Origin of the sequence: Streptomyces sp. NPDC004610, assembly GCF_040609715.1 — a bacterium.
Lineage (GTDB): Bacteria > Actinomycetota > Actinomycetes > Streptomycetales > Streptomycetaceae > Streptomyces.
The window spans coordinates 1-55880 of sequence record NZ_JBEXLA010000040.1 but is presented as its reverse complement, the minus strand read 5'-3'; the positions used below and the strand labels follow the sequence as shown (position 1 = coordinate 55880).

The window sequence follows — 55880 nt, the reverse complement described above, 5'->3', positions numbered from 1 at the left end:
AGGTGTCCACCCCGCCGCTGGTCAGACCGGCGCACACCATGTCACTGGCGACGAACCGGGTGCCGTAGGAGGTACGGCAGCTGGTGTCGGAGACCGTGGGGACGGTCGCGGTGCGCAGTTGGTTGGAGGAGGCGCCGCCCTCGCGGGTGGTGCCCCAGCCGAGCACCCGCGCCGAGGCCCCGGCCGCGTACACCCCGGTGTCGGAGGGGGCGACGTACGGGAGGGTCGTGTATGGCATCGACGTCGACAGCGTCAGCACGGCGATGTCGTCGCCGCTGGTCACACTGCGGTAGTCGGGGTGGATCCAGATGCGGCTGACCCGGGCGACGGTGCCGTTGGTGCCGTTGAGGTAGGTGCGCCCGCCGACCACCCGCACACTGCTGGTGGTCTCGCCGACCATGCAGTGCGCGGCGGTGACCACCTTGGTGGGCGTGACCAGGGTGCCGCCGCAGAACTGGTTCTGCGAGGCGTCCGTGATCTGCATGACGTACGGATACGCCGTGGTGGTCGTGGTGGTTCCGCCCACAATGGGGGCGGGGGCGGCGACGGCGGGCGCGCCCACGAGCGCGGTCGCGGCGGCAGCGGTACACGCCGCGAGGGTGAGGGCGGTCTTTCTGGCGCGGTTGAGCCCGAACATGAGTCTCCTCAGGTTGCCGGTGGGGGGTCGCGCGGGGGTGGGGGGTGAGCACGAGGGTCTCGGACCGGCCCTCGCGTGCCCGGCGAGCGGCACGGTGCCTACCGTAGGGGGCTGCTTCACTCGCCCCCAATGAGGGAGTCCCCTAGGGGAGTTGGGCAGGGTTAACCCTCGGTCAGATGTGCGAGGGGGGTTTGGCGGGGGTTCGGGTGCGGGCGGGGGGTGGCTGGTCGCGCAGTTCCCCGCGCCCCTAAGGGCGTTGAGGTCGCGTGAGTGACAAACAGGGCCAGCTGCCACCCCCCAGGGGCGCGGGGAACTGCGCGAGCAACCCCCACCCACCCGCACCCGACTCCGCGCCCCCCGGGGCCCCTAAAGCCGGCCCGCGCCTATCGTGCTCGGCGGCCCCAACGCCCCCAGGGGCGCGAGGAACTGCGCGACCAGCCCCCACCCACCCGCACCCGACTCCGCGCCCCCGGGGGGCCGCTGAAGCTGGCCCGCGCGCGAACGTCCCCAGGGGCGCGAGGAACTGCGCGACCAGCCAGCCCCCACCCACCCGCACCCGAATCCCGATCTACCGCCGGGGGCTCCCCGCTGCGAGGCGCACGATGTCCACCCGCGAGCGGATGCCCAGCTTGCGGTACACGCGGGTCAGGGTCGCCTCGACCGTCTTCACGCTGATGAAGAGACGGCCCGCGATCTCCCGGTTGGTCGCGCCCTCCATCACCAGCGCCGCCACCTGACGCTCCATCGCCGCCAGGCCCGCCAGCGCGTCCAGCACCGGCGGGGCGGGCGGCTCCACCGGGTCCGACGCCGCCGCCTCCTCGACCTGGCGCAGCCACGGCATGGCCCGGCAGCGCCGGAACAGCCGGGCCGCCTCGTCGTACGACGTGGGACCGGGGCGCCCGGTGCGCAGCCGGGCCAGGGCGAACGCGGCCCGCGCCTCCTCCAGCCCGTAGCCGAGCTTGGCCAGCCGGTCCTGTACGGACGTCAGCTGGGCCAGCGCCGCGTCCCGTTCGCCGCGTGCCGCCCGCACCAGGGCCTCCGCCCGGTCCAGCACCGCGAGCACGCTCTCCCGGCCCAGCCGCAGCGCCTGCACCCGGGTGACGTCGATGACGTCCTGCGCCTCGGTGATCTCCCCGATCCGCACCAGCGCCTCCGCCAGGTCGCCCTGCCAGCGGCCCCGCGCCGGGTCGGTGATGCCGATACCGATCTCCAGTTCCCGCACCCGCCGCAGCGCCCGTACCGCCTCCGCCGCGTCCCCGGCGACCAGATGGGCGTGGCCCAGGGCGCCGAGGGCGCGGGAGAGGTACATGACGTCGCCGTCCTCCTCGGCCCGGTCCGCCGCCTCCCGGGCCAGGGCCAGCGCCCGGCCCGTCTCCCCGCCCGCCGCCTCCGCCAGCGAGGTCAGCATCGCGCTGGCGCCCTCGCCGATCCCGGCGTCACGGGCCAGCCGGAGGCTCTCACGGGCCAGGTCCAGGGCCCGGCCGCAGTGCCCGGAGCGCAGTTCGGTCTCGGCGAGGAAGCGGACGTAGTGCACCTCGCTCTCGGCGATGCCGCGCCGGCGGACCTCGCGCAGCAGGGTCATCACCGTCGTCCGCGCCTCGGCGAGCTGATCGCTCATGATCAGCCAGCGGAAGCGGACCGCGCCGATGCCGTTGTGGTCGACGGCGACCCTCGGGTCCTGTGGCTCGCGCATCGCCCGCTTGATGGTGGACGGGGCGTCCGGGTGGCCCATCAGGGTCTCCATGTGCGCCTGGAACGCCAGCGCGAGCAACTCGGTGCGCCGGTCCGCGGCCTTCGCCGCCAGCCGGGCCGCGTGCGCCGCCTCCTCCCGGCCCCGGTCCATCTCGCCCTCCACCAGCAGCGCCCGCCAGGCCAGCTGATAGCGGACCAGGGCGAGCAGCCGGGGATCGTCGTCGGCGTCGGCCAGTGCCTGCGGGAACACCGCGTCGACCTTGCCCATCGCCTGCCCGGCCGCGTTGATCACCACGATCCAGGCCCGCACCCGGTCGGCCGCCGCCGTCGCCCGGGTCAGCACGTCCCGCGCGATGTCCCGGGCGAGATCGGTCTCGCCGCCGGTGATCGCGTCCTCCGCCGCCGTCAGCCGCCGCTCCTCCGGGCCGGGCTCGCCGTCCGCCGGGGTGTGCCGGGCCGCCAGCAGCCCCAGCGACGCGGCGACCGAGGGCGCGCCCCGGTCCCGGGCCAGCGCCGCCGCCTCCGCGAGGCGGGCCGCCGCCTCCGGGTCGGTGCCGGTGGTGGCCAGCGCCAGATGCCGGGCCCGCTCGATGGGGTCGGACGCGGCCGTGGACAGCGCCGCGTGCGCGTCCCGCCGCTCCTGCGCCGACGCCTCCGCGTACAGCGCCGCCGAGATCAGCGGATGCGCGAACCGTACGGCGGGGCCCTCCGGCTCCGTCGCCAGCAGGCCCAGCGCCGCCGCCTGCGCGGTCTCCGCCTCGGCGTTGACCCGTCCGGCCGCGTGCAGCAGCGCGGTGGTGGGGCGGGCGCCCGCGCTGGCCACCAGCAGGGTGTGCCGGGCGTCGGCGGACAGCATGTCCAGCCGGTGCAGCACCAGCGCGCGCAGCGAGGTCGGCACCGGCAGCGGCTCACCGGGGCGCGGCGGGGTCGGACTCTCGGCGAGGGCCCGGCCCAGCTCCAGCGCGAACAGCGGATTCCCGCCACTGGTGCGATGGATGTCCCGGACCGTGGAGCGCAGCAGCGCCGGGTAGCCGCGCTCGTCCAGCAGCGCGGACACCTGCGTCCGGGTCAGCGGGCCGAGCCGCAGGGCGAGGGTGTCCGGCGGGGACGCGCGTAGATGGTCGTCGTACTCCTGTCCCTCGGTGCGGGCCGCGCAGAGGACCTGTACGGGGAAGTCGCCCAGGCGGCGGGCGGCGAAGCCGAGGAGTTCGGCACTGGCCGGATCCAGCCACTGGAGATCGTCGGCGACCACCAGCACCGGGCCCTCTGCGGCCAGCGCGCGCAGCGCGGACAGCACCGCGAGGCGCAGCGCCAGCCCGTCCCGCTGGAGGGTGGACTCGCCGCGGCCGGTGAGCGCCGACTCCAGCGCCGTGCGCTGCGCGTCCGGCATCTTTCCGGCCACCTCGTCCAGGACCAGCCCGAGCAGATCGGCGAGCGCGAGGAACGGCAGATGCGACTCCGACTCGGTCGCCGAGCAGCGCAGCACCGTCCGGGCGGACTCCCCGTACTCGGCGGCCAGCGCCCGCAGCACCGTCGACTTCCCGATCCCGGCGGGACCGTGGAGCAGCACACTGCCGCCCCGCCCGAGCTGCTCACGCGCGGCCGAGAACAGCTCCTCCCGCCCGATGACCAGGTCGGGGCGGCACCTCGCAGGCTCCTGGAAGTCCCGTCGCACGGTCACCGCTCCCTCCGAGGGTCGTGTTCCGCCAAATTCTAGGCAACGCGTCGTTGAAATCCGGAGGCGTGCGGTGGTGAGGGAAATTACAGCGGTCATGACGATTGAACCTGTGAGACGAGGCTCACAACCGCATCTTCCCAGGGACGGCCCAGCGCCGTCCTGGCAATCGCACAGCGGGACCGCTCCGCGGGGGTGACGGGGACGGGTCCGCGCCCCTACGTCGGCGCGGGGGCGCGCCCCTGCGGTGGCGGGGGCACGCCCCTACGGTGGCGGGGGTCCGCGCCCCTACGGTGGCGGGGCTGGCGGCCGTATGGCGGTGGGGGTCGGCGGCTGTACGGGGTCGGTGGTCGTGCGGTGGCGGGGCTGGCGGCCGTATGGCGGTGGGGGTCGGCGGCTGTACGGGGTCGGTGGTCGTGCGGTGGCGGGGTCGGGGGCCGTATGGCGGTGGGGGTCGGCGGCCGTGCGGGGTCGGTGGTCGTGCGGTGGCGGGGTCGGGGGCCGTGTGGCGGTGGGGGTCGGCGGCCGTGCGGGGTCGGTGGTCGCATGGTGTCGGGGTCGGTGGTTGCGCGGGGTCGGCGGTCGTGCGGTGGCGGGGGTCGGTGGTCGCACGGCTGAGGGGGCTGGCGCCCGGACCCCTGTGCCGGTCCGTGCCCCGCACACGTGCGGGGGCTGCGCCCGCAGGAGTGCGGGGGTCCGCGTCGCTTGCCCCTGCGGGGGGTCCATCCCTCCCACTTTTGCGGGATCCAGCGCTCGCACCTCTGCGGGGGTCTGTGCCCGGCACTTCTGCGGGGGTCCGCACCTCCCGCCTCTGCGGGGGTCCGCACCTCCCACCTCTGCGCGGGTCCGCACCCCCCTCTCTGGGCGCCAGCCCCCGCACCTCTACGCGGGTCTGTGCCCGGCACTCCTGCGCGGGCCCGCGCCCCCCACCTCTGCTGGGCCCAGCGCCCCCACCTCTGCGCCGATCCATGCCCGGCACCCCTGCGGGAGTCCGTGGCCCCTCACCCCTGCCCGGGTCCGCCCCTCACCCGCGCGCGGGTGAGCCGGAAACGTGACCGTCGTCTGGATCAACGGTGCGCCGCCCCTCACCCGCGCGCGGGTGCGCCCCTCACCTCTGCGCGCGGGTCCGCCCCCGCACCCCCCCCGCGCGGATCCGCGCCCCCCCACCCCGCACCCACCCGCCCCCCTATCCCAACCCCAACCCCAACCCCCCTCCCTCCCGTGCCCGCGCCACCGCCTCCCCCCGGGTCCTCGCGTCCAGCTTGCGCATGGCTGAGCGCAGGTAGCTCTTCACCGTTTCCGGGGCTATGCCCAGCCGCGCGGCGGTGGCCGCGTTCGTGGCGCCCGTGGCGACGCAGGTCAGGACGTCGACCTCGCGCGGGGTCAGGGGCGTGGCCGCGGTGGTCGCCGGGGCCGGGGTGAGGAGCGCGCACGCCCGCAGGAGTTCCGCGCGCAGCGCCGGGTCCGCGATCCGGGGGGCCAGGGCGCGCAGCGCCGTTTCGGCCTCGCGCACGCCGGGGACGTCCCGGGCCTCCGTCAGGACACCGCCGGTGCCCCGGGCCTCCGCCAGGACATCGCGGGCGCCCCGGGCCTCCGCAAGCACGCCGGAGGCGTCGTCGGCCAGCAGCAGGGACTGCTCCACGTCCCGCGCCGCCTCCACCACCGCGTTCAGCGTGCGGTCGCCCAGCGGCTGGACCGAGCGCAGCCCACCGTAGAGCACGCCCCGGACCTGGCGGCGGACGACCACCGGGACCGCGACGATCGAGCGCAGGCCCTCCGCCGCCACCGGTACGTCGTACTCATGGCTGATCCGGCGGGAGGCGGGGTAGTCGTCCACGGCGCAGGGGCGGGCGTGGGCCACCGCCCGGCCGCCGAGGCCGTTGCCGGAGCCGACCGCCAGCGCGCTGAGCGCGAGCGTCCGCGTGCCGCTCAGCTCCGTGATCCGCATCCGCCGCCCGCCCGCCTCCACCAGCCCGCCGAAGGCGACCGGCAGCCCGGTCGTACGGCGCAGCCGCAGCAGCGCGCCGCGCAGCACCCCCGCCCCGCCGTCCACCACCGTCACCGTGCCTCCCTCGCCCAGGTGTGCGTACCGCACCCACCCCCGTTCGGGGGTAGTGGGACCCGCATCACGGATTACACGATGTCCGGGAGCCGCCCGGCAATGGTCCGGGACCGAGGAGGACGACGACGATGACGACGGCGACGAGTGCGACCACCGCGACCGGGGAGTTCCGGGCCGCCCGGGACTTCCTGCTCCAGCACCGCGAGGACTACCCCACGGCCTACGAGGGCTTCCGCTGGCCCCGGCCCGCACACTTCAACTGGGCCCTGGACTGGTTCGACGTGATCGCCGCCGGCAATGCCCGGACCGCGCTGCACATCGTCGAGGAGGACGGCCGCGAGACCCGGCTGTCCTTCGCCGAGATGTCCGTACGCTCCGACGGCTTCGCCGGCTGGCTGCGCGCGCGGGGCGTCGCCGCCGGGGACCGGATCCTCGTCATGCTCGGCAACCAGGCCGAACTGTGGCTGACCGCGCTCGCCGCGATGAAGCTGCGGGCCGTCGTGATCCCCGCCACCCCGCTGCTCGGCCCCGCCGATCTGCGCGACCGCGTCGAGCGCGGCCGGGTCCGCCATGTGATCGCCCGCGCCGAGGACGCCCCCAAGTTCACCGACGTACCCGGCGACTACACCCGGATCGCCACCGGCCCCGCCCCCGACGGCTGGCTGTCCTACGACGAGGCGTACCAGGCCCCGCCCGCCGCCTTCAGCCCCGACGGCCCGACCCGCGCCGACGACCCCCTGATGCTCTACTTCACCTCGGGCACCACCGCCCGCCCCAAGCTGGTCGAGCACAGCCATGTCTCCTACCCGGTCGGCCATCTGTCGACCATGTACTGGATCGGCCTGCGCCCCGGCGACGTCCATCTCAACATCTCCTCGCCCGGCTGGGCCAAGCACGCCTGGTCCAACCTCTTCGCCCCCTGGAACGCCGAGGCGACCGTCTATCTCCTCAACTACACCCGCTTCGACGCCGCCCGGCTGATGACCGAGATGGACCGGGCCCGGGTGACCACCTTCTGCGCCCCGCCGACCGTGTGGCGGATGCTCATCCAGGCCGATCTCACCCAGCTCGACACCCCGCCCCGGGAGGCCGTGGCCGCCGGGGAGCCGCTCAACCCCGAGGTGATCGAGCAGGTCCGCCGCGCCTGGGGCGTCACCGTCCGGGACGGCTTCGGCCAGACCGAGACCGCCGTCCAGGTCGCCAACAGTCCCGGCCAGCCCCTGAAGACCGGTTCCATGGGCCGCCCCGGCCCCGGCTACCGGGTCGCCCTGCTCGACCCGGTCACCGGCGTCCCCGGCGACGAGGGCGAGATCGCCCTCGACCTGACCGGCCCCGGTGGCCGCCCCGTCGGCCTCATGACCGGCTACCACGGCGACCCCGACCGCACCGCCGAGGCGATGGCCGACGGCTACTACCGCACCGGCGACATCGGCGCCCGGGACGAGGAGGGATACATCACTTACGTCGGGCGCGCGGACGATGTCTTCAAAGCCTCCGACTACAAGATCTCCCCGTTCGAGCTGGAGAGCGCCCTGCTGGAGCACCCGGCCGTCGCCGAGGCGGCCGTCGTGCCCGCACCGGACGCCCTGCGGCTCGCGGTGCCGAAGGCGTACATCGTGCTCGCGGAGGGCTGGGACCCCGGCCCCGGCACCGCCAAGACCCTGTTCGACCACTCCCGCGAGACGCTGGCCCCCTACAAGCGGATCCGCCGACTGGAGTTCGGGACGCTGCCCAAGACCGTCTCCGGCAAGATCCGCCGCGTCGAACTGCGCGAGGCGACGGCGGGGGGTTCGACGGACGAGTACCGGGAGGAGGACTTCCGGTAAGGGTGATGACGGGCCGGGACCGCTCCGCTGCGGCTACCCCGGCCCCGACGCCGCTCCTGGCCCCGCCCCTGGCCCCGACCCCGCCCCCGTCGCCGTAAGTCGTTCCGCCACCGCGTTGACCGGCTGCGGCGTGCCCGTCAGGTCCAGGACGTAGAGCGGTATGCCCAGATCCTCCGCTCTCGTTCTGGCCCGTTCCTCATAGCCCGCGAGGGAGAAGTAGACGCAGGACGCCGACGCGGTCAGCGCGGTCAGCCACAGGCACTCGACATCCCGCAGCGACGCCGGGCGGACCGTCGGGTCGACCTGGGCGAGGACCCCGGGGGCGGTCAGGCCGATCCCGGTCGGCGGGGGGCGGTCGGCGCGGCGGACACCGTCGTGGCCGAGCCAGTTCAGATACAGGACGGCGGTGGTGACCGCGTCCTCCGCCGTGCGGATGGTGACCGGGTGGAAGGCCGGACGGCCCCCGGTGCCCGCGCCCGCCGATGGCTCCTCGGCGACCGGCAGCCACAGGGTCGTACCGCAGGGGCAGCCCAGGTCCGGGCGGGGCCAGATGCCGACCCGTCCGCAGTCGCCGCAGCGCGCGGGCACCCACTCCCCGTCCCAGACCCGGTGCGGTACGGGCCGGACCGTGCCGCGCGGATCCAGCGCGGGCGCCACCGCCGTACCGCAGACGCAGGGGTACGAGGGTGGGGTGTAGTGGTGGGCGCGGCCACAGGCCGGGCAGTGCACCTCGATGCTCCGGGACATGGGTCCGCCTCCAGGAGTGCGTGCCGGGACTGCGTGGGCCGGGTGACAGGCGATGGGCGACCAGCGACGGGCGACCGGCGACGGACACCGGACGCCTGGCGGCCTGGCGGCCGGGGAGGGTCCCCATCGTGCTCCGGTCGGGGGCCGCTTGTCCGTCGGTTGTCTTGACTGCCCCGGCCACCACTCCTACATTACTTCCAGATCGTAGAAAGTAATTTCCGCAATGTGGAAGATCAAGCGAAGCTCGTTGCGGAGACCGAAAGCAGTGCGAGATTCGGGGCGTGCTCACCGCGGGGCGCGACGGGAGTGCATCCGACAGCCGAAGCAGGAGTACTCAATGGCTCGTATGACCGCTGCCCGCGCGGCAGTCGAGATTCTCAAGCGCGAAGGCGTCACCCAGGCGTTCGGTGTGCCGGGCGCGGCCATCAACCCCTTCTACGCGGCGCTCAAGGCGTCCGGTGGCGTCGCCCACACCCTCGCCCGCCATGTCGAGGGCGCCTCGCACATGGCCGAGGGCTACACCCGCACCAAGCCCGGCAACATCGGTGTCTGCATCGGTACGTCCGGCCCGGCCGGTACCGACATGATCACCGGGCTCTACTCGGCCCTCGGTGACTCCATCCCGATCCTCTGCGTCACCGGCCAGGCCCCGACCGCGGTGATCCACAAGGAGGACTTCCAGGCCGTCGACATCGCGTCCATCGCCGCCCCGGTGACCAAGATGGCCGTCACCGTGCTGGAGGCGGCCCAGGTGCCGGGCGTCTTCCAGCAGGCGTTCCATCTGATGCGCTCCGGGCGGCCCGGCCCCGTGCTGATCGATCTGCCGCTCGATGTCCAGCTCACCGAGATCGAGTTCGACCCCGACACCTACGCCCCGCTGCCCGTCTACCGGCCCATCGCGACCCGCCCCCAGATCGAGAAGGCCCTCGCCCTCCTCGACGCCTCCGAGCGCCCCCTGATCGTCGCGGGCGGCGGGGTCATCAACGCCGACGCGTCCGAACTGCTGGTGGAGTTCGCCGAGCTGACCGGCATCCCGGTCGTCCCGACGCTGATGGGCTGGGGCGTGCTGCCCGACGACCACGAGCTGAACGCCGGGATGGTCGGCCTCCAGACCTCGCACCGCTACGGCAACGCCACCTTCCTGGAGTCCGACTTCGTGCTCGGCATCGGCAACCGCTGGGCCAACCGCCACACCGGCCGCCTCGATGTCTACACCGCCGGGCGGACCTTCGTGCACATCGACATCGAACCCACCCAGATCGGCAGGATCTTCGCCCCGGACTACGGCATCGCCTCCGACGCCGGGGCCGCCCTCGCCCTCCTCCTGGAGGTCGCCCGCGAACGGAAGGCGGCCGGCAGGCTGCCCGACCGCTCCGCCTGGGCCGCCGCCGCGCAGGAGAAGCGGGCCACCCTCCAGCGCCGCACCCACTTCGACGACATCCCCATCAAGCCGCAGCGGGTCTACGAGGAGATGAACAAGGCGTTCGGGCCCGACACCCGGTATGTCTCCACCATCGGCCTCTCCCAGATCGCCGGTGCCCAGATGCTCCATGTCTTCAAGCCGCGGCACTGGATCAACTGCGGTCAGGCGGGCCCCCTCGGCTGGACCGTCCCGGCCGCGCTCGGGGTCGCCACGGCCGACCCCGAGACCCTGGTCGTCGCCCTCTCCGGGGACTACGACTTCCAGTTCCTGATCGAGGAACTCGCCGTCGGCGCCCAGCACCGCATCCCCTATGTCCATGTGCTGGTGAACAACGCCTACCTCGGTCTGATCCGGCAGGCCCAGCGCGCCTTCGAGATCGACTTCCAGGTCAATCTGGAGTTCGAGAACCTCAACTCGCCCGAACTCGGCGTCTACGGCGTCGACCATGTCAAGGTCGCCGAGGGCCTGGGCTGCAAGGCGATCCGGGTCACCGACCCCAATGAGCTGGGCGCCGCGCTGGAGCAGGCCAAGAAGCTGGCCGCCGAGTTCCGGGTGCCGGTGGTCGTCGAGGCGATCCTCGAACGGGTCACCAACATCTCCATGTCCACGACGAACGACATCGGGAACGTGGTGGAGTTCGAGGAGATCGCCACCGAGCCGGGGCACGCACCGACGTCGATCCGGACACTGAAGGTCTGATCCGGGGCCGGAGACCGGGACCGGAGGCCAGGTCTAGTCCGGGTCCGGGTCCGGGTCCGGAGGCCGAATCCGGGTCTGACCCGAGGTCCGTCCCAGCTACCCGTCCCCAGATTCCGGCCCACGCACCACCCGGCCCCCCGCCTCCGTTCACCGAGGCGGGGGGCCGCATGGCGTGTCACGGCGACCCGTGGTGCTGTTCCTCCGACAGCCCCGGCCACTCCTCCGGTCCGCCGCCCTGCCACTCGACCAGATCACTGGTCCCGACGTCCGTCACATAGTGGTCGGCCAGCCGGAGGATCTCGCCGACATCGTCCAGGTGCGAGGCGACCCCGAGGGTCTCGTCGTCCTCCGTGACCCGCCGGGTGCCGTCGAGGGCCGGGGCGTGGACGACGATCCGTGGACGCGGCGATGGAAGTGCCATGCCTTCAGGGTGCTGCGCGGGCGGGCGCTCCGCACCCGCACGCGCGAGAGACGGTTTCCAGCCATGTCAGTTAAGCGGAGGAAGGCTCTCTTGTTAAATCCTCTAGAGGAATATAGCTTTCGACTCATCCCACCCCTGACATGAGGGGATGTGTCATGTACCGCGTGCTCATGCTGTCCGGCTCGCTGCGCGAGGACTCGCTCAATTCCCGCCTCCTGCGCTGCCTTCCCCCACTCGCCCCCACCACCTTCGACTGGCAGTCCTACGACGGCCTCGCCGAGCTGCCGCTCTACGACCAGGACGCCGACACCGGCACCCCGCCCCCACCCGTCACCCGGCTGCGCCGGGCCCTCACCGAGGCGGACGGACTGGTCATCGCCACCCCCGAGTTCAACCACTCCCTGCCGGGCGTACTGAAGAACGCCATCGACTGGGCGTCCCGGCCCAAGGACGAACCCGCCCTCACCGGCAAGGCGATCGTGGTGCTCACCGCCACCCCGGCCCGCGCCCGGGGCTATCGCGGGCTCGCCGACACCGCCGCGATGCTCAACGAACTCGGCAATATCGTCGTACCCCAGCCGCAGGTGGTCGTCCATCAGGCCCATCGGGCGCTGGTCGCCGACGAGTTCGGCGCCCCGCTGCTGCTGGACGAGGAGGCGGCCCGGTTGATCCGCGTCCAGCTCCATGTGCTCGGCGATCTGCTGGCCCACGATCACGCGGGCGCACTGCTGCGCTCGATCCGCCGGCACTCCGCACGGGCCACCACCACCCGGCCGACCGTGCCCGCCCCGGTCGCCTGATCACCCCCTGCCTCACCCCCTACCTCACCCCCGCACCCCCTCACTCCCCTCCCTCACTCACCCCCTCACCCACCCCCACCCACGCCTGCCCGTGAGAGGTGACATGGATTCCCCCGCGGCCCTGGCCCCGCAATTGGCGCAGTACGAGAAATTCGCCATGAGCGGGGTGCACTGGCAGCCCTATGTCATGTACTTCAACCAGCCGGACCACCACTCACCGGTCCTCACCACCGATTCCCGGGGATTCCGTCTCTCCCACGGCGAGCGGGGCGAGCCCCAGTCACTCGGCGACCATCTCCCCGAGGGCCCGGTGAGTCTGCTGATGGGCGGTTCCTCGGCCTTCGGATTCGGCGCCGGATCGGATCGCACCACCCTCGCCTCCCTCCTCAGCCGGGAATCCGGCACTCCCTGGCTCAATCTCGCGGCCCCCGCCTTCAATTCCACCCAGGAAGTCCTGCTCTTCCTCCTGCACCGGCATCAACTGCCCCAGATCCAGGATGTGCTGATCTTCTCCGGGCTCAACAATCTCGTCGTCTCCGCGCTACCCGGCGCCGACCGGGGATATGGCCAGTTCTTCTTCTCCGGAGAATTCTACGGAGAGTTGAGCGGGGTCGCCGTCCGGCGCACCTCCGTCGCCACCGTCTCCCGTCCGCGCTCCGGGCTGCGCCGGCTGCTGTCCCGGTCCGGGCCGCCCGTACCGCCCGAACCGCCCCTCGACCAGCGGATCTCCACCGCCGCCGGTGCCCTGCGCAGGGATCTGGACCGGCTGCTGGAACTGCTGGCCCCGACCGGCGCGCGGGTGCGGTTCGCGCTCCAGCCCACCCTGCCCTGGACCGGGAAGATACCCTCCGTCGAGGAGAGCGTCCTGCTCGCCGAGGACGGTTCCCTCTGGTCCACGATGTGGGCCGGATTCCGCACCTCGCTCACCGCGGAGGCCCATGAGCGGTACGCGGACGAGACCGCGCGGATCTGCCGGGAACGCGGCGTCGATTTCCTCGATCTCAGTTCGGCCCTCGGGTCCCACCCGGACCGGGACAGCTGGCTGTTCGTGGACCCCGTGCACCTCAATGACCGGGGGAACGGTCTGGTCACCACATCGCTGTGCGCCGCTTTCGGAATCGGAGAGAAGGAGAGAACCCCGTGATCCGCAAACTCCTCGATTTCTTCCGTCGGCGCCGCAGGCGCAAGAACGACGGGTCCATCTACCCCATGTTCTGATCACCCATGTTCTGATCACCCGTGATGTGATCACCCATGATGTGGCCACCCCACGTTCTGGCCCACGTCTTGGCCCATGTTCTGGCCACCCCGCGTTCTGATCCTGCCCCGAGCCGGAAAGGACCACCGTGACGCCGACCCCCGACACCGCGACGGCGGACCGACTCCTCTACCTCCGCGCCCTCGACCCGGAGGGCGCCCTGCCCCTCACCCCCCTGGACACCCCCGTCCCCGACGAGGACCCCGGCACGGCCGGTGCCGGGGAACTCGCCGACGAGGCCCGCCGCTGGGGCGCCGAGCAGACCGCACGGTTCCGTACGGAACTCGGGGCGAAGGCCGCCACGGAGCCGGTGGTGCGCTGCCTGCTCCTCAACTCCGCCCCGCTCGCGCTGTCCGCCGGTTCCTGGCTCCAGTGGATGTCCAGCGCCGCCAACGGCGACACCGGCCTCGCCCTGGAGATCCTCGCCCTGTACGCCGGTGACCTCGGCGTCGGCTACCCGGGCGCCGACCGGGGCAGCGCCTACCGTGCCGCCCTGGCCCACCACCGGCTCCCGCTGGACACCGACGGGGTGGGACTCACCTCCAACGACCTGATTCAGAACGTCAGTTTCCGGCTCCCGGCCCTGCTGCTCGCCATGAGCAGGCAGCCCGACCGGTACTTCGCGGAGATCCTCGGCGCGGATCTGTTCCTGCGCGCGGTGGGCACCCCGCCCCCGCTCGCCGTGCTCCCCGAGACCGCCCTCGGCCCGATGACCGCCCGGGACATCGACCTGGGCTCGACCCGCACGGGACAGGGCCCGAGCGCACTGGAACGGTCCCTGACCGCGGCCGGCCTGTGCCTGGCACCGGAGGAACCCGAACCCGGACCGCCACTCGGACCCGGAGCGCCCCCGCCCCCCGACCGCCCCACCGCCCCCGACCGCCTCCGGCACGGCTTCCGCCGCGCTGCCCGCGAGTACCGCCGCTGGTGCGAGGCGCTGTTACGGGAGGCGGTCCTCGCCCATCACCCCGACTACGACATCTGGCGGCTGCTGTTCGGCCGGGCGCGGCAGGCCGCCGTCTATCACGGGCGGTACCGGCTCGACGGGCGCCCGCTCGCCGAGTGGTTCGCCGATATCGAGGCGGGCCCCGCCCCCTTCCTGGACGCCCTGGCCGCCAGCCCCCTGGTCCGGCCCGGGAACCCCGACCGCAGTCCGCTGATCCGGGGGCTGATCTCCGAGACGGGCCCGATGTTCCGGGTCTTCACCGAGGACGAGGTCGCCGCGATCCGCCGCTGGATCGCCCAGCTCCCGGCCGACGGCACCCCCACCGCCGACCGGCGCGCACTGCACGACGTACAGCGCACCTGGTTCCGGCGGACCGCCGGGCCGGAGCCCGGGGAGACCGCCCCGCAGCGGCCTCCGGAGTCGGCCGGGCCCGGGTCCACCCGGGACGCCTACCGGCGGCTGCTGACCCGGGAGGACTCGCCCGCGATCCGCCGCTACGCCCATGACTACGCCCGGCGCTGGCTGATCCGCAGCGGGTTCCGGCTCGACGCGGCGCCCCATCAGCTCCCCGCCCGCTGGGATCCCGAGCGGGGTCTGTCGCCCTGGCTGCTGGCCGAACACGACCGGCACGGCGCGGAGTTCGGGGTGGAGTTCGGCGCGGAGATCGGCGACGGTGCGGCCGACGGCGGCGACACCCCCGTACCCACCAGAGAGCAGCTGATCTCGTCCACGCTGCAACTGGCGCCGCTCATCATGATCGACGGGGCCTGGCTCCAGGGGTTCACCGACTACCGGCTGGCCTCGTCCCCGGTCGGTCATCTGCTCTTCCGGACCTACTGGGACGAACTGGGCAATGGGGAACGGGAGTTGAACCACCCCCGGATCTATCGTCGGCTGCTGGGCGAGATGGGGCACGAACTGCCGCCGACCGCCTCCGCCGCCTTCGCCGAGTGGCCCGGCTTCCATGACGAGTCGTTCGCCCTGCCGGTCTTCTGGCTGAGCGTCTCCCGCTTCCCGCGCACCTTCCAGCCGGAGATCCTCGGACTCAATCTGGCGATGGAGCTGTCCGGCGTGGGCGGCAGCTATCGCACGGCCCGCGTCGGCCTGGAGAAGTACGGCTTCAGCACCCAGTTCGTGGATCTGCACAACACCATCGACAACGTGGCCACCGGGCACTCCGCCTGGGCCGCCGAGGCCGTGGACGCCTTCATGGCGCAGGTCCCCGGGGTCCTCGGGCCCGGCGGCGACCCGGCGATCTGGCGCCGGATCCGGATCGGCTACCGCTCGCTGAACTCCCCCCGCACGCTCGGCTCCGCCCTCTACGCCCGCCTCCGAGGGCGCGGCGCCGCCGAGCGTTCCCTCCCCGCCGGAAGGGGCTGACCCCCGATGACCCCCACGACCCCCACCACCTCCACGACTTCCACGACCTCCGCAGTGGCTCCCACCGTTCTCGGCATCTCCGCCTACTACCACGACAGCGCCGCCGCCCTGGTGCGCGGTGGTGACATCATCGCCGCGGCGCAGGAGGAACGATTCAGCCGACGCCGTCACGACCCCGCGTTCCCCCAGCACGCCGTGACCTACTGTCTCGGCGAGGCCGGAGCCACCCTCCGGGACCTCGACACGGTCGCCTACTACGAACGCCCCGCGCTGAAGTTCCGCCGGGTGCTCGGCACCTACGCCGCCACCGCCCCCCGAGGCTGGCGGTCCTTCCGGGACGTCCTGCCGCAGTGGCTGGCCTGGAAGGCCCGCACCGAGAGCACGGTCGCCCGGCGCCTCGCGGACCTCGGGCAGGGCACGCCCCCGCCGGTCGTCAGCTACGGCCACCACGAGACCCATGCCGCCTCCGCGTTCCTGCCGAGTCCGTACGAGTCGGCCGCGGTGCTCACCGTCGACGGGGTCGGCGAGTGGACGACCACCTCCATCTGGCACGGCACCGGTGACCAGGTGCGGCCGGTCGCCGAACTCCGCTTCCCGCACTCCCTCGGGCTGCTCTACTCCGCCTTCACCTACTTCTGCGGCTTCAAGGTCGACTCCGGCGAGTACAAGCTGATGGGCCTCGCCCCCTACGGGCGCCCCCGGTACGCGGCCCTGATCAAGGAGAAGCTGGTCGACATCCGTGCCGACGGCTCCTTCCGGCTGCACACCGACCGCTTCGCGTTCCTCCACGGCCAGGTCATGACCGGCCGCGCCTTCGAGGAACTGTTCGGCGGCCCCCGGCGGCTGCCCGAGGGCCCGCTGACCGAGCGGGAGTTCGATCTCGCGGCCTCGGTGCAGGCGGTCACCGAGGAGATCATGCTGAAACTGGCCGCCACCGCCCGCGCCTGGACCGGTGAGTCCCGGCTCTGCCTGGCCGGGGGCGTCGCCCTCAACTGCGTGGCCAACGGCCGGATCGTGGAGCGCGGACTGTTCGACGAGGTGTGGGTGCAGCCCGCCGCCGGGGACGCCGGGGGAGCGCTCGGCGCGGCCCTGCTCGCCGCCCGCCACGAAGGCTCCCGCGCCCATGTGCCGCACGGCGGCGACGCCATGAAGGGCGCCCGCCTGGGACCCGGCTACGACGACGCCGCGATCCGCCGCTTCCTGGACGAGCACCGCTACCCGTACCGCACCCTGCGCGGCCCGGAGCTGACCCGGGCGGTCGCCCAGGAACTGGCCGACGGGAAGGTGGTGGGCTGGTTCTCCGGGCGGATGGAGTTCGGGCCGCGCGCCCTGGGCTCCCGGTCGATCCTCGGCGACGCCCGCAGCCCGGACATGCAGTCCACCATGAACCTCAAGATCAAGTTCCGGGAGTCGTTCCGCCCGTTCGCCCCGATCGTGCCGGCCGAGGACGCCGAGCAGTACTTCGATCTGCGCCAGCCCAGCCCGTACATGCTGATCGTCGGCCGGATCGCCGAGCGGCAGCGGACCGGGGGCGGCGGGGCGGAGGGCGGGGCGGGGGCCGGTGACGGTCCTGCGTCCGGCGGTCCCGTGGCCGGTGGGGGCGGGGCGGGGGCGATGACGGTGGGGGAGCGGCTGCGCTCGGTCTCCAGCGCCATCCCGGCCGTCACCCATGTCGACCACTCCGCGCGGATCCAGACCGTCGACAAGGAACGCGATCCCGTACTGCACCGGCTGCTGGGCGACTTCCGGGACCTCACCGGCTGCTCGGTGCTGGTCAACACCTCGTTCAATGTGCGCGGCGAACCCATCGTGGCGAGCCCCGCCGACGCCTACCGCTGCTTCATGCGCACCCATATCGATCTGCTGGCCCTCGGCGACCACCTCCTCGACCGCGCCGAGCAGCCCCGCTGGAGCGAGGACGGCGACTGGCGGGCGGAGATCCCCCTCGACTGACCGGCGATCCCCGTGACGCCCCTGGCGCCCGTGGCACGCCCGTGACCCCCATGACCTCCGTGAAAGGGGCCTCACCCTCCCATGACCCTGCTCCGCGATGCCGCCGTGACCGCCGCCCTGTTCGTGCTCTACGCGCTGGTCTTCGTCCCGCTCGGAGTCGTCGCCCGGCTGGTCCGCGACCCCCTGCACCGCCGCCCGGACGCCGGCCGGTCCTCCTACTGGCACCGGTTCGACGACCCCCTCCCGGCCCACCCGTCCGCCCCCGCCCACCCGAGGAGTGCCGTATGACCGTCGACGTCCCCACCACCCGGCGCCGGCCCCGGCCGACCGTGGCCGACACCCAGCACATGGCGGAGCTGCTCGCCGGATTCCAGCAGTCCCAGGCCCTGCACGCCTTCGGTGAACTCGGGCTGGCCAACGCCCTGCTGGACGGCCCGCTCCCGGTCGCCGACCTCGCCGCCGCCACCGGCACCGACCCCGACGCCCTCACCCGTCTGCTGCGCTTCCTCTCGGCGCTGGACGTGGTGGCGTACGACGACGCCCAGGTGTTCGCGCTGACCCCGTTGGGCGCGACCCTGGCCGACGGGCCCGGGTCGGTCCGTGCGCTGGCCAGGTTCTGGATGGACACCCACTACCACCCGTTCAGCGATCTGGTGACCACCGTCCGGACCGGCGAACCCGCCTTCCAGGCCCACTTCGGGCAGACCATCGGCGCCTGGCTGGACGCCCACCCCGAGCACCTGACGAGCCTGATCGGCGCGATGAGCGATGTCGCCCTGTCCATCAAGGTGGATGTGCTGGCGGGCTACGCGCTGCCGCCGGGTGAGATCGTCGCGGACATCGGCGGCGCCGACGGCACGGTCCTCGCCGGTCTCCTCGACCGCCCCGACCAGGGACGCCGGGGCGCTCCGCGGCGCCGGGGCATCGTGCTGGACGTCCCCGCGGCGGTGGCCCCGGCGACCGCGCGGCTGGCGGCGCTCGGACTGGCCGACCGGGTCGAGGCGGTGGGCGGGAACTTCTTCGAGGAGGTCCCGGCCGCGGATGTCTACATCCTGTCGACGGTGCTCCACGACTGGGACGACGACCAGTGCGCGACCCTGCTGGGCACCATCGCCAAGGCCGCGCGTCCCCGGGCGCATCTGGTCGTGGTGGAGGCGGTGCTGCCGGACACCGACGCGTCCCACCCGGCCAAGTTCAACGACCTGGCGATGCTGGGGGTGGGCACGGGCCGCGAACGCAGCCGGGCCGAGTACGGGCGGCTGCTGGGGGCCGCCGGGTTCACCGAGACGCGGCTGATCCCGGGGCCGTCGTACAACCCCTTCTCGATCCTGGAGGCGCGGTTGGAGGGCTGAGGGGTGGGGCGGCGCCGGTGAGGCGGGGTGAGGCCGGGAGGTCGCTGAACCGGTGACGCCGGTGAGGCGGGGGACCGCGGCGGCGGCGACGGCTCCGCAGCTCTTCCCTCAGGTCGAGAAGGGCACTGCGGGGCCTTCACCACCGCACTGGCTCGCACGCCGCCGCGGTCCTCGCCGGGTCCGCCGGGCCGGTGACCACCCCTCATCCGGGTCGTCGGCCCTGGCGGACGTATGGATGGTCTGATGCCGATTCCCGCGCTGACATCGGCGCCGGGAGTGGAGTGGATCCCGGGCGGTGCCGGTGCTTGGGCGCGACAGGACAGTTGTCAGCACCGGCACCGCCCGGAGTCATGGGGCCCGGCGGATCGGACCGGAGGTCATGCTCGGGATCAGACCTGATCGCCGGACAGCCGCTCGACCGACCGCAGCAGCGCCGAGTGGTCGAGCCCGCCGTCGCCCTGGGCGCGCAGTGAGCCCACCAGCTGGGCCACCACCGCACCGACGGGGAGGGCGGCACCGACCGTGCGGGCGGCGTCGGTGACGATGCCCAGGTCCTTGTGGTGCAGATCGATCCGGAAGCCGGGCTTGAAGTCGCGGTGGAGGAAGTTCTCCTTCTTGCGGGCCAGCACGGTCGACCCGGCGAGCCCGCCGCCCAGCACGTTCAGCGCGGCCCCGAGGTCGACGCCGGACTTCTCCAGGAAGACCACGGCCTCGGCGCACGCCTGGATGTTCACGGCGACGATCAGCTGGTTGGCGGCCTTCACGGTCTGACCGGAGCCGTGCGGCCCGCACAGCACGATGGTCCGGCCGAGCGCGTCGAAGATCGGCTTGGCGGTGTCGAAGTCGGCCCGGTCGCCGCCGACCATGATGGACAGCACGGCCTCGACGGCCCCCGCCTCGCCGCCGGACACCGGCGCGTCCAGCACCCGTATGCCCTTCGTCTTCGCGGCGGCGGCGAGATCCATGGAGGTCTGCGGGGTGATGGAGGACATGTCGATCAGCAGGGTGCCGGGGCGGGCGTTCTCCAGGATGCCGTCCGGGCCGTAGGCGATGGCCTCGACATGGGGGGAGGCGGGCACCATGGTGATGACGACATCCGCGTCCCGTACGGCCTCGGCGAGCGAGGTGGCGGCGGTTCCCCCGGCCGCCGCGAGCCGCTCCAGCTTCTGCCGCTCCAGGGTGTACCCGGTGACCTCGTACCCGGCCTTGATCAGGTTCTCGGACATCGGCGATCCCATGATGCCGAGCCCGATCCAGGCGACCTTGGGAAGACTGCTCATGGTGGGGAAACCTCTCTGATCTGAACGGTGTGGATGCGGCTCAGCGCGCCGCGCGTGCGGCGACGGGCAGCCAGTCGAACGCGGTGGCCCCGCCCCCGGCGGACTTGTACTCCAGCCCGACCCAGCCGTCGTACCCCGCCTTGGCGAGCTGATCGAGCAGCTCCTCCAGCGGCAGCGTCCCCGTGCCGGGCGCCCCTCTCCCGGGGTTGTCGGCGATCTGCACATGCCCGGTCCGGTCGGCGTAGGCGGCGATCACCCGGGGGAGGTCCTCCCCGTTCATCGACAGGTGGTACAGATCCATCAGGAACCGCGCGTTGTCCAGCCCGGTGGCCTCGTTGACCCGGTCGACGACGGCGACGGCGGCCGGTGCGGAGACCAGTGGGTACCTCGGGGACTCGGGCTGGTTCAGCGCCTCGATCAGCAGCGTCGCGCCGATCCGGTCGGCGGCCCGTGCGGCCAGGGCGAGGTTCTCCAGCGCCAGGGCGTCCTGCGCGGCGGGGTCGACGCCGTCCACCCGGTTCCCGTACAGGGCGTTGAGCGCCGTACAGCCGAGGGAGCCGGCGAACTCGGCGGCCACCTCCACATTCGCCCGGAACCTTGCCGACTCCTCGCCCGGGACGGACAGCGCGCCCCGGTCGGGTCCGGGGAGCTGCCCGGCGTAGAAGTTCAGCCCGGTGAGCCGCACCCCGGCGTCCTCGATCGCGCCCTTGAGCGCGTCGAGTTCCGGGCGGGCGGGGGTGGGGGAGCCGACCCAGGGCCACCACAGCTCGACCGCGGAGAAACCGGCCGCGGCGGCTGCGGCGGGGCGCTCCAGGAGCGGGAGTTCGGTGAAGAGGATCGACAGGTTGACGTTGAAGCGCTGGTCTGCGAATCCCATCGGGGCCGCGCTCCCTTCCGTGCGTATGGTGTCGGTGAGTTCCGTGATTTCCGTATGGTGGAAGTTGCTTTCTGCTTAATGGAAGAGTGCCGGGGGGTGGGGAGGGTTGTCAAGGGGTCGTCATGGCATCCCCGGCGGCGGTGGACATGGCGGCACCGGGCGGGTAGACAGACGTGCGGCCACATCGAGGAGTCGGTTTGTTGCGCTGTGAGGCGGTCGGCAAGCGGTACGGGTATGGGTACGGGGGAGGGCGGTGGGTCCTCAGGGACGTGGATCTGCGCGTCCCGGCCGGTGAGGTGCTCGCGGTGGTGGGCGGCAACGGCTCGGGCAAGTCGACCCTGCTGAGAATCCTCGCCGGACTGACCCGGCCCACCATCGGAAGGGTGTCGGGCCGGCCGCCGGTCATCGGCTACGTACCGGACCGCTTCACCGCGCAGGACCGCATATCGGCGCTGTCCTACCTGGTCCACCTGGGCCGTATCCGAGGTCTCTCCACCTCCGCCGCCGCTGCCCGGGGACGCCACCTCCTGGACCGGTTCTCCCTGGTGGGCGGCCAGAACGCGGAGCTGCGCACGCTCTCCAAAGGCAATGCGCAGAAAGTGGCGCTGGCCCAGGCCCTCCTGGTCATGCCCGATCTGCTGGTCCTCGACGAACCCTGGTCGGGCCTCGACACCTCGGCGCACGGCGTCCTCGCCGAGCTGATCGGGGAAGTGGCGGCGCAGGGCGGCTCGGTGGTCTTCACCGACCACCGCGAGGCGACGGTGGACACGCGCGCCGACGGCGTCTACGCCCTCGCCGGGGGCCGGGTCACCCGACGACCCGGCGACGACCGTTCCCCCGGAAGCCGCGCCCCGATGGCCGAGGTGCTGCTGACCGTCCCGCGCACGGGCGCCACCCCGGCGGAGGTGGACTGGCCGGGGCTGCCGGGCGTGGTGGACGCCGCGCGGCGCGACGGGGGTGTGGTGCTCCGGGTGACGGGGGACCGGTCGGACGCCGTCCTGCTGAGGGCGCTGCGGCAGGGGTGGTCGGTGGCGGGATTGACCTGGCCCGAGCCCGAGCCCGAACCCGAACCCGGGTCCGAGCCCGGGGACGAGGAACTGCCGAACCCTCAGGCCGACGCAAGGCGGACCTCCCGGTGATCGCCCTCGTCCGCTACCTCTGCACGACCCTGCTCCTCTCCCAGCGCTACCTCGCCCCGCTGCTCCTGTTCCTGGGGCTGGTGACCGTGCTGACCAGCAGCGACACCGGTCCGCTCACCGCGACCTACGCGGCGGTGGCCGGGGTCATGCTGCCGTGCTCGGTCTGGCTGACCATGGCGCTGATCGGACTTGAGGACCGGCCGCACCGCTCGATCGTCACCGTCAGCGCCGGAGGTCACCCACGCGTACTGCTCGCGACGGTCGTGACGGCCGGGGTGTGGTGTCTGCTGTTCACGCCCGCCGGTCTGGTGCTGCCGCTCCTGCTGGGCACCCACGCACCCGGCCCGGCGGACCTGCTGCTGGGGACCCTGGCGCAACTCGTGTGCGCTGTCACCGGCATGGCGATCGGGCTGGTCTGCTCACGGCTGGTGTTCCGGCGTCAGGGCTACGCGCTGGCCGTGGCGCTGACCCTCCTGCTGGCCGTGCTGCTGGGCAAGGGCGTCTCCCCGGTCAACCTCCTCCTGGGCCGCCTCCAGAACGCACCGGACCCGGCGTCCGTCGTGGCGCCGGCAGGCGGGCTGCTCGCCCTTGCCTCAGGGCTGCTGGTGACCGCGCTGGCGATCACGCAGGCTGTCGCTCAGAGGAGGGCGTGAGCCCGGCCGGCTCGCTGGATGGCGGGGGTACCCCGCGCGACCTTGGCCCAGCAAAGGCGCGGCGATGACATCCGCCCGCATCAGGTGATCCGCCAGGACACCCCGTCCCCGCCCGCCCCGAGCCCCACTCCGGCATCCGCCCCTCATCCTGGGCGGAGTGTGGAGCAGCCGCCCGGAGCGTCGCCCTTTCGGGCAGCAAGCCAGAAGCGATCGGGCAACCCGCCCCGCATGGGGTGGTCTTGGTCGTTCCTTTACCGAGAATGCGTCACAGCATGCCCGACGGCATGCCGTCCACCCCCCGTCCCCGACCGCTTTCGGAGGCGCCGTGACCGAGACAACCGCTGCCGGACCCACCGGGGAGATATCCCCGCCCGACGAGTGGGGGCTCGACCGCCCCCTGTACCGCATCGACCCGCTGGGACAGGACTTCGAGGCCGAGGGCCGCACCCTCCAGGCACTCGGACCGCTGGTGCCCGTGGAACTCACCGACGGGGTGCGGGCCTGGGCGGTGACCCGGCGGGAGGTCTACGACCTGCTGACCACCCACCCCGACCTGCGCAAGAGCCCCGCCCACTGGCGTGCCTACCAGAACGGGGAGGTGCCGGACAGCTGGCCGATGCTCCAGCTCCTGGTCACCCCGACCATGCTCATCATGGACGGCCTCGATCACGCCCGGCTCCGCAAGCCGGTCCAGGCCGCCTTCACCACCCGCCGGGTCGAGGCCCTGCGGGGGCGCATCGAGGAGATCGTCGCCGAGCGGCTCGACGCGCTGGCCGCGTCGGGGCCCGAGACGGTGGTGGATCTGCGGACCACCTTCGCCTTCGAGATCCCGGTGATCGTGATCTGCGAGCTGTACGGGGTGGAGGACACCGACGCCCGGCGCCAACTCGCGGTCGACACCGCGCTGTTGATGAGCGGCCGAACGCCCCCGGCGGAGCGGCTGGCCGCCGAGGCGAGCATCTTCGGCGCCATGGCGCAGCTGATCGCCGAGAAGCGGGAGCGGCCCGGCCCCGATCTCACGACGGCCCTGATCACCGAGTTCGACAAGGGCAACATGTCCCAGGAGGAGCTGGCGGGCACCCTGTTCCTCGTCCTGCTCGCGGGGCATGAGACCACCCAGGACCTGATCTGCAATGTCATCCGGCGGCTGGCCGAGCACCCGGAGCGGCTGGCGGAGGTCCTGGCGGACGGCGGCGGCCCGGAAGTCTGGCGGGGGGTCGTGGAGGAGTCGCTGCGGCTCGATCCGCCCGCGCCCATGAGCATGTTCCTGTACCCGGAGCGGGAGATGACCGTGGCGGGCGTCACCCTGCGCGCCGGGGATCCCATCCTGTGCCATCTCGCGGCGATCAGCCGAGACGACGAGGTCTTCAGCGACCCGCACACCTTCGCACCCGAGCGGTCCAACGCCCATCAGCACCGGGCGTTCGGCCACGGCCCGCACCACTGTCTGGGCGCTCCGCTGGCCCGGCTGGAGGGGGCGGTCGCGCTGCCCGCGCTCTACGAGCGGTTCACCATCACCCTCGCGGAGCCGCCGGAGGACATCGAGCCGGTGGCGTCGGCGTTCGTCAACGCACCGGCCCGGCTGCCGGTGCGGCTCGCCGTCCGGCGCCGTGGCCAGGACGGGTGAGCGCTTCCCGGCTTCACGGGGGCGCCCTTCGGCCGGAGGCCGACGCCCCGCCCGTCGTCGTCCCGTTCAGTCGGCGCGGGGCCCGTGGAAGAGGACCGAGGTGACCAGGGCGTAGTCGAAGTGGAGGGGATCGCCGTCCCCGTCCACCGGGTGGTCGAAGCTGCTCTCGTTGGAGAGGATCACCTTCAGGTCCGGCAGGGTGTCCACGCCGTGGTCGTTCTGCTCCACCCGGTGGCCCCGCTCCCGCAGCCTCTCCAGCAGTTCGTCGCTCGGCGTGCGGAAGATGTCGAGGCCGTCGAGGACGACATGGACGTCCGCGTCTTCGCTCCGGAAGCGGGAGACGTGGATGTCGGTCAGGGCGCCCTTGGTGAAACTGAGGGTGAGGTCCGCCCCGGACGCGGGGTGTGCGCAGAAGACCTGGCCCGGTGCCGCGTCGCGGTCCGGGCCGGTCGGGTCGAAGCCGAGCGCCCGCGCCGCCTCGACCGCCGCGTCCACCCGCATCCCGAGCCGGACGGTGGCGACGCCCACCTCCGGCAGCAGCACCAGATCCATCGGTGTGCCCTTCGCGTCGGTGTGTCGTCTGCCGTCGTCCACTCTGCCCTACGCCACCGACACCGCGCCCGGAGCCGTCCCGTTCCGCCTGATGCGCGGAAGATCCCCGGGATCACTCCTCGTCGAGAATGCCGATGGCCTCGGGGAGTTCGAGAATCGCGCTCCGACGTTCCGGATCGCTCTCCAGGTCGGCGCACCCGAGGATCAGTTCGGCAACTTCCCGGCGCTGATCATCCGAGAGGCCACGGAACAGCGCGGCCGGTGATCCCTTACGGGGGGCGCCAGCCGCCCCCCGGTTCTCCGCCGATCGTGGCAGGGGAGTCCGTTAAGGTCGTGCAGAAGCGGCCGGGGTACGCCAACGCCCCGCCGCCGCACACCACCGCTGGGACGGAAGAACGGCTTCATGGGGGCACAGTGCGATTGCGAGTCGAGTTCACGACCGAGCCCTTCGATCTCGACCAGGCCCCCGCGCACGCGCTGGTGGCCCGGGACGTGATCGAGGCGGCCGAGTTGGACGCCGTGGACGTGGGGCCCTTCGGCAATACGGCGGAGGGCGGCGCCGACGCCGTGCTCGCCGCGCTGGACGCGCTGCTGCGGCGGACGCTGGAGGCGGGGGCCACCCGGGTCTCGCTCCAGGTCAATGTGGTGGGGGAGGGCGATAGGTGACCGGTCACGATGCCTTTATCGCCGCGGTCAAGCCGCTGGTCGACGCGATGGGCGGGGCCATGGTGCCGCCCGAGGAGGCCGGTCCGGACGATGTGGTGCTCGCCTGGGCGGGCGCCGACGCCGTCGCCGTACGGCTGCCGCAGCTCGCCGACTCGCTCGATCACATCCTCGCCGCCATGGAGCGCGGCCACGGCAAACCCCTCGCCGACCTGGACAGGAAGACCAAGCAGGAGATCGTCCGGGCGCTGGAGGCGCGCGGCGCCTTCTCCGTGCGGCACGGGGTGGAGACCGTCGCCGTCGCCCTCGGGGTCAGCCGCTTCACCGTCTACAACTACCTCAACCGGGAGCGCGAGAGCTGACCGGCGAGGGGTCTGCATATCCCTCCTGACCTGGAGTTTCGCCCGGTTCCATGCCGCCGCTGCGCGAGTCCGCGGAGCGGCGGTTCCCGTTGTCCCCCGTTGTTACCCGGAATTTTCAACAAACTGTTGACGCCGTGTTGCTGAGGGCGTTAGCTATGCGCAGCCCGTTCAGCACCAGGCCACGGAGGCCCTCCCGTGACGACCACCTCCACGCCGGGCCTGTCCCGGTTCAACGCCCTTGAGGAACCCGCCGCGCGCACCGCGCTGCACGAGGTCTGCGCCGCCACGGCATGGGTCGAGCGGCTCCTCGCCGCCCGGCCCGCCACCACCCCCGGGGACCTGTACGCCGCCAGCGACACCGCCATGGCCGCGCTCACCGCCGACGATCTCGGCGAGGCGATGGCCGGGCATCCCCCGATCGGCCGCCCCCGGCCCGGTGACCCCACCTCGGCCCGGGAGCAGTCCGGGATGGCCGGGGCCGCCGAGACGCTCAGGGCGGAACTGCTCGACCTCAATCTGGCCTACCAGGAGCGGTTCGGCCATGTCTTTCTGATCTGCGCCACCGGCCGCACCGGCGAGGAGATGCGGGACGCGCTCCGCGAGCGGATCGGCAACGCGCCGGAGCGGGAGCGGGAGATCGTCCGCACCGAACTGGGGAAGATCAACCGCATCCGACTCGCCCGTCTTCTGGAAGCGGAAGAGGAAGAGGACTGATCCCCATGAGCACCCGTACCACCGCCTCGGTGTCCACCCACATCCTGGACACCAGCGTCGGCCGCCCCGCCCGCGGTGTCGCCGTCCGCCTCGAAGCCCGCACCGGCCGGGACGCGGACTGGCAGGCACTCGGCGGCTCCATGACCGACGCGGACGGCCGGTGCAAGGACCTGCCGGCACTGCCGGAGGGCACCACCCATGTACGGCTCGACTTCGCGGTGGAGCCGTACTTCACGACCCAGCGAGCCGATGCGCAGCAGGACGCCCCCGCGAATCGGGACAGCGGTACCGTGCTCCATCCGGAGGGGCACTCCCAGGAGACGCACCCTCAGGAGACACACCCTCAGGAGTCCCTCGCCCCGGAGGCGCACTCCCCGGAGATGGTCTTCCCGGAGAAGGACTCCCCGGACGTGTTCTTCCCGGAGGTGGCGATCACCTTCGCCGTCCGCCCCGGCGAGCACTATCACGTACCGCTGCTGCTCAACCCGTTCGGCTACTCCGTTTACCGAGGGAGCTAGCAGACACCATGCCCACGTTTCTTGGACAGAACCAGTACGGCAAGGCCGAGAACCGAGTCGTCCGGATCACGCGGGACGGCGCCACCCATCACATCAAGGATCTCAATGTCTCCATCGCGCTGAGCGGCGACATGGCCGAGGTCCACTACTCCGGCTCCAACGCCAACGTCCTGCCGACGGACACCACCAAGAACACCGTCTATGCCTTCGCCAAGGAGTACGGCATCGACTCCGCCGAGCAGTTCGGCATCCATCTCGCCCGGCACTTCGTCACCTCCCAGGACCCCATCCACCGCGCCCGCGTCCGGATCGAGGAGTACGGGTGGGAGCGGATCGGGACCACCTCCCCCGACCAGGCCGGGCACTCCTTCGCCCGCACCGGCCAGGAGATCCGGCTGACCCAGATCACCTACGACGGCGACAGCTGGGAGGTGATCTCGGGACTCAAGGACCTCACCGTCCTCAACTCGACCAACTCCGAGTTCTGGGGCTACGTCAAGGACAAGTACACGACCCTCCCGGAGGCGTACGACCGGATCCTCGCCACCGATGTCTCCGCCCGCTGGCGGTTCGCCTGGACCGGCGACGAGGACCGGTCGATGCCCGACTGGGAGGAGTCCTACCAGGAGACCCGGCGCCATCTCCTCCAGGCGTTCGCCGAGACCTACAGCCTCTCCCTCCAGCAGACGCTGTACCAGATGGGGGCGCGGATCATCGAGCACCGCGAGGAGATCGACGAGATCCGCTTCTCCCTCCCGAACAAGCATCACTTCCTGGTGGACCTGGCCCCGTTCGAGCTGAAGAACGATACCGCCGACGGAGGGGTGTACTTCGCCGCCGACCGCCCCTACGGCCTGATCGAGGCCACCGTCCTGCGCGACGGCCACGAGGCGCGGATCCCGGCCGACCTCACCAACCTCTGAACAGGACGTACCCCATGGCAGCAGCCCAGCGCATCGTGATCGAGAACGCCGCGATCGCGACCGTCGACGCCCACGACACCGAGTACGCCACCGGCCACCTCGTGCTCGCCGGGAACCGTATCGAGTCGCTCGGGGCGGGCCGGGCGCCGGACGGCCTGGAGAACGTCGTACGCCGTATCGACGCCTCCGGGCATCTCGTCACCCCGGGTCTCATCAACACCCACCACCACTTCTACCAGTGGATCACCCGGGGCCTGGCGACCGATCACCACCTCTTCGACTGGCTGGTGGCGCTCTATCCGACCTGGGCGCGGATCGACGAGCCGATGGTGGGCGCGGCGGCCCGCGGCTCGCTGGCGATGATGGCCCGGGGCGGGGTCACCACCGCCATGGACCACCACTATGTCTTCCCGCACGGCTCCGGCGACCTCTCCGGCACCATCGTCCGCGCCGCCCGCGAGATGGGCGTCCGCTTCACCCTCGCCCGGGGCTCCATGGACCGCAGCGAGAAGGACGGCGGGCTGCCCCCGGACTTCGCCGTCGAGACGCTGGACGGCGCGCTCACCGCCACCGAGGCCACGGTCGCCGAGCACCACGACCCCGCCTTCGACGCCATGACCCGGATCGCCGTCGCCCCCTGCTCACCCTTCTCCGTCTCCACCGATCTGCTCCGCGAGGGCGCCGCGCTCGCCCGTCGGCTCGGGGTCAGGCTGCACACCCATGGCTCGGAGACCGTCGAGGAGGAGAAGTTCTGCCATGAACTCTTCGGCATGGGGCCGACCGACTACTTCGAGTCCACCGGCTGGCTCGGCGAGGACGTGTGGATGGCCCACTGCGTCCATATGAACGACACCGACATCGCCGCCTTCGCCCGCACCCGCACCGGCGTCGCCCACTGCCCCTCCTCCAACGCCCGCCTCGCCGCCGGGATCGCCCGCGTCCCCGACCTGCTCGCCGCCGGTGTCCCGGTCGGCCTCGGGGTCGACGGCACCGCCTCCAACGAGTCCGGCGAACTCCACACCGAACTGCGCAACGCCCTCCTCATCAACCGCCTCGGCGCCCACCGCCAACGCGCCCTGACGGCCCGTCAGGCGCTGCGACTCGGCACCTACGGCGGCGCCCAGGTCCTCGGCCGGGCCGCCGAGACGGGCTCGCTGGAGCCCGGCAAGCTCGCCGACCTGGTCCTCTGGAACCTGGACACCCTCGCCCACGCCTCCATCGCCGACCCGGTGACCGCGCTGGTCCTCGGCGCGGCGGCGCCGGTCACCGCCTCGTTCGTCGACGGCCGCCAGATCGTCGAGAACGGCCGGCTGCTCACCGCCGACGAGGACGCCCTCGCCCGCGAGACCCGCGCACAGGCCCGCCGCCTCGCCGAGATCACCGGGAGCGCCGGCAAGGCCGCCCATCCCGCGATCCCCGAGATCGCCGTACGCGGCTGATCATCCCGCGCACCCACACCCGCGCGGCTGATCACCCCCATTACTCCGGCCGGGAGGGACGGCTCCCGGCCGGTGGCCATGGACCCGAGCGGAGCCATGGCGGCCGTCTCCGGGGCGTGCCCGCACATCGCGGCGCACGCCCCGGGGCACGGACCTCACCCCCCATCCCCTAATCACCCCTCACCGTTCATCGCCACCCCGGTCCCGCACGACCACGTCACACGCACCACCTCCCTGACACCCACGGCAACGGTGCCGTGCAACCGACCGGAGGAGCCGCAGTGCCTGCCGACCGAGTCCCTGCCCAGCAAGCCCGCCGCCCTGCCGTCCATCCCGTGGACGAGAAACTCCCCGCCCTGAAGATGGCGACGACCGGCCTCCAGCATGTGGCCGCCATGTACGCCGGAGTCGTCGCCCCGCCGCTGATCGTCGGCGCCGCGATCGGGCTCTCCGCCGCCGAACTGACCTTCCTCACCGGCGCCTGTCTCTTCACCGCCGGTCTCGCGACCTTCCTCCAGACCATCGGCGTCTGGAACATCGGCGCCCGGCTGCCCTTCGTCAACGGGGTCACCTTCGCCGGGGTCGCCCCCATGACGGCGATCGTCGCGACCACCGACGACACATCCGACGCGCTGCCCATCATCTTCGGCGCGGTGATGGTCGCCGGACTGCTGGGCTTCCTCGCCGCCCCCTTCTTCAGCAAGCTGGTCCGCTTCTTCCCCCCGGTCGTCACCGGTACGGTCATCACCCTGATCGGCATCTCCCTGCTCCCGGTCGCCTTCGGCTGGGCCCAGGGCGCGAACCCCACCGCCACCGACTACGGCTCCGCCACCAACCTCACCCTCGCCGCGATCACCCTGGTGATCGTCCTCGTCCTGCGCCGCTTCACCCGGGGCTTCGTCAAGCAGATCGCGGTCCTGCTGGGCCTGGTGCTGGGCACCCTCATCGCGATCCCCTTCGGCGTCACCGACTTCGGCCCGGTCGCGGACGCGGACGTCATCGGTTTCCCGACCCCGTTCCACTTCGGTGCCCCGCAGTTCCAGCTCGCCGCGATCATCTCGCTGTGCGTGGTGATGGTGGTCTCCATGACCGAGTCCACCGCCGACATGCTCGCCCTCGGCGAGATCGTGGACCGCCCCGCCGATGAGAAGACCATCGCGGCCGGGCTGCGCGCCGACACCCTCGGCTCCGCGATCAGCCCCCTCTTCAACGGCTTCATGTGCAGCGCCTTCGCCCAGAACATCGGGCTGGTCGCCATGACGAAGATCCGCAGCCGGTATGTCGTCGCCACCGGGGGCGGCTTCCTGGTGCTGATGGGCCTGTGCCCGATGGCGGCGTCACTGATCGCGGTCGTCCCGCGCCCGGTGCTGGGCGGCGCGGGGGTCGTCCTCTTCGGTTCGGTCGCCGCGAGCGGCATCCAGACCCTGGTCCGCGCGGGCCTCGACAAGGACAACAACGTCCTGATCGTCGCCGTCTCCCTGGCCGTCGGCATCATCCCGATCTCGGCGCCGGAGTTCTACCACGCCTTCCCGGAGACCGCGCGGATCATCCTGGACTCCGGGATCTCGACGGGCTGCGTCGCCGCGGTCCTCCTCAACCTCGTCTTCAACCACCTCGGCAAGGGCGGCCGGGACGCCCAGGACGTCACCCACCCCATGGAGGCGGGGGAGGAGATCAGCGGGGCGGCGGGGCATCAGCCGGCGGCGGGATAGAACAATTGGGCGAGGTTTTTTGGACGCCTGAAAGGTGGTTGAAAGAGCCACTTGCCGACGCAAAGAGCTGTGGCTCGCCAAGCGAACGAAGAGAATTCGGCCACGTCGCTGTTCGAGGTGTTGGGCCGTCCCGTTGATCTGCTGAAGACGCTGGGTAGGAACATGGTCGACACGTTCACTCTCGCCAGGGAGAAACATGAAGACAATGGCCCGCACCGTGTTATCTGTGGCGGTGATACTGGCAAGTCTCGGCTTATCGACGGCCTCGGCCGGCGCGGGCGGGATGTTCGGGCCGCTCGCTGGTTCATTCGATTGGACCGCCGATTTCCAGATCGGCTTCGAATCGCGCACGTACACAGCTCGAAGCACGGGCACCCACAAGATCAGTATCAAGGCGATCCAGAACACCAGCGGCCAGTCGTCAGCGAACTGCACCTCGTCCCAATCCGTGGAGGTGACCCTCTACAGCGAGGCTGCTCCGACCGATGACAACCATGGGACCAAGACAGTGCCGTGCTCCGGTGGCACGGTGAGCTGGACGAACAGAGCGGCCGACACCTACTACTTCTACGCGCGCGTCACGGGCAACTGGGACAGCGGAGATCTGACCAGCCGCCGAACCTCCGGCACGACGACCTACCCGTAGTCCCACCTGCGTCCAGGAAGGGGTCCGTGGCCCGTTGAACCGGGTCGCGGGCCGTCCGCGTCATGTCACGACACTGCCATGGTGGTCGAGCCGGACCTCCAGGCGAACGTGAATCCTGGACCACCAAGGACGAGACACCAGAGCGCCGATCAGGGCTCCGGCGACATTGACGAGGACATCGTCCACGGAGGTCACGCGGCCAACCGCCCATACGTACTGTGTGCCTTCGACACCGAGGGACAGCAGCGCCGCGACAGCCGCGACGCGCCAGAGGCCGCGACACCTTCGGCTCCGCACGGGGAGCAAGGCGCCGAAGAGAAACAGCAGCGCCATGTTGCCGCCGACGTTGACCAGCGTCACTTCGGAGAAGGCCACCTGTGCGGTGCCGAACGACGTGGAGAGTTCACCGAACGGAATGACGCTCAGCGTTCGCCCGCTGCCGTAACCCCGGGACAGCGTCGCGTAGAGAAACGGGAGAACCGAAGCAGCCAGAAGACCGTCGAGTACCGCCAGACGGCGAATTCTCGGCCCCGGAGTTCGCCTCATGACGAACCGATGCACCAGCCACGCCACCGTGATGGACAACGGAACTCCAAGGATTAACGCCACGGCCAGTTCGTCCGCGTAGAAGCTCAGTACTCGACCCATGACGCCCTTTCCGAGGATCGTGGAGCATCGCGAAGCCTACCCACGGAATCAACGGAATCGCCGCTGCTGAATGGTGGTCAGGGCGGGCGGCAGTTGACGGGCCGATCCGCTACAGCCCCATCAGAGCGGGCTCCGCCGCGAGCTGCTTGAACCGGCCGCCCGGGTCCGCCACCAGCCGCCGCGCGGTGAGGTCGAGCAGTCCGCTCACGCCCTCCACCTCGGCGGCGAGCGTCCCGTCCGCCTTCACGATCCGCTGCACCACCCGGAACGTCTTGCCCTCGCCCCAGAGGAACGCGCAGGTCACGCTCACCTCATCACCCGCGAGCAGCTCACTGCGGTACCGGATGACGGTCTCCAGCACCACCGGCCCGAGACCGTTGTCCGTGAGATCCCGCTGCCGGATCCCGGCCGCCTCCAGCAGCGCCCAGCGCGCATGCTCCGCATAGCTCAGATACACCGCCTGATTCAGATGCCCCTGCACATCCGTCTCGTACCCGCGCACGCTCACCGGCACCGAGAACTCTTCACTCACCGCGACTCCTTGTCATCGCCCACGCCATCGCCCCCGATCCTGGCACGCCACCCAACCCTCACACCCGACGAGGGGAGGCCAGCAGATAGCGGCTCCGGCTGCGCGGGTCGGTGTATTCGCCCGGCTGCCACCCCGCCCCCTCCAGCGTCTCCGCGTACCCCACCAGCGCCGCCGCGTCACTGTCATGGACGGCCACCGCCTCCGGCTGCGGAGTCGCCCGCACCCGGTACCCACCCGACGCCCCCTCCGCCGGTCGGTGCCCCGCCGCCTCCAGCGCCAGCGCCGCCGCCTGCACCAGATGGCTCCGCTCCCAGCCGCACGGCCGGTCCACCGCCCCGTCCGGATTCGTCATCCGCCTCAGCTCCAGCAGCCCCTGCCACGCACTGCGCACCTCCCGCGTCCGCGCGGGCCCCGACTCCGGCGGCTCCTCCTCACCCCCGACGCGGGCCGCGAACACCCCGGAATCAGCCTTGGCCGGAACCTCCGGCACAGGAAGGCCGACCGGAGCCTCCCGCAGCCGGTGCCCCGCCGGAGTCAGAAAGTGCTCATGCGGCGGCCTCGGATGCCGGAACGCCAGCCCCCGCTTCACCAGCGCCGCGAGCTGCGCCTCCGTACCCCGCACCCGCCCCGTCACCGGATCGGCCCCCTCGATCACCCGCCGCTGCCCCGCCGTCGCCGGTCGCGCCATACCCACCCACCTCCCCGAAGCCGCCCCTTCTCCGAAGGCTACGACCCGGGTCTGACATTCCACCCCGCGATCACCGGCCACCCATGCTCATGGCTCAGCCGCCCCAGCGCCCCCGTCGCCAGCTGGAACAACGCCCCGTCCTCCGGCGCCAGCCCCAGCCGCCGCGCGGTCAGCACCCGCAGAAAATGCCCGTGCGCCACGAGCACGACACACCCCTCGTTGTTCGCCAGCGCGGCATCCACCTTCGCCAGCATCCGGTCCGCCCGCCGCGACACCTGCTCCACGGTCTCGCCCGGATGCTCCACCGGCCCCGGCTCCACCCCGTCCGTGAACAGGAACCACCCCGGCCGGTCCCGCTGGATCTCGACGGTCGTGATCCCCTCGTACGCCCCGTAGTCCCACTCCATGAGATCGACGTCCGTCCGCGCGTCCGGCAACCCGATCAGCTCCGCGGTCTCCCGCGCCCGCTGCAACGGGCTGACGAACGCCGCGCCGATCCGATGCGACCGGATGAGCGGCACCAGCGCCCGCGCCTCCGCGCGTCCGCGCTCGGTCAGCGGCACGTCCGTGCGCCCGGTGTGCCGGCCGCTCCGCGACCACTCGGTCTCACCGTGCCGTACGAGAAAGAGATCACCCATGACCTCAGGTTACGACTACGCACCTTCAGGCGAAGCTCACTGCTCATCCGGGAAGCATTGGAGCCACGTGCTCCATTGGTGTGGGTTCCGCCGTTAGGTTCCGGCCATGACTTCTCTCCTCCGCAAGGCCGGAAGCAAGGTCGCCCTGTTCGCCGGTGCCGCCGCCCTCGCCGCCACCGCCGGTCTCGCGACCGCCACCCCGGCCGCCGCCGGGACGCCCGACCGCTGCAACGGGCTTGAGCTGTGCCTGTTCCAGCACTCCAACTACGACGGCACGAACTGGACGTGGTTCCGTGTGCCGCGCACCGTGCAACTGTCGGTGGGCAATGACGCCGTCTCGTCCCTCGTCAACAACACCTCGAACAGCCTGTGCTTCTACGAGCACGGCAACCTCACGGGCCTGGAGTTCAGAATCGGCCCCTGGGAGCGCTGGGGCAGCGTTCCGTCGTGGATCAACGACAGGATCAGCTCCTACCGGATCTGCTGACGGTACGACGACCCGGCCCCGCGCCCGGTGAGGTGCCGGTGCGGGGCCGGGTGTACGTCAGCGTTCGGTGGCGTACGAGATGAACGCGGTCCAGTGGTCCTGCGTGAAGGTGAGCCGGTCGCCGTCTATGTGCTGCTTGGAGTCGCGGACGTGGATGGTCTGGGGGGCGAGGGCGACTTCCACGCAGGATGGGGCATCGGCGCCGCTGTAGCTGCTCTTGAACCACCGCAGTGCTGTCATGCCTCTCCCAGCATCTTGAGGAAGGGGTCCCAGCTATTGGCCACGAACGCGAGCTGGTCGCTGTCTGCTCGCTTGGAGTCACGAACGTGGATCGTCTGGGACGCGAGGGCCACCTCTACGCATTCCGAGATCTCGTTCACGCTGTAGCTGCTCTTGAACCAGTCCAGTGTGGTGTCAGTCATCAGGTCTCTCCCAGTAGTTTCTCGATGAACATCAGTGAGTCACGAGGTGTGAGGGCTTGGGCGCGGATGACGCCATAGCGGATGACCAGAGGCTGGACCTTCTTCTGGTGGATGTAGATGTGGCTGGACGGCATGTCCTGGAAGGCAACGGTGGATCCGCCGCTGAGCCGCATCAACAGAATGGGTGCCGCGATTCCGGCGTGCTCCTCGACATCCGTTGGCATGACCTGGATGTCCACATTGGACCGCTCGCCCAACTCCAGCAGACGCTCCAACTGCTTCCGCATCACCGCCCTGCCGCCGAGCGGGCGGCGCAGGGTGACCTCGTCCTGGACGAAGCTGAAGAACGGCTCGGGTTGCCGATCGAAGAGTTTCTGGCGAGTCAGGCGCGCTGCTACGAGCCGCCTCTTTTCTTCTTGGGTGTAGGGAGGACGCCGCATCTCGTACAGAGCCTCCGTGTACTCCGGCGTCTGGAGCAGGCCGTTGATGACGGTCGATTGGAATGCGCAGGATTCGACCGTATCCTCCTCGAACCTCATGAGACGTCGGAGCGTCAGCGGATAGCCAACCTGTTCCACGTCCTCTTGTAGCCTCGCGATCACTCCATCTGCCTCCAACACCCGGTCGGCATTGATCAGGAACTTCTCACTGGGGGCGCGTTTGCCTCTCTCGACGGACGAAACCTGCTCCTCGCTGTACCCGAGCGCTTTCCCCAACTCGGCCTGTGTGAGTCCGCTCCGCTCCCGGTAGATTTTGATGATCCGCCCGACCGTCCGCAGGACCGCCACCGACTCCTCGTCATTGACGGCGCTTGTCTCCGGCTTCTCGCCCATGTTCCGACACCTCCGAGCGTCAACTTCCGCGTGCCGCACTGTGTAACGTCCTCCCGCGCGGTGCGGCCCGGGTTGCGAACCGGTCAGTGACGCTGTGTACGGCCGCCATTACTGGCCACTCTAGGGACGTCCCACCACTCTCAGTGACATGAACTACGGAATCCGTCTCCCCGCCACCCCCGCCGGGGCCCGGTTCGCCCGGCACTGTGCGATCGGGAAGCTGCACGACTGGGGCTGGCCCCCCGACACCGACGCGAGCCGCACCGCCGCCCTGCTCGTCGCCGAGCTGGCCACCAACGCCGCCACGCACGGACGCCTGCGGGGCCGTGAGTTCCGGCTGAACCTCACGCTCCACCCGGAGGGTCACCCCACTCTGCGTATCGAGGTGACCGATGCGCGCCCCGAGCGGCGGCCCCCCGAGCCCGGATGCGTTCCGCCGGTGGCACTCGGCGCCGAGTCGGGGCGGGGACTCGTCCTCGTGGAGGCGCTGGCCACGCACTGGGGAACCGCCGGAGGCGACCCGTACACCAAGACGGTGTGGTGTGAGGTGGCGTTGAAGTGAGCGGGGGCCCGGCGTCAACCCGACCGCGTTCAATTCACCCTGGGTGACCGGCGTTTCCGGCCAGGGTGGATGGGGCGCCCGGGGCGGAAGCGGCGGTGGGGACGCCCGGCGACCGGGACATGGCAGTAAACCCGCCGTGGAGGGTTGGCCGGAGCCGACAGGGCGCCACTGTACGGAGTCGTCATCCCGCGATTCGCTACCGAACGTAGTGGCCGACTCCGTCAACTGGCAGGAGAAGAAGCATGTCCACCCCGACCCCGCCCCTCCGCGTCGCCCTCGTCAACGGCAGCTTCGAGCAGCCCGCCGTGACGGACTTCGAGATCCTGCCCGACTCCTCCCAGACGCAGGCGCCGAAGAGAGTCCCCGGCTGGCTCACCACCGCCTCCGACCACATGGTGGAGCTGTGGCGCTCGGGCTTCCTGGGGGTGCCGTCCGCCGAGGGGGCCCAGTTCGCCGAGCTGAACGCCAACGAGGTGTCCACCCTCTACCAGGATCTGCCGACCACCCCGGGCACCACCCTGTACTGGCGCCTCTACCACCGGGGCCGTCTGGGGGAGGACACCATGGCGCTGGACATCGGCGCACCCGGGGCGGTGGTGGAGCAGCGGCGCTTCTCCGACGGCAAGAACGCCTGGGGCTACTACACGGGGACGTATGTCGTCCCGGCCGGGCAGACGCTGACACGGTTCGCGTTCCGCTCCATCGCCGCGGCCGGCGGCAACCGGGGGATCGGCAACTTCCTGGACGGCATCTTCTTCGGCACCGCCCCGTACATCGTCCTCGACAAGACCGCGATCCCCGCCGGGCCACTGGAGGTCGGAGACGTCCTCACGTATCGGGTCACCGCCCGGAACGAGGGCGGCGGGGCGGCCGACGCGCTGGTTCTCACGGATGCCGTACCGCCCGGGACGACGTATGTGCCGGGTTCGCTGCGGATCGTCGACGGGCCGAACACCGGGGCGCTGACGGATGGGGCGGGCGACGACCAGGGGCACTACGACCCCGCGACCGACCAGGTCGTCTTCTATCTCGGCGCGGGCGCCTCCGGCGCGGTCGGCGGCTCCCTGCCCAACACGGATGCCCTGCCGGGCGGCACCACCGTCGAGTACCGGGTCGTCATCGACCTGGCCAGCGCCGGATCGTTCGTCAGGAACACCGCCACGGCGACATACGAGAACCGGCTCGGCGAGACGCCCCAGCCGCTGACGGCCACCTCCGACGAGGCGGTCACCGAGGTCAAGCCCGCGGCCGACCTGAACCTGACCAAGGCCGCCGACCTCACCACCGTCACCGTCGGCCAGACCGTCACCTACCGCGTCACGGTGGCCAACACCGGCCCCAACCGGGCCACCGGCGTCCGGGTCACCGACCGGCTCCCCGAGGGCCTCGCCTTCCTCTCCGCCGAGGGTCCGGGAGCGTACGACCCGGCCACGGGCGAGTGGACCGTGGGCGACCTGGCCGTGGGCGCCACCGCCGCCCTCGTCCTGCGCGCCAAGGCCACGACCACCGGCCTCGTCCACAACACCGCCACCGCCACCGCGAACGAGAAGGATCCCGACCCGACCGACAACACCGACTCCGTCGCCGTCTGCGTCGAACCGGCACCGGTCTGCTGCCCGCCTTGCGGGTAGCCGCGACCGGGTTTCCTATGATGAACGGCCGCGAAGAGAGGACGGCCGACCGATGCACCCCCGTGGCCCCGGAATGTTCTGCTGGCTCGATCTCAAGACCCATGACGTCGGGGCCACGGTGACTCTCCTGGCCGAGTCCCTGGGCTGGCGGCCCGAGGAGCCCCAGGCGCTGCGGGCCGCTGCCGTTCTCGCCCACGACGGTCATGCGGTGGCCGGGCTGAGTGATCTCTCCCACCCCGTCTACCCGCCCGGCATCCCCGAGCACATCGCCTGGTATCTGGCCGTGGACGACGTCGAAGCCCGTACGCGAGCCGCGCTCGACGCCGGGGCGCAGCTCGTCGTCGAGCCCTTCGAACTTCCCGGGGTGGGTGCCATGAGCACCCTCATGGATCCTCTGGGCGCCGCCGTCTCGCTCTGGGAGCAGCGCGGATTCGCCGGGTGGACGCACGCACCCGGGACTCCCGCCACCCCGAGCGCGCCACAGCACCAGGGCGCCGATCCCGACGCGGCGGGGGACTTCTATCGCCGGGTGCTCGGGCTCGATGATCCCGAGGTCCGTTTCGTGCGCGGCGGTGGCGGCGACGGCAGTGCCTGGGTGCCGCGGATCAATGGGCTCACCGAGGCGCTGCTCACGCCCGGGGGCATCAGGCTCTCGCCGTCCGGCGCAGCCTGAGCATTCTGACCGCCAGGAAGATCGCCGCCGCCGCATTGGGGATGAGGAAACTGGGTCGGAGGAGCTGTCCGTCGGCGGGCCGGAGGTCCGCGTCCAGGCGCAGGCGCAGCTGGCCCGGTTTCCCGGGGGCCCTCGCCCCGTCCCACACCCTCTTCTCGTACTCCCAGCCCCACTCGAAGGTCCGGCCCATCTCGCGGGCGATCCGGTTCTCCTCCCTGAACCAGTTCCGGTCGTCGATGATCAGGGCCAGACAGATCTCCGGACGCATGGTGAGGAGGTTGCAGGACACCCCGGTGTAACCGAGGTGGCCCCGCCCGCTGTCCAGCAGGGCTTTGAGGCGGGTGATCTCGGGTTCGTCCTCGGGGTCGGGGATCACCACCGAGTACTGGGGGTGTTCATGCTCCTCCGCCGCGTACAACTCCTCGCTCCACTCGCGGAAGAAGTTGCGCCGGACGGAATACTCCATGAGCGGCGACGGTGAGGTCTCGTCGTACGGGGCGAAGATCCCGGACGGGGCGACATGGTTGAAGTGGGCGTGCGTGGCGACATCGCGGGACCGTTCCGGGAGCAGGATGTCGTAGCCTCCGTCGCCGGTGGCGGTCACGACGACGGTGGCGTGCGAGATGGCCGCGGCGCGGTGACGGCCGTCGATGACGGGATCCTCGACCTGCCGGTGCAGCCAGGAGCGCCGGGGGAGTTCACGCAGCGGCACGGGCCGCGCCGGGTCGGCCGTGAGTGACTCCATCATCTCGGCGTCGAGGTCCTCCGAGGTGGCGAGCGAGGTGAAGTAGCGGCCCATCGCGCAGTCGATGGTGACCGCGCCCCCGGGGTTCAGGTTCAGCTGCCGGAGGCTGTACGCGGCACCCGGGAAGAAGCGGCGGCGGTCCTCCGCGCTCGCTCGGTGATAGCGGTCCACGTAGGTCAGGAAGGCGTCCCGGCCGCCGTCCGGGTCGTAGTCCCCGGCGTACTCGTCCTCCGCCGGGACCCGGCGGTCCAGCAGTGCTCCGACCGCCGCCTCCGTGTCGTGCCACTGCTCGGGCGGCGCCGGGAACACACAGATGGGGTGCTTCACGCCCCAGAGGTCGACGGGCGGGTAGGAGGGGTAGAGGGCCTGCAAGGTGCTGAGGACGCCCGCGTCGCTCAGTACCCTCGCCCGTTCCTCCGCCTTGCGGAACTTCGCCCGAATCGCCGCGGATTCCAGCGGGGACGGAATGATCCGCCCATCGGTCGCCGCCTTCCAGAACTCCAGCCAGTCCGCCTCGGTCCCGGCGTCCGTGACGCCGTTCCTCCCGGCCAGCTCGATGCACCGGTGCAGCAGCGGGCGGAACAACGGCCAGTCCGCGAGGCTCTTCCGCGTACCGCTGAGGGCGTTGTGCAGCGTACTGCGCGGCACATGGGGCACCAGCCGCTCGAACTCGTCATAGGACGGATTGCCCGCGCGTTTTCGCAGCCGCTCGAACTCGCCGGTGAAACGGAGAGCCGCGGCGATCTCTTCGGCGGTCGGCATCGTCCCCCCTGACATGACTTCGCCCGCGCTTCCCGCCACCTTGGCACCCTTCCCCGCTCCCGGCCAGGGTGCGGTGCGGCGGCCACGGGCGCCGCCCGTTCGGATCCGTCCAGAGATCGCGGAACGGGGCGGAGGCGCACGGTACACAGAGGGGGTGCCTCCCGGTCATCAGGGGGCGCGTCGGTCGCCCGTCCCGCGCGACGCGACCGAGGACAGGACAGCAGTCCGCGCCGAGGAGAGAGGAACAACAGCCATGGAGTCCCACCCGGGAGTACGCCGGGACGCCCGGAGCGTCCCCGTCCCGACCGTCTCGTCCGTCCCGTCTGTCTCGCCTGCTCTGCCTGCCCCGATCGTCCCGTCCGTCTCGCCTGCTCCGACCGTCCCGACCGTCCCGCCGCCCGTCCCCGCCGCCCCCGTCCAGGAGGGCGGCGCGGAGGGGCATCCCCGTCGGCTGACGCTGCTCCGTGTCGTGCTGGGCGGTGCCGTCGCCGGGCTGTCCCGTGCCCTCTTCGACCGGCTGCTGAACCAGCTGACCTTCTGAGGAGTCGGCCTCGCCGGTCGGGAACGTCCGGCCCGCTACTGCCGGTACCCGCTCAGGAACCGTCCGATCCTTCCGATCGCCGCCTCCAGGTCGTCCGCGTGCGGCAGGGTCAGGATGCGGAAGTGGTCGGGGGTGGGCCAGTTGAAGCCCGTGCCCTGGACGACCTGGATCTTCTCGCGCAGCAGCAGGTCCAGGACGAACCGTTCGTCGTCGTGGATCTTGTGGACCTTCGGGTCCAGACGGGGGAACGCGTACAGCGCGCCCTTGGGCTTCACGCAGGACACGCCCGGGATCTCGTTCAGCTTCTCCCAGGCCACGTTCCGCTGGTCGTGGAGCCGGCCGCCGGGGGTGGTGAGATCGGTGATGGACTGGCGTCCGCCCAGCGCCGCCTGGATCGCGTACTGCGCGGGCGCGTTCGCGCACAGGCGCATGGAGGCCAGCATGGTGAGGCCCTCCAGGTAGTTCCGGGCGTGCTGGCGCGGGCCGGTGACGACCAGCCAGCCCGAGCGGAAGCCCGCCACCCGGTACGTCTTGGAGAGGCCGCAGAAGGTGAGGACCACCAGATCGGGGGCGAGCGCGGCGGCCGAGTGGTGCACGGCGTCGTCGTAGAGGATCTGGTCGTAGATCTCGTCGGCGAAGACCATCAGGCCGTGGCGGCGGGCCAGGTCGAGGATGCCCTCGACGACGGCCCGGGGGTACACCGCGCCCGTGGGGTTGTTCGGGTTGATGATGACGACGGCTCTGGTGCGGTCGGTGATCTTCGCCGCCATGTCGTCCAGGTCGGGGTACCAGTCGGCCTGTTCGTCGCAGAGGTAGTGGACCGCTGTGCCGCCCGCGAGGGTGGTGACGGCCGTCCAGAGGGGGAAGTCCGGCGCCGGGATCAGGACCTCGTCGCCGTCCTCCAGCAGTGCCTGGACGGCCATCGAGACCAGTTCCGAGACGCCGTTGCCGAGGAAGACATCGTCCACGTCCACCTCCAGGCCCAGGGTCTGGTAGCGCTGGGCCACCGCTCGGCGGGCCGAGAGGATGCCGCGCGAGTCGGTGTAGCCGTGCGCCTGCGGCAGCATCCGGATCATGTCCTGGACGATTTCCTCCGGCGCCTCGAAACCGAACAGCGCCGGATTGCCGGTGTTCAGGCGCAGCACGCTGTGGCCCGCCTCCTCCAGCGCGTTGGCGTGCTCTATCACCGGTCCGCGGATCTCGTAACAGACCTCGCTCAGCTTGCTCGACTGCCGGAACTCCATGCGACGCTCCTCCGGTGACGTGTGATGCTTGGTTTTACCAAGTGACAGCTTGGAAAGTCCAACAACATGTCTAGACTGCGTCGCATGTCACCACGCCGAAGCTACGACCAGTACTGTTCCGCGGCCCGCGCCCTCGATGCCGTCGGCGACCGCTGGACCCTGCTGATCGTCCGGGAACTGCTGGCCGGGCCGCGCCGCTACACCGATCTGCACGCGGACCTTCCCGGCGTGAGCACGGATGTCCTCGCGTCGAGGCTGCGGGACATGGAGCGGGACGGGCTGAGCGGGCGCCGCAAGCTGCCGCCCCCCGGAGCGGCCTTCGTCTACGAACTCACCCCTCGCGGGCGGCGGTTGCTGCCCGTCCTCCAGGCGCTGGGGGAGTGGGGCGAGGAGGAACTCGGGGACCGGCGGCCCACCGACGCCGTCCGCGCCCACTGGCTCGCCCTGCCCCTGCTGCGGGCGTTGGGGGAGGGGTTGGGGGAGGGGGTCGTGGATGTGCGGTCGGAGGACGGGGACTTTCATCTGCGGGTGGGGCACAGCGACGGTCCGGTGTACGGGGACGGGGGCGCGCCCGGTGACGCCGATGTGCTGCTGGAGCTGGACTCCCGTACCGGTGCCGATCTCGCCCGGGGGCGGGTCGGCCTCGCCGATGCGGTGCGGGAGGGGCGGGTGGTGGTGAGCGGGGACAGTGCGCTCGCGAAGGCTCTGCGGGAGGGGTGAGAAGGCCCGCCGTGGGGCGGGCCTTCTGCGGTCTGCGGTCTGCGGTGCGGTTTGCGGGTTCGGTTCCGCGGTGCGGTCTGCGGTTCGGTCTGCCGATTGGCCTGCGGTTCGGTCTACCGATTGGCCTGTGGCTCGGTCTACCGATTGGTCCGCCGGTCCGTCAGGGGCGGGGTGGGCGGCCCGATCCCCGGGTCAGGGTGTAACCGCCGACCCCCGCCAGCGCGGCCAGCGCGCCGCCGATCGCGGTCCATACCCAGCGGTCCGACCAGCGGCCCGACGCCCAGCCGTCCTCCGGCTCGATCGCCGACAGCACGGCCGCCGCCGTCGAGTCGTCGCCGCCCTCGGCGTCCTGCTCCGAGGTGGCCGCCACGCCCGGTACCAGCGGCTGGGCCAGCGTGCCGTCCACCGCCGCCGCGCCGCCGATCTCCCTGGCGTCCACCCGCACCTCCGTGCGGACCGGCAGGCCCAGGTCACCGGTCGGCAGGCCCGGCGCGGTGAGCCGGAGGTAGTACGTGCCCGGCAGCGGGTCGTTCGCCCAGGGCTCGGACCAGGCCCGGACCGTCCGCAGGGTGCAGGCCAGCTCGACGGAGGCCGCACCGGCCGCCGCCGTGCGGGTCTGCGCCCCGTACTGGCACGCCTGGCGGCGCCGCAGACCGTCGTAGATGTCGATCTGCCAGGTCTGCGCGGCGTGCGCCTCGGGCAGTTCCACGGTCGCCGTGACGGTCGGGCGCTGGCCGGAGTCGGCCGGGAAGGACCAGTAGAGGTAGTCCCCGGCGGAGGCGTCGGCCGTGCCCGTCTGCGCCTGGTCCAGCTCGGTGGCGGTACGGAAGGACGTACCGGCCTCGGTGGGGGCGTCGGAGGTGTCCTCGGCGGGCGGGGTGGTGTCCGCCGCCGCGGGGGCCGTCGCCAGGCCCAGGGCGAGGAAGGCGCCCGTCAACGCTCGTGCGATACGCATCAGCTCGTCCTCCAGACCGCGACCCGCCAGCGGGACACCCAGCCCCACAGCAGACCCGCGACGAAACCGGTCAGTACCAGCGCGCCCAGCAGCCACCAGCCGCGCCCCAGGCCGAACGCGGCCACATCGGCGGCGGGCGACGGCCCGTCCACCAGGTCCACGGTCAGCTCCAGCGGCAGACCGGGGGTGGTCTTCACGCCGGAGGCCGCCGAGAAGGAGTGGGTCACCTGGAGGCAGACGACCTCCGGGGGCTCGTTCTCGCCGTCTCCGTCGTCATCGTTCTCCGCCTCCGGCCTCGGGTAGCGCAGGCCCGTCGAGAGGACGTCCGTGCGGCCCGTTCCGGCCGCCTCGCCCCGGACGATCTCCCGGCCCGACGCCGTCACCGCCCGCAGCAGCACCCCGTAGTGCGGGGCGACCGCCCGGTCCGCCGCGACGCTCACCGAGGCCCGTACCTCCTGGCCCGGCGCCACCTCGACCCGGTACCAGCGGGCCTGCCCGAACTCCTGGCGGTCGGTGTAGAGACCGGAGGTCAGGGCCGGTGCGTCGGCGCAGCGGTCGGCGCCCCGCACGGCGACCGGCACCACGACCGGGTCGGCCGCCCGGTCCACCAGTTGGTTCACCCGGTCGGTCAGCTCATCGGTGTGCTCGATCGAGGTGTAGGTACCGCCGGTCGCCTCCGCGATACAGCTGAGTTGCCGGCGCATCTTGGTGTTCGGGACCAGGCCCAGGGTGTCGATGGTCAGGCCGATGCCCTTCGCGGCGATCTCCCGGGCCACCTGGCAGGGGTCCAGCGGGGCGCAGGTGTCCTCGCCGTCGCTGATCAGCACGATGCGCTTGGAGCTGGTGCCCGCCGCGTCCGTGCCGGTGTCGAAGTCGTCGGCGGCGGCTAGCAGCGCGGGGCCGATCGGTGTCCAGCCGGTGGGCGCGAGGGTCGCCACCGCCGTCTTCGCCTCGGTCCGGTCCAGCGGGCCCACCGGGTAGAGCTGCGCGGTGTCCTCGCAGCCCCGCTTCTGGTCGTCGCCCGGATAGTCCGCGCCCAGGGTGCGGATGCCGAGCCGGACATCCTCCGGGGTGGCGTCCAGCACCTCGTTGAACGCCTGCTTGGCCGCGGCCATCCGGGACTGGCCGTCGATGTCCCGCTCCCGCATGGAACCGCTCACGTCCAGCACCAGGTTGACCTGGGGCGCGGGAGCGGCGGTCCGGTCGGTCTCGTCGGCGAGCGCCGTGGCGGACGGGAACGCGAGCCCGGCCGCCAGCGCGGCGAACAGGACACCCACGCCTGCCGCCAGCCGTTTACTTGTGATCATCGGCGGATCCTATGGAGCGTGGGTGACCGGCTCCAAAACGGTTGGTCAAGAGCTGGTATGACGGTGGGTCAGTGAGACGGCTCACTGAGGTGGGTAACCGGAGCGGGTCGCTGGCGTGGGTCGCTGAGGCGGGTTACTGGAGTGGGTCACTGGAGTGGATTCGGCAACTCCGCCCACAGGTCGCCTTTCCGGTCCGGGGTCAGTCGCATCAGCGTCAACGCCTTCGCGGGGACGGGGCCTTCGCGCAGGGCCAGGGTGTCGGGGGTGCGGGGGAGATCGGCGAGGGCGGTCTCCAGTACGGCGCCCAGGGCGGGGCCGGAGCCCGCCGTCGCCGCGAGGGTTCCGGCGATCAGGGAGCCGAACAGCTTGCGGCGCAAGGTGTCCTGATCGTCCGTCAGAATGCGGGCGGGCAGCGCCGGGACCTCGATGCCGTGCCCGGTCAGCCGGGCGGGGCTGACCCGGATGTCCGCGAGATCCCGGTACACCAGCCGGACCGGGGCGTCGGCGGGGGAGAGCACGACCAGCAGATTCTGCCCGTGCGCCTCCAGCGCCACCCCCAGCTCCAGCAGCCGCAGCCCCACGGCCAGGACCAGACGCGCGAACTCCGCCAGCCAGGCCGCGGACCCCGGCAGCCCGGTCAGCGGCAGCGCGGCCACCGGCACGACCCGCTCGCCCGGCCCCGCGTACTCCTCCGGCGACTCCCGCAGCACGGCGGCCAGTTCGGGCGTCCCGTCGGTGACCGCGCCCAGGGTGCGGGTGATGTGCAGCAGGCCGTCCGTCCGGGCCGCGAGGCGCTCCGCGAACGCCGAGAGCATCGCGGACGAGGTCACCGAGGGGACGGAGATGTCCCGCACGGAGGAGGTCAGCCGGGCGCTGAGGGCGGTCTTGACGTGGGGTCCGGCGGGGAGGGCGAGGGTGCGCAGGGACATCAGCGGGTGCGCTCCGCGCGCTTCGTCGTATCGCTCCCGCTCCTCGTTGGCGTTCCGCTCCTCGCCGTGGTTGCGGTGCCTTTCGTCGTGGTGGCGGTGCCGCTCGTCGTGGCGGCGCTTCAGGACATGGGCCGCTTGCCAGGGGTGCACCGGCACCAGCAGGCGGCTTCCGGCGCGCAGGGTGTCCGGCCAGTCGCCCGACACCAGCGCCCGGTCCGCCGGGACCGGCACCAGCCCCAGCCGCACCAGCGGACGGTGCTCGGGCGCGTACGCCAACTGCTCGGCCACCGAGAAACCCGGCCGGGCCCGGCAGTTGGGGTGGTACGGATGCCCGTCCACGACCCGCTGTTCCCACTCCCACTCCCGGTCCCGGGTCGGGGTCTCGTCCGGCAGCTCCCGCTGCGCGGCCCGGGAGAGCGCCAGGGAGGCCGCGCTGTGTGACAGTTCGGCGGCGAACCCGTCGCCGTGCGGGACGGCGAGGGCGGCGAGCAGCCGGGCCGGGTCGTCGTAGGGGCGGCCGTCCAGGTCGACGGCGGGGGCGTGGGCGCCGGTCGCGTACGGGTCGGAGGCGGGGCCGTGCAGCCGCCGTCCGTCGCGCAGCCGCAGGGTGACGCCGTCGGCGGACCGGTCGCGGCTCTCGACCCAGGGCAGCGGCTCATGGGCCAGGGCCCGCCAGAGCCGGGTCAGCACGGCCGCGCGGGCGCCGGGCAGCTCCGCCGAGAACCCGGCGACGAGTCCGGGCCGGACGGCGGCCAGCTCGGCGGCGACCTCGGTGGCGGCTGCGGGGGGTGGGTACACGGGGGGTCTACCTCCGGTGGTGCGGGTCGGGCGGGTCGGGCAGGTCGGGCAGGCAGTGCACGTGGTGCACGCGGTGCGGATAGTACGGGCGCGGCGGTCCCGGCCGGTTCCGGCCCGTCCCGCAGAGGGATACTGATCGTCCCCGCCCGAATGAACCGTACGAGCCGCAGGGAACGAGAAGAACGCGTGGATCTCATCCCCCCACCCGCCGGTACCGGCGCCCCGTCCGACGCGTCGGCCGACGCCCTCGCCGCCGCGCCGCTGCTGAACTGTCTGCTGCGGGAGGCCGCCGAACCCTTGTCGCCCGAGCCCCTGTCGGCAGAGTCCTTGTCGCCCGAACCCCTGTCGCCAGAGCCCCTTTCGCCGGGCGGCGGGGCGGGGAAACGGTTCACCTATCGGCTGCTCGGCACCGGACGGCAGCTTCGGGTGCGCGGCGCCCGGCGGCCCGCCCGACCGGAAGTCCGCACGAACGGGCAGTGGCAGCCGCTCACCCATACCGGCCTGGTCGACCTGGTCGCCGAGGAGCTGACCCGGCTCACCGGCCGCGCCAACGCCGGACTGCCCGCCGAGATGCGGGACAGCCGGGCCGTGGTGGCGGCACTGCTGGCCGCCCGCGCGGACGCCGAGCCGCCCCGGGACCCGTATCTGCTCTCCGAGCAGTCCCTGCTCACCGGCCACCCCCACCACCCGGCGCCCAAGGCGCGCGGCGGCGGCCCGGCGAGCGGCTGGCTGCCGTACGCGCCGGAGGCGTACGCCCGCTTCCCGCTCACCCTGCTCGGGCTGCGCGAGGACGCGGTGGTGGAGGAGGGCGACACGAGCGCGCTGGACGCCCTCGGCGCCGCCGCGCCGCCCGGCTACCGTCCGCTGCCCGCCCACCCCTGGCAGCTGGCCCTGCTCGGCGACCGGCTCGCCCCCGCCTTCGCCGACGGTCGGCTGATCCGGCTCGGCACGACCCCGTTCGAGGTGTGGCCGACGGCGGCGATCCGGACGGTGTATGTGCCGGAGGGAGACGGCTCCGGGTCTGACGGGGATGGGGCCGGGTCTGGGGGAGACGAGTCCCGGTCCGAGGGAGGCGGGTCCCGGTCCGAGGGAGGCAGGTCCGGGGCGGATCTCTTCCTCAAGTTCAGCCTTGACGTCCGGATCACCAACGACATCCGGCGGCTCTGGCGGCACGACCTGCTCCGGCTGCGCCGCACGGACAGCGCGGTGACGGCCGCCTTCGCCGCGCCCGGCGCCCCCGGTGGCTGGCTCGGTGACCTCGGGTACCGGACGGCCGACTTCGCCTTCGAGGAACTCGCGGTGCTCAGCCGCGCGGGACTGCGGGCGCAGCTGCCGCCGGGTACGACCCCGTATCTGGCCGCCGCGCTGGTGGAGGGCTTCCCCGGCAGCCCGCTCGCCGCCGCCACCGACCCCGGGCGCTGGTGGGAGGCGTATCTCGCGGCGGTCGTCCCCCCGGCGCTGGCCGCCTTCGCCGACCACGGCGTCGTCCTCGAAGCGCATCTCCAGAACGCGGTGGTCGTCTGCGCGGCGGACGGCACGCCCGTGCGGACGCTGTACCGGGACGCGGAGGGCGTGAAACTGGTCGCCGAGGTGGGGCGGGCCGCCGGGTGGGAGCGGCTGGTGTACTGCCTGGTGGTGAACCATCTGCTGGAGGTCGCCGGCGCGCTCGCCGAGCAGCGTCCCGGCTTCGACCCCTGGCCCGCCGTCCGCCGCGAGCTGTCCCGCCACGCCGCCGTCCCGGAGATCCCGGCGCTGCTCGCCGCGCCGACTCTGCCCGGCAAGACGAATCTGCTGCTGCGCTGGACGGGGGCGGACGGGGCGGACGCGCGGTACCGGCCGCTGCCGAATCCCCTCCGGGGCTGACCGCACACCTGTGCGGGTGGCGCCGGGGCCCAGGTCGTCACCCGGCCGGAGCGGTCCGGACCGGTTCGCCGGGGTCGCCGGGGTCGGACCCTACCGACGACCGGGGCGCCCTGGTGAGGATCACCGGCGAGGGCCGGGAGGCGGCGTGCGGAGGCCGCCGAGGCGCGCACCGCACCGGTCGGCTGACGGACCGACGCCGAGCGCGACGCGGTGACCGTCGCGCTGTCCGCGCCCGCCCGGATCGTCCGGGACCGCGACGCCCGCGCCGCCGCCGGACGCGCCCTCGCCCGGCGCGTCGCGGTCGGCGACTCCCCGTCCCGTCGATGTCCGAGGCGCCGCCCGCGCGTCGGCGGTCGGTAGTCGGCAGCGGCGCCGGGGGCGCCCGCCCCCTACCCCCCGCCCCCCCCGCGCCCCCTATCCCCCGCCGACAGCCCCCCACCACTCCCCGTGCTCCCGGTACCACCTCACCGTGTCCGCCAGGCTCGACGTGAAGTCGTGCCGGGGGTGGTAGCCGAGGCGGTCGCGGGCCTTGGTCCAGTCGAGCGCGTAGCGCTGGTCGTGGCCGAGGCGGTCGGTGACCTGTTCCACCCGGTCCCAGTCCGCGCCGCACGCCCGGAGCAGCAGCCCGGTCAGCTCACGGTTGGTCAGCTCGGTGCCGCCGCCGAGGTGGTAGACCTCGCCCGGCGTCCCGGCCGTGCGGACCAGTTCCACGCCCCGCACATGGTCGTCGACGTGCAGCCACTCCCGGATCTGCGAGCCGTCCCCGTACAGCGGGACCGTCCCGCCGGTCAGCAGCCGGGTCACGAACAGCGGGATCACCTTCTCCGGGTACTGGTACGGCCCGTAGTTGTTGGAGCAGCGCGTCACCCGGACATCCAGCCCGTGTGTCCGGTGGTACGAGAGCGCCACCAGGTCGGACGCCGCCTTCGACGCCGCGTACGGCGAGTTGGGGGCGAGGGGGTGGCCCTCCGGCCAGGAGCCCTCGGCGATCGACCCGTACACCTCGTCCGTCGACACCTGCACGAACCGCGCCACCCCGAACCGCAGCGCCGCCGACAGCAGGGTCTGGGTGCCGAGGACATTGGTCCGGACGAATTCGTCGCCCCCGGCGATCGACCGGTCCACATGGGACTCGGCGGCGAAGTGGACGATCTGGTCGGCGTCCTTCATGAGTTCGCCGACCAGATCGGGATCACAGATGTCACCCCGCACGAAGCGGAGCCCGGCATGGTCCGCCACCGGCGCCAGATTGGCCCGGTTGCCCGCGTACGTCAGTTTGTCCAGGACGGTCACCAGGACCTCGTCCGCCGCGTCTGGGCCGGACAGCAGTGAGCGCACATAGTGCGAGCCGATGAAACCCGCCCCGCCGGTCACCAGAATCCGTGTGGGCATGACGGTCACAGGATGTGGAGTTCGGGGACGTACAGAATCCACTTGCCGCCCTGCTCGCGGAACGCCTGCTCCTTCTCGATGATTTCCTGCGCGTGATTCCAGGCGAACAGCACCGCGTACTCCGGATACGGCTGGGAGAATTCCTCCAGCGGCCGTACCGGGATATGCGCGCCCGGCGAGAGAAGTCCCTGTTTCGCAGGGGTGGAGTCATAGACGGCCGGGATCAGCTCGGGGCCGATACCGCCGTAATTGGTGACCGTCGCGCTCTTCGCGGTCGCCCCGTAGGCGGCCACCCGGGCGCCCTCCTCGCGCAGCCGGTGCAGCAGCGCCGCGAGATCCTCGACGTTGCGCTTCACCTGGGAGCCGAACTGCTCCAGCGTCGAGATCTCCGCGATGCCCCGCTCGGCCTCCTCCCGGACCAGCGCCGCCACCCGGTCGGACGGGGTGCGCGCTCCGGCCCGCGCGAGGGTGTAGCGGACCTCGCCGCCGTGCACCGGCAGCCGTTCCACCTCCACCAGGTCGAAGCCGTGGAGCTGGGCCGCGGCCCGGACCGAGGTCGCCGAGAAGAGGTAGAAGTGCTCGTCGTAGATCTGGTCGAAGCTGGTCCGCTCGACCACGTCCCCCAGATACGGGTCCTCGAACACGAACACCCCGTCGGGCGCGAGCAGCGCGTCCACCCCCCGGAACACCGAGTCCAGATAGGGGATGTGGCACATGGTGTTGGCGGCGTAGATCACCTGCGCCGGTCCCTCCGCGGCGGCGACCTCCCGGGCGAGGGACTCCTCGAAGAAGTCGACCCGGACCCGGACGCCCTTGCCCGCGGCGACCTCGGCGACATCGCGGGACGGGTCGACGCCCAGATGGCGGACCCCGCGCGCGGCGACCGTGGCGAGCATCGCCCCGTCGTTGCAGCCGATCTCCACCACCAGCGGATCACCGGTGGCGCACTCGGTGTCCAGCAGTTGGCGCGCGGTACGGGCGAAGTGCTCCCGCATCCGCACCGACAGCGACGACTGGTACGGGTAGTCCTCGCGGAACATCCGCTCGCGCGGCACCTCCTCCAGCAACTGCACCATCGTGCAGTTGCGGCACACTCCCACCGCGAGCCGGAAGAAGAATTCCCCGGAGGTGTCCTGCGGGCGGAGAAAACCATCGGAAAGCGGCTGGCTGCCGAAGTCGAAGAACTGGTGCACCGAGCCCTGGCAGATACGGCATGCAGTCATGGCGACGATCCTGTCCGCCGCCTCTCGAAGGCAGCTAGAAGGCCGCTGGACACCCGTTGCCCGGTCCACCCGCCGTCTAGTGGGGATCGACAGCGGCCCGGATTAATTTCCAGCGTCGCGTGCCACCCCCACCCCCACAGGCAAGGCAGGAGAATCCCTGTGAAAGGCATCATTCTCGCGGGCGGGTCCGGAACCAGACTTCACCCGCTCACTCTCGCCACCTCGAAACAACTGCTCCCGATCGGCGACAAGCCGATGATCTACTACCCGCTCAGCGTGCTGATGCTCGCCGACATCCGCGACATCCTCATCATCTCCACCCCCGCCGATCTGCCCCAGTTCCAGCGGCTGTTCGGCGACGGGAGCGACTACGGGATCCGGCTCACCTACCGCGAGCAGCCCGAACCCAACGGCATCGCCGAGGCCCTGCTCATCGGCGCCGCCCATATCGGCGACGATCCCGTAGCCCTCGTCCTCGGCGACAACATCTACCACGGCCCCAGCCTCTACCAGATCCTCGCCGACGCCCGCGCCGCCCTCGACGGCTGTGTCCTGTTCGGCTACCGGGTGGGCGACCCCAGCCGCTACGCCGTCGGCGAGACCGACGGGGAGGGACGGCTGCTGTCCATCGAGGAGAAGCCCGCCCACCCCCGGTCCAACCTCGCCCTCACCGGCCTCTACCTCTACGACGGGACCGCCGTCGACATCGCCAAGAACCTGCGCCCCTCCGCACGCGGCGAGCTGGAGATCACCGACCTCAACCGGCGCTATGTGGCGAGCGGCCGGGCCCATCTCGTCCAGCTGGGCCGCGGCTTCGCCTGGCTCGACGCCGGCACCCCCGAGTCACTCCTCCAGGCCGGGCACTACGTCCACACCCTCCAGGAACGGCAGGGCATCCGTATCGCCTGCGTCGAGGAGATCGCCCTGCGGATGGGCTTCATCACCGGCGACCAGTGCCACCGCCTCGGCGCCCGGAACGCCCACTCCTCCTACGGCCGGTATGTGATGGCCGTCGCCGAGGAACTCACCACCACCGCCACCACCGTCTGATCCGTGGCGCACGAACATCCGCCCGCCCCTGATCACCAGGGGCGGGCGGACGCGTCACCGGGTCACCGCGTCACCGGATGACTGGATCACCGGCCCGCCGGTACCCCGTCCCGTTCGCCCGGCAGCAGATCGCTGTCCAGCCGCACCGCCAGCTCCGCCGCCGTCGGATGGTCGAACACCGCCGTCGACGGCAGCCGCAGCCCCGTCGCCAGATTCAGCCGGTTGCGCAGCTCCACCCCCATCAGCGAGTCCAGGCCCAGCTGCTCGAACGCCCGGTCGGCGCCGATCGCCCCCGGATCGGAGTGCCCCAGCACCGCGCTGAGATGGGTCCGCACCAGATCCATCAGCATCCGCGTGCGGTCCTCGGCCGACAGCGGCGCCAGCCGCCCCCGCAGCTCCTCCGGCCCCGCCTGCCCGGCCCCCGCTCCCGCCCCCGCGTCCGGCTCCGGCCGGGGCCGTCGTGCCGGAGCCCGCACCAGGTCCCGCAGCAGCGCCGGCAGCGCCTCGCCCCGCTCCCGCAGCGCCCCCTCGTCGAACGCCGTCGCCACCACCACCGGCTCCGCCAGCGCCCGCCCCTCGTCGAACAGCGCCATGCCCCGCCCGGTGCTCAGAGGCACCAGCCCGCCCCGGGCCAGCCGCTCCCGATCCGCCGCCCCGAGATGACCCGTCATCCCGCTCTCCCGCTCCCACAGCCCCCACGCCAGCGACACCGCCGGAAGCCCCAGCGCGGCCCGCTCGTGGGCGAGGGCGTCGAGGAAGGAGTTCGCCGCCGCGTAGTTCGCCTGCCCCGGCCCCCCGGACACCCCGGCGTACGACGAGTACAGAACGAACTCCGCCAGATCCATCCCCCGGGTCAGCTCGTCCAGATGCCGGGCCGCGACCGCCTTCGGCCGCAGCACCCGCTCCAGCGCCTCGTCCGTCATCGCCGTGACGATCCCGTCGTCCAGCACCCCGGCCGTGTGCACCACCGCCGTCAGCGGATGCTCCACCGGCAGCCCCGCCAGCAGCGCGGCCACCTCCTCCCGCTCCGCCACATCGCACGCCACCACCGTCGCCGACGCCCCCGACTCCGCCAGCTCCGCGACGAGTTCCCGCGCCCCCGGCGCCCCCGGACCTCTCCGGCCGGCCAGCACCAGCCGCCGCACCCCGTGCTCGCGCACCAGATGCCGGGCCGCCTCCGCGCCCAGCGCCCCCGTCCCGCCCGTGATCAGCACCGTGCCGTCCGGATCCAGCGGCGCCGGGACGGTCAGGACCACCTTGCCCACGTTCCGCGCCTGCGCCAGGAACCGGAACGCCTCCCTGGCCCGCCGGATGTCCCGCACCGTCAGCGGCAGCGGCTCCAGCACCCCCCGGTCGAACAGCGCCAGCACCTCGGCCAGGATCTCCCGCATCCGCTCCGGATCGGCGCCCGGCACCCCGGGCTCCGTCCGCGCCAGCGTCGTCAGGTCGTACACGTGATACCCGACCCCCGGCCACTCCGCCTCCACCCGCCCCTTCTCCCGGACATCCGTCTTCCCCATCTCCAGGAACCGCCCACCCACCGACAGCAGCCGCAGCGACGCGTCGATGAACTCCCCGGTCAGCGAGTTCAGTACGACATCCATCCCCGTGCCGCCGGTCGCCGCGCGGAACTCGGCCTCGAACGCCGTCGTCCGCGAGTTCGCGATCCGCTCCGGCGCCACCCCCAGCTCCCGCAGCGCCCCCCACTTGCCCGGACTGGCCGTCGCGAACACCTCCGCGCCCAGATGCCGGGCGAGCTGGAGCGCGGCCATCCCCACCCCGCCCGCACCGGCATGGATCAGCACCTTCTCACCTGGCCGCACCCGACCCAGGTCCACCAGCCCGTAGTAGGCCGTCAGAAACACCACCGGCACCGCCGCCGCTTGCGCGAACGACCAGCCCTCCGGCATCCGCGCCACCAGCCGCCGGTCCGCGACCGCACGCGGCCCGAACGCCCCGTCGAAGTACCCCATCACCCGGTCGCCCACCGCCAGGTCGGTGACCCCCGGACCGGTCTCGACCACCACCCCGGCACCCTCGGCACCCATGGTCACATTCCGCTCCGGAACCATCCCCAGCGCGATCAGCACATCCCGGAAGTTCAGCCCGGCCGCCCGTACGGCGATCCGCACCTGCCCGGCACCGAGCGGCTCCGCGCCCCCCGGCCAGGGGACGACGGTCAGATCGTCCGGCGCCCGGTGCGCCCCCGGCGCCAGCCGCCACGGCTCCGGGCCCGTCGGCAGCGCCGGTTCCGGCGGGACCGCCCGGGTGATCCGGGGCACCAGCACCACGCCCTCGCGCAGCGCCACCTCCGGCTCACCCGACGCCACGGCCGCCCGCAGCGCACGGTCCGACTCCTCCCGGCCGTCCGTGTCCACCAGGACGATCCGCCCCGGGTTCTCCGACTGCGCACTGCGCACCAGACCCCGCGCGGCGGCCACCGCCGGACTCACCCGCTCCCCCTCACCGGCGGCCACGGCCCCCCGGGTCAGCACGACCAGCCGGCCCGCCGGATGCCCCGGCCCGGTCAGCCAGCTCCGCAGCGAGTGGAGGAGCGCGGGCAGCCCGTCGGTGGTCAGGGACTCCGCCGGGGACGGGATGTCCAGCGCCAGCACGGTGGTGACCGGATCCTCGGTGGGGACGGAGGCGAGATCGGGGTGAGGGGCGCAGAACTCGTCGAGTGCGTCGGACGACTCCCCGACCAACACCCAGTCGGTGAGGTCCGGTTGGCTCTCCGGCTCGCTCGCCGGTGTCCAGGTGAGGGTGTGCAGCCCCGGGTTCTCCAGCACGGCGGGCCGCAGGATCACCCCCGCGATATGGGCGAACACCTCCCCGTCCGCGCCGAGCAGGGTGACCTGGCCCGTCGCGGTGTCGATGTGTGCCTGGACGGGGCCGGTGGGGGGTGGGGTGTGGAGGGTGATGTCGGTGAAGGTGAAGGGGAGGTGGGGGGTGGGGTTGTCGAGGGTGGGGTGGAGGAGGGGGTGGAGGGCGGCGTCGAGGAGGGCGGGGTGGAGGCGGAAGCGCTGGTCGCCGGTCGTGGGCGGGGTGAGGCGGGCGAAGTAGTGGGTCTTGTGCCGGGTGAGGTGGGTCAGACGCCGGAAGGCGGGGCCGTAGGTGTAACCGGCCGTGGCGTACCGGGCGTAGAGGGCGTCGGTGTCGAGGGGCTCGGTGTCGGGGTGGGGTTCGGGGAGCGTCGGGTGGGTGGTTGGTTGGGGGGTGAGGGTGGCGGTGGCGTGGGTGGTCCAGGGGGTGTTGGTGTGG

General features: G+C 72.1%; 52 protein-coding genes (1 of these 52 running past the window's edge). 29 read left to right on the top strand and 23 right to left on the bottom strand.

What is annotated here, in order from left to right:
* The 3 genes from ABZX40_RS34150 to ABZX40_RS34140 all read right to left on the bottom strand — a co-directional run.
* A protein-coding gene (locus tag ABZX40_RS34150; protein WP_355746420.1) for a serine protease crosses the window boundary here: on the bottom strand, positions 1–637 show its 5' portion. 152 nt of this gene lie to the left of the window's left edge; 637 of the gene's 789 nt are visible here — the first part of the coding sequence; the start codon lies at positions 635–637; its stop codon lies beyond the left edge, outside the window.
* A gap of 568 nt (positions 638–1205) precedes the next feature.
* On the bottom strand, positions 1206–4010 hold the full coding sequence (locus ABZX40_RS34145) for an AAA family ATPase (RefSeq protein WP_355746423.1): 2805 nt from the start codon (positions 4008–4010) through the stop codon (positions 1206–1208).
* A 1180-nt stretch (positions 4011–5190) separates the two neighbouring features.
* The gene (locus ABZX40_RS34140) at positions 5191–6060 is read right to left on the bottom strand and encodes a helix-turn-helix transcriptional regulator (protein ID WP_355746566.1); all 870 of its coding nucleotides are present in this window, start codon (positions 6058–6060) and stop codon (positions 5191–5193) included.
* A 134-nt stretch (positions 6061–6194) separates the two neighbouring features.
* Here ABZX40_RS34140 and ABZX40_RS34135 point away from each other — a divergent pair, with 134 nt between their 5' ends.
* Complete coding sequence (locus tag ABZX40_RS34135) at positions 6195–7892, top strand: AMP-binding protein (protein ID WP_355746425.1); 1698 nt, start codon at positions 6195–6197, stop codon at positions 7890–7892.
* A gap of 33 nt (positions 7893–7925) precedes the next feature.
* On the opposite strand, the gene ABZX40_RS34130 is transcribed toward ABZX40_RS34135, so the two are convergent.
* Positions 7926–8639: a hypothetical protein gene (locus ABZX40_RS34130; protein ID WP_355746428.1), complete on the bottom strand. Its 714-nt coding sequence runs from the start codon at positions 8637–8639 to the stop codon at positions 7926–7928.
* 337 nt (positions 8640–8976) lie between these two features.
* Here ABZX40_RS34130 and gcl point away from each other — a divergent pair, with 337 nt between their 5' ends.
* Positions 8977–10761 carry a glyoxylate carboligase gene (gene gcl, locus ABZX40_RS34125; RefSeq protein WP_355746431.1) on the top strand — a complete coding sequence of 595 codons (1785 nt, stop codon included), beginning with the start codon at positions 8977–8979 and terminating at the stop codon, positions 10759–10761.
* 175 nt (positions 10762–10936) lie between these two features.
* On the opposite strand, the gene ABZX40_RS34120 is transcribed toward gcl, so the two are convergent.
* Positions 10937–11182: a hypothetical protein gene (locus ABZX40_RS34120; RefSeq protein WP_355746433.1), complete on the bottom strand. Its 246-nt coding sequence runs from the start codon at positions 11180–11182 to the stop codon at positions 10937–10939.
* 155 nt (positions 11183–11337) lie between these two features.
* Between ABZX40_RS34120 and ABZX40_RS34115 the strand changes: the two genes are divergently transcribed.
* The 6 genes from ABZX40_RS34115 to ABZX40_RS34090 all read left to right on the top strand — a co-directional run bounded on the left by ABZX40_RS34115 (position 11338) and on the right by ABZX40_RS34090 (position 18871).
* Positions 11338–11982, top strand: a complete 645-nt coding sequence (locus ABZX40_RS34115; RefSeq protein WP_355746436.1) for an NAD(P)H-dependent oxidoreductase — start codon at positions 11338–11340, stop codon at positions 11980–11982.
* A gap of 103 nt (positions 11983–12085) precedes the next feature.
* Positions 12086–13126, top strand: coding sequence for a GDSL-type esterase/lipase family protein (locus tag ABZX40_RS34110; protein WP_355746439.1), 1041 nt, complete (start codon positions 12086–12088; stop codon positions 13124–13126).
* 202 nt (positions 13127–13328) lie between these two features.
* A complete protein-coding gene (locus tag ABZX40_RS34105; RefSeq protein ID WP_355746441.1) occupies positions 13329–15566 on the top strand; it encodes an iron-containing redox enzyme family protein in 2238 nt (745 codons plus the stop codon).
* 54 nt (positions 15567–15620) lie between these two features.
* Entirely contained in the window at positions 15621–17519 is a 1899-nt protein-coding gene (locus ABZX40_RS34100) for a carbamoyltransferase (protein ID WP_355746569.1), read from the top strand.
* An 81-nt stretch (positions 17520–17600) separates the two neighbouring features.
* On the top strand, positions 17601–17807 hold the full coding sequence (locus ABZX40_RS34095) for a hypothetical protein (RefSeq protein WP_355746444.1): 207 nt from the start codon (positions 17601–17603) through the stop codon (positions 17805–17807).
* Complete coding sequence (locus ABZX40_RS34090; RefSeq protein WP_355746447.1) at positions 17804–18871, top strand: methyltransferase; 1068 nt, start codon at positions 17804–17806, stop codon at positions 18869–18871. Before ABZX40_RS34095 ends, ABZX40_RS34090 begins: the two co-directional genes overlap by 4 nt.
* A 389-nt stretch (positions 18872–19260) precedes the next feature.
* On the opposite strand, the gene ABZX40_RS34085 is transcribed toward ABZX40_RS34090, so the two are convergent.
* Entirely contained in the window at positions 19261–20151 is an 891-nt protein-coding gene (locus tag ABZX40_RS34085) for a 2-hydroxy-3-oxopropionate reductase (RefSeq protein ID WP_355746449.1), read from the bottom strand.
* A 40-nt stretch (positions 20152–20191) separates the two neighbouring features.
* Positions 20192–21028 (bottom strand): TIM barrel protein, encoded by an 837-nt coding sequence (locus ABZX40_RS34080; RefSeq protein ID WP_355746452.1) that lies wholly within the window; start codon positions 21026–21028, stop codon positions 20192–20194.
* Positions 21029–21228: 200 nt separating this feature from the next.
* On the opposite strand from ABZX40_RS34080, the gene ABZX40_RS34075 reads away from it, so the two are divergent.
* From ABZX40_RS34075 to ABZX40_RS34065, 3 genes are all read left to right on the top strand, one after another.
* Entirely contained in the window at positions 21229–22167 is a 939-nt protein-coding gene (locus ABZX40_RS34075) for an ABC transporter ATP-binding protein (RefSeq protein ID WP_355746572.1), read from the top strand.
* Positions 22164–22820, top strand: a complete 657-nt coding sequence (locus ABZX40_RS34070) for a hypothetical protein (RefSeq protein WP_355746455.1) — start codon at positions 22164–22166, stop codon at positions 22818–22820. Before ABZX40_RS34075 ends, ABZX40_RS34070 begins: the two co-directional genes overlap by 4 nt.
* 325 nt (positions 22821–23145) lie before the next feature.
* Positions 23146–24447 (top strand): cytochrome P450, encoded by a 1302-nt coding sequence (locus tag ABZX40_RS34065; RefSeq protein WP_355746458.1) that lies wholly within the window; start codon positions 23146–23148, stop codon positions 24445–24447.
* A 66-nt stretch (positions 24448–24513) separates the two neighbouring features.
* Here ABZX40_RS34065 and ABZX40_RS34060 read toward each other — a convergent pair whose 3' ends face one another.
* On the bottom strand, positions 24514–24999 hold the full coding sequence (locus tag ABZX40_RS34060) for a hypothetical protein (RefSeq protein WP_355746461.1): 486 nt from the start codon (positions 24997–24999) through the stop codon (positions 24514–24516).
* 4 nt (positions 25000–25003) lie between these two features.
* On the opposite strand from ABZX40_RS34060, the gene ABZX40_RS34055 reads away from it, so the two are divergent.
* The 9 genes from ABZX40_RS34055 to ABZX40_RS34015 all read left to right on the top strand — a co-directional run bounded on the left by ABZX40_RS34055 (position 25004) and on the right by ABZX40_RS34015 (position 31976).
* Positions 25004–25264, top strand: a complete 261-nt coding sequence (locus tag ABZX40_RS34055; protein ID WP_355746464.1) for a hypothetical protein — start codon at positions 25004–25006, stop codon at positions 25262–25264.
* A 149-nt stretch (positions 25265–25413) separates the two neighbouring features.
* Positions 25414–25665 (top strand): hypothetical protein, encoded by a 252-nt coding sequence (locus ABZX40_RS34050; protein ID WP_355746467.1) that lies wholly within the window; start codon positions 25414–25416, stop codon positions 25663–25665.
* Positions 25662–26024 (top strand): helix-turn-helix domain-containing protein, encoded by a 363-nt coding sequence (locus ABZX40_RS34045; protein ID WP_355746470.1) that lies wholly within the window; start codon positions 25662–25664, stop codon positions 26022–26024. The genes ABZX40_RS34050 and ABZX40_RS34045 overlap by 4 nt, the downstream gene beginning before the upstream one ends.
* Before the next feature lie 195 nt (positions 26025–26219).
* Positions 26220–26738: a 2-oxo-4-hydroxy-4-carboxy-5-ureidoimidazoline decarboxylase gene (uraD, locus tag ABZX40_RS34040; protein ID WP_355746473.1), complete on the top strand. Its 519-nt coding sequence runs from the start codon at positions 26220–26222 to the stop codon at positions 26736–26738.
* A gap of 5 nt (positions 26739–26743) precedes the next feature.
* Positions 26744–27256 (top strand): hydroxyisourate hydrolase, encoded by a 513-nt coding sequence (locus tag ABZX40_RS34035; RefSeq protein WP_355746476.1) that lies wholly within the window; start codon positions 26744–26746, stop codon positions 27254–27256.
* Positions 27257–27264: 8 nt separating this feature from the next.
* Positions 27265–28179 carry a factor-independent urate hydroxylase gene (gene pucL, locus ABZX40_RS34030; RefSeq protein ID WP_355746479.1) on the top strand — a complete coding sequence of 305 codons (915 nt, stop codon included), beginning with the start codon at positions 27265–27267 and terminating at the stop codon, positions 28177–28179.
* A 14-nt stretch (positions 28180–28193) separates the two neighbouring features.
* The gene (locus tag ABZX40_RS34025; RefSeq protein ID WP_355746482.1) at positions 28194–29618 is read left to right on the top strand and encodes an 8-oxoguanine deaminase; all 1425 of its coding nucleotides are present in this window, start codon (positions 28194–28196) and stop codon (positions 29616–29618) included.
* A 281-nt stretch (positions 29619–29899) separates the two neighbouring features.
* Positions 29900–31330: a nucleobase:cation symporter-2 family protein gene (locus ABZX40_RS34020; protein ID WP_355746485.1), complete on the top strand. Its 1431-nt coding sequence runs from the start codon at positions 29900–29902 to the stop codon at positions 31328–31330.
* Between the two features lie 196 nt (positions 31331–31526).
* On the top strand, positions 31527–31976 hold the full coding sequence (locus tag ABZX40_RS34015) for a hypothetical protein (RefSeq protein WP_355746488.1): 450 nt from the start codon (positions 31527–31529) through the stop codon (positions 31974–31976).
* A 60-nt stretch (positions 31977–32036) separates the two neighbouring features.
* Here ABZX40_RS34015 and ABZX40_RS34010 read toward each other — a convergent pair whose 3' ends face one another.
* From ABZX40_RS34010 to ABZX40_RS33995, 4 genes are all read right to left on the bottom strand, one after another.
* Positions 32037–32624, bottom strand: coding sequence for a VanZ family protein (locus ABZX40_RS34010; protein ID WP_355746491.1), 588 nt, complete (start codon positions 32622–32624; stop codon positions 32037–32039).
* Positions 32625–32733: 109 nt separating this feature from the next.
* Positions 32734–33156, bottom strand: a complete 423-nt coding sequence (locus ABZX40_RS34005; RefSeq protein ID WP_355746494.1) for an acyl-CoA thioesterase — start codon at positions 33154–33156, stop codon at positions 32734–32736.
* A gap of 58 nt (positions 33157–33214) precedes the next feature.
* Positions 33215–33844, bottom strand: coding sequence for a hypothetical protein (locus ABZX40_RS34000; RefSeq protein ID WP_355746497.1), 630 nt, complete (start codon positions 33842–33844; stop codon positions 33215–33217).
* Between the two features lie 38 nt (positions 33845–33882).
* Positions 33883–34482, bottom strand: coding sequence for a histidine phosphatase family protein (locus ABZX40_RS33995; RefSeq protein ID WP_355746500.1), 600 nt, complete (start codon positions 34480–34482; stop codon positions 33883–33885).
* A gap of 106 nt (positions 34483–34588) precedes the next feature.
* On the opposite strand from ABZX40_RS33995, the gene ABZX40_RS33990 reads away from it, so the two are divergent.
* The gene (locus ABZX40_RS33990; protein ID WP_355746503.1) at positions 34589–34969 is read left to right on the top strand and encodes a peptidase inhibitor family I36 protein; all 381 of its coding nucleotides are present in this window, start codon (positions 34589–34591) and stop codon (positions 34967–34969) included.
* Between the two features lie 57 nt (positions 34970–35026).
* Here ABZX40_RS33990 and ABZX40_RS33985 read toward each other — a convergent pair whose 3' ends face one another.
* From ABZX40_RS33985 to ABZX40_RS33975, 3 genes are read right to left on the bottom strand one after another with little or no spacing between them, the layout of a single operon-like run.
* Entirely contained in the window at positions 35027–35209 is a 183-nt protein-coding gene (locus tag ABZX40_RS33985) for a DUF397 domain-containing protein (protein ID WP_355746506.1), read from the bottom strand.
* Positions 35206–35391: a DUF397 domain-containing protein gene (locus ABZX40_RS33980; RefSeq protein WP_355746509.1), complete on the bottom strand. Its 186-nt coding sequence runs from the start codon at positions 35389–35391 to the stop codon at positions 35206–35208. Before ABZX40_RS33980 ends, ABZX40_RS33985 begins: the two co-directional genes overlap by 4 nt.
* Complete coding sequence (locus ABZX40_RS33975; RefSeq protein ID WP_355746512.1) at positions 35391–36224, bottom strand: helix-turn-helix transcriptional regulator; 834 nt, start codon at positions 36222–36224, stop codon at positions 35391–35393. Before ABZX40_RS33975 ends, ABZX40_RS33980 begins: the two co-directional genes overlap by 1 nt.
* 148 nt (positions 36225–36372) lie before the next feature.
* Here ABZX40_RS33975 and ABZX40_RS33970 point away from each other — a divergent pair, with 148 nt between their 5' ends.
* The 3 genes from ABZX40_RS33970 to ABZX40_RS33960 all read left to right on the top strand — a co-directional run bounded on the left by ABZX40_RS33970 (position 36373) and on the right by ABZX40_RS33960 (position 39090).
* A complete protein-coding gene (locus ABZX40_RS33970; RefSeq protein WP_355746515.1) occupies positions 36373–36786 on the top strand; it encodes an ATP-binding protein in 414 nt (137 codons plus the stop codon).
* Between the two features lie 242 nt (positions 36787–37028).
* Complete coding sequence (locus ABZX40_RS33965; protein WP_355746518.1) at positions 37029–38417, top strand: hypothetical protein; 1389 nt, start codon at positions 37029–37031, stop codon at positions 38415–38417.
* A 52-nt stretch (positions 38418–38469) separates the two neighbouring features.
* On the top strand, positions 38470–39090 hold the full coding sequence (locus ABZX40_RS33960) for a VOC family protein (protein WP_355746520.1): 621 nt from the start codon (positions 38470–38472) through the stop codon (positions 39088–39090).
* Here the strand turns inward: ABZX40_RS33960 and ABZX40_RS33955 are convergent.
* A complete protein-coding gene (locus ABZX40_RS33955) occupies positions 39062–40597 on the bottom strand; it encodes a hypothetical protein (protein ID WP_355746523.1) in 1536 nt (511 codons plus the stop codon). The genes ABZX40_RS33960 and ABZX40_RS33955 overlap by 29 nt on opposite strands.
* A 253-nt stretch (positions 40598–40850) precedes the next feature.
* On the opposite strand from ABZX40_RS33955, the gene ABZX40_RS33950 reads away from it, so the two are divergent.
* Positions 40851–41138 (top strand): hypothetical protein, encoded by a 288-nt coding sequence (locus ABZX40_RS33950; RefSeq protein ID WP_355746526.1) that lies wholly within the window; start codon positions 40851–40853, stop codon positions 41136–41138.
* Between the two features lie 35 nt (positions 41139–41173).
* On the opposite strand, the gene ABZX40_RS33945 is transcribed toward ABZX40_RS33950, so the two are convergent.
* Positions 41174–42382: a pyridoxal phosphate-dependent aminotransferase gene (locus ABZX40_RS33945; RefSeq protein ID WP_355746529.1), complete on the bottom strand. Its 1209-nt coding sequence runs from the start codon at positions 42380–42382 to the stop codon at positions 41174–41176.
* 84 nt (positions 42383–42466) lie between these two features.
* Between ABZX40_RS33945 and ABZX40_RS33940 the strand changes: the two genes are divergently transcribed.
* Complete coding sequence (locus tag ABZX40_RS33940; protein WP_355746531.1) at positions 42467–43102, top strand: winged helix-turn-helix transcriptional regulator; 636 nt, start codon at positions 42467–42469, stop codon at positions 43100–43102.
* 160 nt (positions 43103–43262) lie between these two features.
* Here the strand turns inward: ABZX40_RS33940 and ABZX40_RS33935 are convergent, their stop codons facing one another.
* The 3 genes from ABZX40_RS33935 to ABZX40_RS33925 all read right to left on the bottom strand — a co-directional run bounded on the left by ABZX40_RS33935 (position 43263) and on the right by ABZX40_RS33925 (position 47091).
* On the bottom strand, positions 43263–44057 hold the full coding sequence (locus ABZX40_RS33935; RefSeq protein WP_355746534.1) for a hypothetical protein: 795 nt from the start codon (positions 44055–44057) through the stop codon (positions 43263–43265).
* The gene (locus ABZX40_RS33930) at positions 44057–45364 is read right to left on the bottom strand and encodes a VWA domain-containing protein (RefSeq protein WP_355746537.1); all 1308 of its coding nucleotides are present in this window, start codon (positions 45362–45364) and stop codon (positions 44057–44059) included. Before ABZX40_RS33930 ends, ABZX40_RS33935 begins: the two co-directional genes overlap by 1 nt.
* Before the next feature lie 146 nt (positions 45365–45510).
* Positions 45511–47091, bottom strand: a complete 1581-nt coding sequence (locus ABZX40_RS33925) for an IucA/IucC family protein (protein WP_355746540.1) — start codon at positions 47089–47091, stop codon at positions 45511–45513.
* Between the two features lie 150 nt (positions 47092–47241).
* On the opposite strand from ABZX40_RS33925, the gene ABZX40_RS33920 reads away from it, so the two are divergent.
* Both ABZX40_RS33920 and ABZX40_RS33915 read left to right on the top strand, forming a co-directional pair.
* Positions 47242–48954 carry an IucA/IucC family protein gene (locus ABZX40_RS33920; protein ID WP_355746543.1) on the top strand — a complete coding sequence of 571 codons (1713 nt, stop codon included), beginning with the start codon at positions 47242–47244 and terminating at the stop codon, positions 48952–48954.
* 210 nt (positions 48955–49164) lie between these two features.
* Positions 49165–49314 carry a hypothetical protein gene (locus ABZX40_RS33915; protein ID WP_355746546.1) on the top strand — a complete coding sequence of 50 codons (150 nt, stop codon included), beginning with the start codon at positions 49165–49167 and terminating at the stop codon, positions 49312–49314.
* A 54-nt stretch (positions 49315–49368) separates the two neighbouring features.
* Here the strand turns inward: ABZX40_RS33915 and rfbB are convergent, their stop codons facing one another.
* Positions 49369–50346, bottom strand: coding sequence for a dTDP-glucose 4,6-dehydratase (gene rfbB, locus ABZX40_RS33910; protein WP_355746549.1), 978 nt, complete (start codon positions 50344–50346; stop codon positions 49369–49371).
* A gap of 5 nt (positions 50347–50351) precedes the next feature.
* Positions 50352–51569, bottom strand: a complete 1218-nt coding sequence (locus ABZX40_RS33905) for a class I SAM-dependent methyltransferase (protein ID WP_355746552.1) — start codon at positions 51567–51569, stop codon at positions 50352–50354.
* Positions 51570–51728: 159 nt separating this feature from the next.
* Here ABZX40_RS33905 and rfbA point away from each other — a divergent pair, with 159 nt between their 5' ends.
* Positions 51729–52619 carry a glucose-1-phosphate thymidylyltransferase RfbA gene (gene rfbA, locus ABZX40_RS33900; RefSeq protein WP_355746554.1) on the top strand — a complete coding sequence of 297 codons (891 nt, stop codon included), beginning with the start codon at positions 51729–51731 and terminating at the stop codon, positions 52617–52619.
* 86 nt (positions 52620–52705) lie between these two features.
* On the opposite strand, the gene ABZX40_RS33895 is transcribed toward rfbA, so the two are convergent.
* Positions 52706–55880, bottom strand: a 3175-nt coding sequence (locus ABZX40_RS33895) for an SDR family NAD(P)-dependent oxidoreductase (RefSeq protein WP_356162783.1), incomplete at its 5' end; no start/stop codon positions are given.

What these genes read in the sequence shown, in the direction of transcription:
- ABZX40_RS33955 (WP_355746523.1), bottom strand. Translation starts at nt 40,597, where the DNA reads ATGCCGACCGCCGAAGAGATCGCCGCGGCTCTCCGTTTCACCGGCGAG.
- pucL (WP_355746479.1), top strand. Translation starts at nt 27,265, where the DNA reads ATGCCCACGTTTCTTGGACAGAACCAGTACGGCAAGGCCGAGAACCGA.
- ABZX40_RS33960 (WP_355746520.1), top strand. Translation starts at nt 38,470, where the DNA reads ATGCACCCCCGTGGCCCCGGAATGTTCTGCTGGCTCGATCTCAAGACC.
- ABZX40_RS33940 (WP_355746531.1), top strand. Translation starts at nt 42,467, where the DNA reads ATGTCACCACGCCGAAGCTACGACCAGTACTGTTCCGCGGCCCGCGCC.
- ABZX40_RS34060 (WP_355746461.1), bottom strand. Translation starts at nt 24,999, where the DNA reads ATGGATCTGGTGCTGCTGCCGGAGGTGGGCGTCGCCACCGTCCGGCTC.
- ABZX40_RS34015 (WP_355746488.1), top strand. Translation starts at nt 31,527, where the DNA reads ATGAAGACAATGGCCCGCACCGTGTTATCTGTGGCGGTGATACTGGCA.
- gcl (WP_355746431.1), top strand. Translation starts at nt 8,977, where the DNA reads ATGGCTCGTATGACCGCTGCCCGCGCGGCAGTCGAGATTCTCAAGCGC.
- ABZX40_RS33975 (WP_355746512.1), bottom strand. Translation starts at nt 36,224, where the DNA reads ATGGGCGAGAAGCCGGAGACAAGCGCCGTCAATGACGAGGAGTCGGTG.
- ABZX40_RS34035 (WP_355746476.1), top strand. Translation starts at nt 26,744, where the DNA reads ATGAGCACCCGTACCACCGCCTCGGTGTCCACCCACATCCTGGACACC.
- ABZX40_RS33970 (WP_355746515.1), top strand. Translation starts at nt 36,373, where the DNA reads ATGAACTACGGAATCCGTCTCCCCGCCACCCCCGCCGGGGCCCGGTTC.
- ABZX40_RS33935 (WP_355746534.1), bottom strand. Translation starts at nt 44,057, where the DNA reads ATGCGTATCGCACGAGCGTTGACGGGCGCCTTCCTCGCCCTGGGCCTG.
- ABZX40_RS33945 (WP_355746529.1), bottom strand. Translation starts at nt 42,382, where the DNA reads ATGGAGTTCCGGCAGTCGAGCAAGCTGAGCGAGGTCTGTTACGAGATC.
- ABZX40_RS34000 (WP_355746497.1), bottom strand. Translation starts at nt 33,844, where the DNA reads ATGGCGCGACCGGCGACGGCGGGGCAGCGGCGGGTGATCGAGGGGGCC.
- rfbB (WP_355746549.1), bottom strand. Translation starts at nt 50,346, where the DNA reads ATGCCCACACGGATTCTGGTGACCGGCGGGGCGGGTTTCATCGGCTCG.
- ABZX40_RS33920 (WP_355746543.1), top strand. Translation starts at nt 47,242, where the DNA reads ATGAACCGTACGAGCCGCAGGGAACGAGAAGAACGCGTGGATCTCATC.
- ABZX40_RS34120 (WP_355746433.1), bottom strand. Translation starts at nt 11,182, where the DNA reads ATGGCACTTCCATCGCCGCGTCCACGGATCGTCGTCCACGCCCCGGCC.
- ABZX40_RS34095 (WP_355746444.1), top strand. Translation starts at nt 17,601, where the DNA reads ATGACCCTGCTCCGCGATGCCGCCGTGACCGCCGCCCTGTTCGTGCTC.
- ABZX40_RS34085 (WP_355746449.1), bottom strand. Translation starts at nt 20,151, where the DNA reads ATGAGCAGTCTTCCCAAGGTCGCCTGGATCGGGCTCGGCATCATGGGA.
- ABZX40_RS34010 (WP_355746491.1), bottom strand. Translation starts at nt 32,624, where the DNA reads ATGGGTCGAGTACTGAGCTTCTACGCGGACGAACTGGCCGTGGCGTTA.
- ABZX40_RS34110 (WP_355746439.1), top strand. Translation starts at nt 12,086, where the DNA reads ATGGATTCCCCCGCGGCCCTGGCCCCGCAATTGGCGCAGTACGAGAAA.
- ABZX40_RS33990 (WP_355746503.1), top strand. Translation starts at nt 34,589, where the DNA reads ATGACTTCTCTCCTCCGCAAGGCCGGAAGCAAGGTCGCCCTGTTCGCC.
- ABZX40_RS33965 (WP_355746518.1), top strand. Translation starts at nt 37,029, where the DNA reads ATGTCCACCCCGACCCCGCCCCTCCGCGTCGCCCTCGTCAACGGCAGC.
- ABZX40_RS33950 (WP_355746526.1), top strand. Translation starts at nt 40,851, where the DNA reads ATGGAGTCCCACCCGGGAGTACGCCGGGACGCCCGGAGCGTCCCCGTC.
- ABZX40_RS33905 (WP_355746552.1), bottom strand. Translation starts at nt 51,569, where the DNA reads ATGACTGCATGCCGTATCTGCCAGGGCTCGGTGCACCAGTTCTTCGAC.
- ABZX40_RS34130 (WP_355746428.1), bottom strand. Translation starts at nt 8,639, where the DNA reads ATGTCCCGGAGCATCGAGGTGCACTGCCCGGCCTGTGGCCGCGCCCAC.
- ABZX40_RS33995 (WP_355746500.1), bottom strand. Translation starts at nt 34,482, where the DNA reads ATGGGTGATCTCTTTCTCGTACGGCACGGTGAGACCGAGTGGTCGCGG.
- ABZX40_RS34115 (WP_355746436.1), top strand. Translation starts at nt 11,338, where the DNA reads ATGTACCGCGTGCTCATGCTGTCCGGCTCGCTGCGCGAGGACTCGCTC.
- ABZX40_RS34090 (WP_355746447.1), top strand. Translation starts at nt 17,804, where the DNA reads ATGACCGTCGACGTCCCCACCACCCGGCGCCGGCCCCGGCCGACCGTG.
- ABZX40_RS34025 (WP_355746482.1), top strand. Translation starts at nt 28,194, where the DNA reads ATGGCAGCAGCCCAGCGCATCGTGATCGAGAACGCCGCGATCGCGACC.
- ABZX40_RS33930 (WP_355746537.1), bottom strand. Translation starts at nt 45,364, where the DNA reads ATGATCACAAGTAAACGGCTGGCGGCAGGCGTGGGTGTCCTGTTCGCC.
- ABZX40_RS34135 (WP_355746425.1), top strand. Translation starts at nt 6,195, where the DNA reads ATGACGACGGCGACGAGTGCGACCACCGCGACCGGGGAGTTCCGGGCC.
- ABZX40_RS33985 (WP_355746506.1), bottom strand. Translation starts at nt 35,209, where the DNA reads ATGACAGCACTGCGGTGGTTCAAGAGCAGCTACAGCGGCGCCGATGCC.
- ABZX40_RS33980 (WP_355746509.1), bottom strand. Translation starts at nt 35,391, where the DNA reads ATGACTGACACCACACTGGACTGGTTCAAGAGCAGCTACAGCGTGAAC.
- ABZX40_RS34080 (WP_355746452.1), bottom strand. Translation starts at nt 21,028, where the DNA reads ATGGGATTCGCAGACCAGCGCTTCAACGTCAACCTGTCGATCCTCTTC.